This is a genomic window from Pseudomonas sp. 58 R 3 (assembly GCF_900006605.1).
GTDB classification, from domain to species: domain Bacteria; phylum Pseudomonadota; class Gammaproteobacteria; order Pseudomonadales; family Pseudomonadaceae; genus Aquipseudomonas; species Aquipseudomonas salomonii.
Map to the genome: position 1 here is coordinate 459,190 of NZ_CVTT01000061.1, position 57,671 is coordinate 516,860.

A 57,671-nucleotide genomic window follows, 5' to 3' on the forward strand; every position below is an offset into this window, starting at 1 on the left:
CATCGCTCACTTCAAACTTCTTGAAGTTCTCGATGAACAGACCCGCCAGCGCTTTCGCCGCTTCGTCGTAGGCAGCCTTGTCAGCCCAGGTGTTACGTGGGTTCAACAGGCCGGTATCAACGCCCGGTACGGCCAAAGGCACGTCGAGGTTAATGGTGTCGAGGTGTTCGGTTTCTGCACCGATCAACGCGCCGCTCTGGATCGCTGCGATCACGCCGCGAGTGGTCGGGATGTTGAAGCGCTTGCCGACGCCGTAGCCGCCGCCGGTCCAGCCGGTGTTGACCAGGTAGACCTTGGAGCCGAAGCCGCGCACGCGCTTGATCAGCAGCTCGGCGTATTCACCGGCCGGGCGTGGGAAGAACGGCGCGCCGAAGCAGGTGGAGAAGGTCGACTTGATGCCGCTGCCCGAACCCATTTCAGTCGAGCCCACCAGAGCGGTGTAGCCGGACAGGAAGTGGTAGGCCGCTTGTTCTTCGCTGAGGATCGACACGGGCGGCAGTACGCCGGTCAGGTCGCAGGTCAGGAAGATCACAGCGTTTGGCTCGCCGCCCAGGTTCTTCTCGGAACGCTTGGCAACGTGCTCCAGCGGGTAGGCGGCGCGGCTGTTCTGGGTCAGGCTGACGTTGGTGTAGTCGGCGTGCTTGGCATCGTCGATCACCACGTTTTCGAGCACGGTGCCGTGCTTGATGGCTTTCCAGATTACCGGCTCGTTCTTCTCGGAGAGGTCGATGCACTTGGCATAGCAACCGCCTTCGATGTTGAACACCACGCCTTCGCCCCAGCCGTGTTCGTCGTCACCGATCAGGTAACGGCTTTCGTCGGCCGACAGGGTGGTTTTACCGGTGCCCGACAGACCGAAGAACAGGGTCACATCGCCTGCTTCGCCGATGTTGGCGGCGCAGTGCATCGGCAGCACGTCGGCGGCCGGCAGCAGGAAGTTTTGCACCGAGAACATGGCTTTTTTCATTTCACCGGCGTAACGCATACCGGCGATCAGCACTTTCTTCTGGGCGAAGTTGAGGATCACGCAACCGTCGGAGTTGGTGCCGTCACGCTCTGGCACGCATTCGAAGTTGGCGACGTTCAGCACTTGCCACTCATCACGGCCGGCCGGGTTGTACTGGGCCGGGTTGATGAACAGGCAACGACCGAACAGGTTCTGCCAGGCAGTCTGGGTGGTCATTTTCACGGCCAGGTAGTGGTCTTCTGCAGCCCCTACGTGAACATGGGAAACGAAATGCTCTTGCGCGTTGTTGAATGCCTCGACGCGAGCCCACAGGGCATCGAACTTGTCGGCCGGGAACTTGCGGTTGATCGGGCCCCAGGCAATTGCGTCCTGGGTGGAAGGCTCTTCAACGATGAAACGGTCAACCGGCGAACGGCCGGTGCGATGACCGGTTTCTACGACCAGCGCGCCAGTATCGGCAAGCACGCCTTCACCGCGCTGCAGGGCTTCTTTGACCAGATCGTCAACACTCAGATCGGTGTATACGGCGTTATTGGCTTGCGTCATGAGGTTCCCCGTCGGCCTATGGCCGAGTGCTCCAAACGTTTTGTAGTAGAAAGTTGCGCACTACTACCGCGAAAAAAGTGGGCCGGATTATGCCAGAAAAGCCCAAAAAGAGTAGGGCCCTCCCGTCAGAACTGCGCTAATCCGGCGTTTGTCAGGTGATTTACCTGTGCTTAAACGTTTTAGTGGCGGGTATCGGAAGGGGTGTCGATGCCTGCACCGGCGAATAATTGGGTGACATCGGCCGCATCGAACAGGTAGCGCTGGTTGCAGAACTGGCAGTCGATCTCGATATTGCCGCCATGTTCCACCACCAATTGCTGCGCATCTTCCAGGCCCAGGCTGACCAAGGCGTTGGCGGAGCGCTCACGCGAGCAACTGCAACGGAAGCGCAGGCCCTGGGCGTCGAACAGGCGCACGGCCTCTTCGTGGTAGAGGCGATGCAGAATGGTTTCGTTGTCCAGGCCCAGCAGTTCTTCAGCCGTCAGGGTACCGGCCAGGGCGGTCAGTTTGCGCCAGCTGTCGGTGCGCTCATCGTCGTCCTTGATGCGGTCGGCCGGCAGTTGCTGCAGCAGCAGGCCACGGGCGCGCTTGCCGTCCGCGTTGAGCCAGAATTTGGTGCCGACCTGCTGGGACATCACGAAATAGTTGGTGAAGCAGTCCGAGAGGGTTTCGCCGTCAAGGTCGACGATGCCCTGGTAACGCTGGCCTTCGGTGGGGTCGACGGTGATCGCCAGCACGCCGTTGGCCATCAGGTCAGACAAGGTTGCATCCGGCGCGATCTGGTCGGCCTCGTAACGGGCCAGGCCACGGATTTCGCGCTCGCTGGAGCACTCGATCATCAACATCGGCACCGGGCCTTCGGAACGGGCCTGCAAAATCAGCAAACCGTCGAACTTCATGGTGCCTACCAGCAGCGAGGCCGCCGCCATCAGCTCACCGAGCAGTTGCGCGACCGGCTCCGGATAGGGGTGCTTGGCGAGGACTTCGGCATAGCTGCGCTCCAGCGAGACCAGTTCGCCGCGGGCGTCGTTCTCATCGAAGATAAAGCGTTGGGTGAAGTCGGTATCCGGTAGATCAGTCATAGGTCTGGGTATCTGAATTGATGACAAATTGGTTACAAGGTTTATAGAATTAAACGCTTTGGCACCTTTTTGGTGCGTTTTTATAGAGCGAAGAGGGACAGTTTATGAACAATCCGGGTTTGTTCCAAGCCAGGTGGAACCTCGGGAGGTTGGCCTTGTGCAATCTAGTCGCTATCGGGCTGCTGTGTTTTTGGCTGTGGCCCACGGGACAGATGCTGTGTGTGGTTTTCGACGAATGGCTGTTTCATCTGCTCAATGACCCACTGGCAAGTCATTCGACGTGGTTGCATGTGTGGGCAGTGGCCAGTTTGCGACCGTTCGATGCCGTGGTCGGGGTGATTTTGCTGATGCTGCTGATTCGCGGTGACTGGGTGTTCAAGGCCATCCAGGTGCGCCAGGCGTTCTTTGGTTTCCTCAGCATTCTGCTGCTGTTGCTGTTTATCCGCATGCTGTTTTCCAAGCTCACGGCGCAAATGGGCTGGCAGCACAGCAGCCCGTCGATGGTGATCAGCGGCGCGATTCATATGAGTGATTATTTCCCGGGGCTGGAGAAAACCTGGGAACTGAAGGACCGTTCCAGCCAGAGTTTCCCGGGCGATCATGCGTCGGTGCTGCTGATCTGGGGCATGTTCATGACGGTGTTTTCCCAGCGTTTCACCCAGGTGGTAGAGATCTGGGGCTTGGCGCTGTTGTTCATGATGCCAAGGCTGGTGGCGGGCGCGCATTGGGGCCAGGACGATTACATCGGCGGGGTGTTGCTGGCGTTGTTGGCGTTGGGTTGGGGGTATTACACGCCGTTTGCGGCGAAGGTGTCCGGGTTGCTGATGCGGGTGACGGCGCCGGTTTTCGGGTTGCTCGGGAAGCTGCCAGTCATAGGGCGCTTAAGTGTCATGCGCATAGCCGCGTAACAACGCAGGTTCAATGTGGGAGCGGGCTTGCTCGCGAATGCGTTAGGTCAGTTAATGAATTCGTCAGCTGACACTCCGCTTTCGCGAGCAAGCCCGCTCCCACATTTTGATCTTCTTTTGAGCAAAGATTTTCATCATTAATCATCATTGCCACTGCCGCGAAACTTGAACAAATCGCGACGCTGCTTCTTGCTCGGCTTGCCATCGGTGGTCATGCCGGTTGCGCCGGCCTTACGCATAGCCGCAGCGTTTTCGCGCTTGGCGATGCTGGCTTCGGTCTCGGCATACAACGCCTGCGCCTCAGGCGCGCCACGACGCACGACAGACAGCGCCTGCACCACCACAGTCTTTTCGTCAAACCCGGTGCGAATCTGCAACTCGTCTCCGACGCGCGGTTCCTTGCCCGGCTTGCAGCGCTCGCCGCGATGGTGCACCTTGCCGCTCTCGATGGCCGCCTTGGCCAGGGCACGGGTTTTGTAAAAACGCGCGGCCCACAGCCACTTGTCCAAACGGACCTTTTCTTCCTCTTCCTGCTTTTGAGCCACTTGAATTCCTCGCTCTGAAAAATGTCGCAACTTTACCGTTGAACCTCTTCAACGCATAAATCCCAAGCCTCACCTAAGATACGCCAGACACCCCCTGTTTTCGCGAGGATACGCTGTGACCGACTTTCCCACCTCACTCACCTCGCCCAATCAGCGTTGCGTAGGTTGCCAGCAAAGCGAAGCCTTGGGTTTCGATTTTTCCTTCGCCTACCAGCCTATCGTAGACCTTCGCGACCGGTCGATTTTTGCCCACGAAGCATTGGTGCGCGGCACTCACGGTGAAGGGGCGTTGTCGGTGCTGGAGCAGGTCAACGACAGCAACCGTTATCGCTTTGACCAACGCTGCCGTACTCAGGCGATTGCGGGGGCCGCCGCCTTGGGAATGCAAAGCTATCTTTCGATCAACTTCATGCCCAATGCGGTGTACCGGCCGGAGTTGTGCATTCGCAGCACGCTGGAGGCGGCCCGCGCGCATAATTTCCCGCTGGATCGGTTGATTTTCGAAACGCTGGAAAACGAGCATGTAGATAACTATCGCCATTTGACCAATATTCTGCGTGAATACCGCGAATTCGGCTTCAAGACCGCCATCGACGACTTCGGTGCCGGCTATTCGGGGCTGAACCTGCTGGCCGATTTCCAACCCGACTTGATCAAACTCGACATGGCGCTGATTCGCGATGTCGACCAGGATCGTGTCCGGCAGGTAATTGTCCAGGGGATTGTCACAATCTGTGAGCAGTTGGGGATTACTGTCATTGCTGAAGGTATCGAAAGTGCCGGCGAGCGTGACTTCCTGTCCAACTGCGGAATATTTCTGATGCAGGGCTACTGGTTCGCCAAGCCTGCGTTTAAAGCCTTGGCCGAGGTTTCACCCCAGGCCTGGGCGAACTGACCGGTTACCCATATTGAAGACATTTGACCATTTGACCGTTGTGGGTCTGCGCGAGTGGGTGGCCCTTCCCGACCTGGGAGTGGCCGGCCTGCGCGCGAAGATCGACACCGGTGCCAGCACCTCGAGCCTGCACGCCACCGATATCGAGCCCTTTGAGCGCGACGGTGAGAAGTGGGTGCGCTTTACCGCGCACCTGGGCAGCGTGGTGCAACTGCGTCATCGTCGCTGCGAAGCGCCGCTGGTGACGATGAAAACCATCAAGAGCTCCAACGGCCATGCGCAGGTGCGGTATGTAATCAGCACCACCCTGGCACTGGGTGACCGAGTATGGCGGGTGGAATTCACCCTGGCCTGCCGCAAGGCCATGCGTTACCGCCTGTTGCTGGGTTCCAAGGCGCTGATTGACGGCCAGTTGGTGGTCAACCCCGGCGTCAAGTACGTTCAAGACAAGCCGGTGTTCCCGGTCTCTACTATTTCTGCCCCAGGTGCTGCATGAAGATTGCTGTGCTGTCGCGAAACCCGCGTCTGTATTCCACCCGCCGCCTGGTCGAGGCCGGCACTGAACGTGGCCATGAAATGGTGGTGATCGACACGTTGCGTGCCTATATGAACATTGCCAGCCACAAGCCGCAGATCCACTACCGAGGCAAGCCGCTGGAAGGCTTTGACGCGGTGATCCCGCGGATCGGTGCTTCGGTGACGTTCTACGGCTGCGCGGTGTTGCGCCAGTTTGAAATGATGGGCGTGTTCCCGCTCAACGAATCGGTGGCCATTGCCCGCTCGCGGGACAAGCTGCGCTCCCTGCAACTGCTGTCACGCCGGGGAATCGGCCTGCCGGTGACCGGCTTTGCCCACTCCCCCGATGACATCCCCGACCTGATCGAGATGGTCAACGGTGCGCCGCTGGTGATCAAGGTACTCGAAGGCACCCAAGGTATCGGCGTGGTGCTGTGTGAGACGGCAACTGCCGCCGAGTCGGTGATCGAGGCGTTCATGGGCCTCAAGCAGAACATCATGGTGCAGGAATACATCAAGGAAGCCGGCGGTGCGGATATCCGCTGCTTCGTGGTTGGCGACAAGGTGATTGCCGCCATGAAACGCCAGGCCAAGCCAGGGGAGTTCCGCTCCAACCTGCACCGTGGCGGCAGTGCCAGCCTGATCAAGATCACCCCGGAAGAACGCATGACTGCACTGCGGGCCGCCAAAGTGATGGGCCTGGCAGTGGCGGGCGTGGATATCCTGCGCTCCAACCATGGCCCGCTGGTGATGGAGGTGAATTCATCACCGGGGCTTGAAGGGATCGAGACCACCACCGGCAAGGATGTGGCGGGGATCATCATTCAGCATCTGGAGAAGAATGGTGGGCCGAATATGACCCGGACCAAGGGCAAGGGTTGATACAACCCGGCCTTCCACCACCGAAAAAACCTGTGGGAGCTGGCTTGCCAGCTCCCACCTTTGAACTATGTCGGTTGTTAGACGGCGTCTCTAGGCAACATCAAGCCCAGCGGCAAGCGCACCCGCGCTTCCAGGCCGCCCTCTTCGCGGTTACGCAACTCAACATTGCCGCCATGCATCGAAGCAATTCGCCGCACAATCGCCAGGCCCAGCCCCGTACCTTTGCCGCCCCGCGCACGGTCACCACGGGTGAACGGGTTGAAAATGCCTTCCAGCTCCGCCGGGTCGATGCCCGTGCCACGGTCCATCACACTCAACACCACATAGGGCGCAGTGCTGTCGCCGGACACATAGGCGGCCACTTCCACATCTGAACCGGCGTGATGCAGGGCGTTGCCGATCAGGTTGTTCAACAGGCGCTTCATCGACACCCGACGCAATGCAAACGGCTGGATCGGCTCCAGGCGCATACGCACCTGTTCACCATTCTGGTTGTAGGGCGCCACCACCTCACGCACCAGGTCCGTGAGATCGACCTCTTCCACCACCTCATCACGGCCGTCGCGGATAAACGCCAGGAACTGGTCGAGAATCGCGTCCATGTCCTCGATGTCGCGCACCATGTCGTCAGTCAGGTCGTTATGGTTGCCCATCAACTCCAGAGACAGCCGCAAACGCGTCAGCGGCGTGCGCAAGTCATGGGATACGCCCGCCAGCATCAGCTCGCGTTCGCGCCCGGCCTGTTCGACATCCTCCGCCATCTGGTTGAAGGCACCGTACACCTCGGTCATCTCACTGGGCGTATCGCTGATCGGCAGGCGCACGCTGCGCCCCTGCCCCAGTTGGCGCGCGGCAAATACCAGGCGTTTAAGCGGCTGGTTAAGCTGACGCACGAAAATCCACGCGGACGCCGTCGAAAGCAAGCCGATGGCCAGGAACCAACCCAGCACGTTCCAGATCTTCTGCCCCCGCAACGGGTGCGGGTATAACGGCACTTTCAGCCAATCCTGCCCCAGGCTCGGCGCACGCACCCACAAGGCGGGCGACACGTGCATACGCAGCCGCACTTCGGTGTCTTCACCCAGCTCAGCCTGCATCTGCCGTTGGTAGATCTCGCTGTAGGGCCAATGCTGCTCGCCCTCCGGCACGCCCGCGCCCGCCACACGAACCAGGGTGGCGGCCTTGGCGATTTTCTCGCGGTTCTCGGGGTCGGCCGCCCAATAGGCACGCAACGTCAACGCCACGCCGTGGCTGTACTGCCGGTCTACCAGCACGTCTTCGTTCATCAACAGGTAAACCAGCGTCAGTGCCTTGGAAAACAGCACGACGATCAGCACCAGCCAAAGGGTGCGAGAGAAGAAACTTTGCGGGAACCACAACGGGGTTTTCATAGGAGACAGCTAAACACCTTGCAGGAACGAGCGGCGCTCGCAGAATTGCAGACGCCGGGCATCCCGTCGACCCTCATGGAGTCAAACGCCGGGATGCCCGCGCCTGCAAGTCATCGGTCACTTGGTAGCAGTGCCATCCGGCACAAACACATAACCCACGCCCCACACCGTCTGGATGTACCGCGGCTTGGCCGGGTCCGGCTCGATCATCCGGCGCAACCGGGAGATCTGCACGTCGATGGAGCGCTCCAGGGCGTCCCATTCGCGGCCACGGGCCAGGTTCATCAGCTTGTCGCGGGTCAGCGGCTGGCGAGCGTTCATCACCAATGCCTTGAGCACGGCGAACTCGCCGGTGGTCAGCATGTGCACTTCTTCGCCACGCTTAAGCTCGCGTGTCGCCAGTGACAGCTCGTATTCACCAAAGGTGACGCTCTCGTCTTCGCTGCCTGGTGCGCCCGGTACCGGCGGTGCCTGGCGACGCAATACGGCTTTGACCCGGGCCATCAACTCGTCAGGGTTGAACGGCTTGGCCAGGTAGTCATCAGCGCCCAGTTCCAGGCCCTTGATGCGGCTCAGCTCATCGCCCTTGGCGGTCAGCATGATGATGGGGATCTGGTTGTTCGCACCGCGCAAGCGTTTGCAGGCGGTAAGGCCGTCTTCGCCGGGCAACATCAGGTCGAGTACGACCAGGTTGAACACTTCACGCCCCAACAGGCGGTCCATCTGCTCGGTGTTCGGCACCGCGCGGGCACGGTAGCCCTTGGAGTTGAAAAAACGTTCCAGCAGGCTGCTCAGCCCCGGATCGTCGTCAACGATGAGAATTTTTTCGCCTTCAGCAGTTTGTGCAGTGCTGCTCATTAGATGCTCCTCTTATCTCGGCGCGCATTATGGCGTAGCTGCCGTTATACGCACCGTGTGCATTGTTAGCAGATTTTTCCTCCACCGCCAGCGAACCCGCGTCCTACACCACCGGCGCAGTACCCCTCAAGGGCAGAACGCTGGTTATAATGCGGCGCCTTCATGCAGGGCACTGTCAGACTTTACTGTTTGCAGCCTCAGCCGTTTTTTCAGCGCTGGGCAGCAATTTCCCGATTTCGAGGGTCAACAGGCAGCCTTTTGACCCAGGCAGCGGCGCCGCTGGCGCCGCTCAACCAGCCTCGCAACGCCTTGTTTTCCGGGCCTGCGAGCTGCTTTCAAGAATTTCAGGTGGTTTTATGGACAGCATCAACAGCCGCATTGCCGAGGAACTCGGTGTACGCCCACAACAGGTCGAAGCGGCCGTCGCGCTATTGGATGAAGGCTCCACGGTGCCTTTCATCGCCCGTTACCGTAAAGAAGTGACCGGCAGCCTCGACGACACCCAACTGCGTCACCTGGAAGAGCGCCTGCGCTACCTGCGAGAACTCGACGAACGGCGCATCAGCATCCTCGCCAGCATTGAGGAACAGGGCAAGTTGACCACGCAGCTGGAACGCGACATCAAGCTCGCCGACACCAAGACCCGCCTCGAAGACCTTTACCTGCCCTACAAACAGAAGCGCCGCACCAAGGGCCAGATCGCTCTGGAAGCCGGTTTGGGCGAGTTGGCCGATGGCCTGTTCAACGACCCGTCGCTGACCCCGGAAACCGAAGCCGCACGCTTTATCGATGCCGAAAAAGGCGTCGCCGACGTCAAGGCCGCCCTCGAAGGTGCCAAGTACATCCTCATGGAGCGTTTCGCCGAAAACGCCGGCCTGCTGGAAAAACTGCGCACCTACCTCAAGCAGGAAGCCATTCTCAGCGCTCGCGTTATCGCCGGCAAAGAGGAAGAAGGCGCCAAGTTTCGCGATTATTTCGAACACGACGAACCGCTCAAGAGCATGCCGTCGCACCGCGCACTCGCAATTTTCCGGGGTCGCAACGAAGGCATTCTCAGCTCCGCACTCAAAGTCGGCGACGAGTTGCCGGGCACCATGCACCCGTGCGAAGGCATGATCGGTCAACAATTCGGTATCCAGAATCAGAACCGTCCTGCGGACAAGTGGCTCGGTGAAGTCGTGCGCTGGACCTGGAAGGTCAAGCTTTACACGCACCTGGAAACCGACCTGCTCGGCGAGCTGCGCGACGGCGCTGAAACCGAGGCGATCAACGTGTTCGCCCACAACCTGCACGACCTGCTGCTGGCCGCACCGGCCGGCCCGCGCGCCACCCTGGGCCTCGACCCGGGCTTGCGCACCGGCTGCAAGGTGGCGGTGGTCGACTCCACCGGCAAGCTGCTGGACCACGCCACCGTGTACCCGCACGTGCCGCACAACAAGTGGGACCAGACCCTCGCCATCCTGGCCGCGCTGTGCGCCAAGCACGCCGTGGACCTGATCGCCATCGGCAACGGCACCGCCAGCCGCGAAACCGACAAGCTGGCCGCCGAGCTGATCAAAAAGTACCCCGCCATGAAGATGACCAAGGTCATGGTCTCCGAGGCCGGCGCGTCGGTGTATTCGGCGTCGGAACTGGCTTCCAAGGAATTCCCGGACCTCGACGTGTCGATCCGTGGCGCCGTCTCCATTGCTCGCCGCCTGCAAGACCCGCTGGCAGAGCTGGTGAAGATCGACCCTAAATCCATCGGTGTCGGCCAGTACCAGCACGACGTCTCGCAGCTGAAACTGGCGCGCGGCCTGGATGCAGTAGTGGAAGACTGCGTGAACAAGGTGGGCGTGGATGTAAACACCGCCTCGGTCGCGCTGCTGGCGCGTATCTCCGGCCTGAACACCACCCTGGCGCAGAACATCGTTACTCACCGTGACGAGAACGGTGCGTTCAAAACCCGTGCCGCGCTGAAAAAAGTGGCACGCCTGGGCGAAAAAACCTTTGAACAGGCCGCCGGCTTCCTGCGCGTCATGAACGGCGATAACCCGCTGGATTCGTCTGCGGTCCACCCGGAAGCCTACCCGCTGGTACAGCGCATTGCCGCCGAGACCGACCGTGATATCCGTTCGCTGATCGGTGACGCCGCGTTCCTCAAGCGCCTGGACCCGAAAAAGTACACCGACGAAACCTTCGGCGTGCCGACCATCACCGACATCCTGCAAGAGCTGGAAAAACCTGGCCGCGACCCGCGTCCCGAGTTCAAGACCGCGGAGTTCCAGGACGGCGTTGAAGACCTCAAGGACCTGCAGCCCGGCATGATCCTCGAAGGCGTGGTCACCAACGTGACCAACTTCGGCGCCTTTGTGGATATCGGCGTGCATCAGGACGGTTTGGTGCACATCTCTGCGCTTTCGGAGAAGTTCATCAAGGACCCGCGCGAAGCGGTCAAAGCCGGTGACGTGGTCAAGGTCAAGGTCATGGAAGTCGATATCCCGCGTAAACGCGTGGGCCTGTCGATGCGCATGAGCGACACCCCCGGCGAGAAAATCGACGGCGCCCGTGGTGCGCGCCCAGGCTCGGCACCGCGCCAGTCCCAGGGCAGTGCGCCGCGTAAAGAACCCACCGCGACGGCCGCGCCGAGCAACAACGCCATGGCGTCGCTGTTCGCCAACGCCAAGCAGTTGAAGAAACGCTGATGGAGATCCCGGCCGGTTTAACCCAGAGCGCCTTCAGCGAGCTGATCGGTTGCCGCCTGCAACGCCTGGACGAGGGCGTTGCCGAGGTGGCCCTGACCCTGGAACCGCAACTGCGCAACCGCGCGGGCAAGCTCCATGGCGGGGCGATTTTCAGCCTGGTCGATATCACCATGGGGCTGGCCTGTTCCAGCGCCCATGGTTTTGACCAGCAGAGCGCGACCATCGAGTGCAAGATCAACTATATCCGCGCCGTTGAAGACGGGGATGTGCTGTGCACCAGCCGGGTGATTCACGCCGGCAGACGCACATTGGTGGTGGAAGCCGATGTGTATCAAGGCGAAAGACTTGTCGCAAAAGCACAAGGCACCTTCGCTGTCCTCTAGCTCCCCGCCCTCGATTTGAGTTAATTTCGGCGCTGCGACAACAGCGTCGGAATTTTCTTGCTGCGCTATAGCCCAATTCATGGAGTGAAGTAGGCTTTTTCAATGTGAGCCAAATCGACTCTAAACCAGGCGATAACGCCAGTTTCAACTTCACCCTTGTAGACCGTCCTGCCCACCCCCATATTGGGGCGACTGACGCGTGAAGGAATCCAACTTGAGCGAACTTCTCAACCGCCGCCTGGCCCTGCTCGGCAAGCGCGAACACCTCTCCCTGCTAGAGCAATGCTTGCACGGCATCGAGCGTGAATGCCTACGCGTCACCGGTGAGGGTCGCCTGGCACAAACGCCGCACCCCGAAGCCCTGGGCGCCGCGCTGACCAACGAATTGATCACCACCGACTACTCGGAATCGCTGCTGGAGTTCATCACTCCCGCCCTGCCCAACCCGGCCGATACCCTGAGCAGCCTGGACAAGATCCACCGATTTGCCTACAGCAAGCTCGGCAGCGAGTACCTGTGGAGCCCTTCGATGCCGTGCCCGTTGCCGGCCGAGGAAGATATTCCGATCGCCTACTACGGCACCTCCAATATCGGCCAACTCAAGTACGTGTACCGCAAGGGCCTGGCCCTGCGTTACGGCAAGACCATGCAGTGCATCGCCGGCATCCACTACAACTTTTCCCTGCCGGAACAGCTGTGGCCGTTGCTCAAGGAGACTGAAGGCTTCGTCGGCACCGACCGCGACTATCAGTCCACGGCCTACATCGCGCTGATCCGTAACTTCCGCCGCTACAGCTGGCTGCTGATGTACCTGTTCGGTGCCTCACCGGCGCTGGACGCGGGTTTCCTGCGCGGTCGGTCGCACCAGTTGGACGTATTGGACGCCGACACGCTGTACCTGCCGTACGCCACCAGCCTGCGCATGAGCGACCTGGGTTACCAGAGCAACGCCCAAGCCGGCCTGACGCCGTGCTACAACGATTTGAGCAGCTACACCGACAGCCTGCGTGAAGCGGTGGCAACGCCCTACGCACCTTACGTCGAAGTCGGCACCCATAAGGATGGTGAGTGGGTACAGCTCAACACCAACATCCTGCAGATCGAAAACGAGTACTACTCCAATATCCGCCCCAAGCGCGTGACCTACACCGGCGAACGGCCGATCCAGGCGCTGATGGCCCGTGGCATCCAGTACATCGAAGTGCGCTGCCTGGACATCAACCCGTTCCTGCCGATGGGCATCGACCTGCCGGAATCACGCTTCCTCGATGCGTTCCTGCTGTACTGCGCGTTGAACGACAGCCCGCTGTTCGCCAACAACGAGTGCGGCAATGCCACCTCCAACTTCCTCAGTGTGGTCAAGGAGGGCCGTCGCCCAGGCCTGCAATTGCAGCGTGACGGCCAGGCGGTGGACATGAAGGAATGGGCCACCGAGCTGCTGGAGAAGATTGCCCCGCTCGCGGCCTTGCTGGATGAGAGCCATGGCATCACCGAGCACAGCCAGGCGCTGGACGCTCAGTTGGCGAAGGTCAAGGACTCGTCCCTGACGCCGTCGGCCCAGGTACTGGCAACGATGGCCGAGCGCAAAGAGAGTTTTGCGCAGTTCTCCCTGCACCAGAGCGAGGTGCACGCCGCGCACTTCCGTCAGGAGCCGTTACCGGCCGATGAGCAGGCACGCTTTGAAGAGCTGGCGCGTAAGTCGCTGGCTCAGCAGGTGGAGCTTGAGCAGAACGAAGTGGGCGACTTTGACGTGTTTGTCGGCTCGTACCAGGCAAGCATTCTGGCGATCAGTAACTAAAGCCTTGCTCGGTCCCCTGTGGGAGCTGGCTTGCCAGCTCCCACATTTGTCTTCATTGGGTTGAAGATTGCGCTCACTCTTCTACTCATAAGCTAATTCGAAAATGTTATTTATTTTCGAGTTCTTAGATCATTTAGTCTCCTCACACGCCGACCCTCGGCCGCCTGATTGAGGAGCTTCCCCTTGAAACTGCTTACCCCATTGCGCCTCTTGGCCGCATTGTCCCTGGCCGGTGCCAGCCTGTTTGCCCAGGCGGCAGATGTGACCATCGCCTACCAGACCACCGTGGACCCGGCGAAAGTCGCCCAGGCCGACGGCGCGTATGAAAAAGCTACCAATGCCAAGATCGACTGGCGCAAATTCGACAATGGCGCCGACATCATTGCCGCCATTGCCTCCGGCGACGTGCAGATCGGCTACCTCGGTTCCAGCCCACTGACCGCTGCGGTAACGCGCAAAGTGCCGGTGGAAACCTTCCTGGTCGCCACCCAGATCGGCGGCGCCGAAGCGCTGGTGGCGCGTAATGGTTCGGGGATCAACAGCCCACAGGACCTGATCGGCAAAAAGATTGCCGTGCCCTTCGTTTCCACCGGCCACTACAGCCTGTTGGCCGCGCTGAAGCACTGGAACATCGACCCGTCCAAAGTGACCATTCTCAACCTCGCACCGCCGGCAATCATCGCGGCGTGGAAGCGCGGTGATATCGACGCGACTTACGTGTGGGACCCGGCCCTGGGCGTCGCCAAGGAAAACGGCAAAGTGCTGATCACCTCCGGCGAACTGGCCAAGTTCGGCGCGCCCACCTTCGATGCCTGGATCGTGCGCAAAGACTTCGCCGAAAAACACCCGGAAATCGTCACCGCCTTCGCCAAAGTCACCTTGGACGCCTACGCCGCCTACCGCAAAGACCCACAAGCCTGGCTGGCCGACAAAGGCAACGTCGACAAGCTGGTGAAGCTCTCCGGCGCCAAGGCCAGTGACATCCCACTGCTGCTGCAAGGCAACGTCTACCCACTGGTGGCTGACCAAGTGACCCTGCTGGGCGCACCGACTACCAAGGCTGTGACCGACACCGCCGCGTTCCTCAAGGAACAAGGCAAAGTCGAGGCCGTGCTGCCGGACTACGCCCCTTACGTCAGCGCCAAGTTCATCACTAACTGACTCAAGGAGTTCCTCGCGATGGCCTTGCTACAACTGGAGCGCATCAGCGCACAGTACCCAGGCGCCACAGAACCGGTACTGTCCGATATTTCACTCGACCTTGGGCCTCAGCAATTGCTGGTAGCCCTCGGCCCGTCCGGCAGTGGCAAGACTTCGCTGTTGAACCTGATTGCCGGTTTCGTCGAACCCTCTGCCGGGCGCATCACCCTCGATGGCGTGCCGGTCAAAGGCCCGAGCGCCGAACGCGGCGTGGTGTTCCAGGACGATGCTCTGCTGCCCTGGCAGGACGTGCTGGCCAACGTCGGCTTCGGCCTGGAGCTGGCCGGTGTGCCCAAGGCGCAACGTGAAGTGCGCGCCCGGGAAATGCTCGCACTGGTCGACCTCGCCGGTTTCGACAGCCGCCGTGTCTGGCAGCTTTCCGGTGGCCAGAAACAGCGTGTGGGCCTGGCTCGCGCGTTGGCGGCTGACCCTCGCGTATTGCTGATGGACGAGCCTTTCGGCGCCCTTGATGCCTTCACCCGCGAACAGATGCAGGAATTGCTCCTGCAAGTCTGGCGGCGCACGGCCAAGCCGGTGTTCCTGATTACCCATGACATTGAAGAGGCGGTATTTCTCGCCACCGACCTGATCCTGTTGGCGCCCAACCCAGGCCAGATTGTCGAGCGCCTGCACCTGGACTTCGGTCAACGCTACGCCGCCGGTGAATCGGCGCGGGCGATCAAGTCCGACCCGCGCTTTATCGAAACCCGTGAACACGTGCTGGGCAAAGTGTTCTCGCAACGGCAGGTGTCCGCATGAGCAGCTACGAACTTCCCGCCACGGCTGCCAAGCCGGTAACGCACAAGGTCATTGCGGTACGTCGTAGCCTGAGCACGCGCTGGATCAGCGTACTCACCCTGGTCGCCTTGCTGGCGCTCTGGTGGGCGGTCACCGCCACTGGCGTGATCGAACCACTGTTCCTGCCGCCGCCGTCCGCCGTGCTGCAAAAAGGCTGGCTGCTGGCGACCACCGGCTATATGGATTCCACCTTGTGGCAGCACCTGGGCGCGAGCCTCACGCGCATCGGCCTGGGCCTGGGTTTTGCGGTGCTGACCGCCGTGCCGGTGGGGATTGCCATCGGTTCCAACCGCATTGCCCGTGGCATCCTCGACCCGCTGATCGAGTTCTACCGGCCGATTCCGCCCCTGGCTTATCTGCCGCTGATCGTGATCTGGTGCGGCATCGGTGAGCTGTCCAAGGTGTTGCTGATTTACCTGGCGATCTTTGCGCCTATCGCCATCGCCACCGCGACCGGCGTGCGCACGGTCGACCCGGCCAAGCTGCGTGCCGCGCAGTCGTTGGGCGCCACCCGCGCCCAGTTGATTCGCCATGTGATCCTGCCGAGCGCCCTGCCCGATATCCTAACCGGCGTGCGCATCGGCTTGGGAGTGGGTTGGTCGACGCTGGTTGCCGCCGAACTGATCGCCGCCACCAGCGGCCTGGGCTTTATGGTGCAGTCGGCGGCGCAGTTCCTGGTCACCGACGTGGTGGTGCTGGGGATTCTGGTGATCGCCCTGATCGCCTTCGCCATGGAGATGGGCCTGCGTGCCCTGCAGCGCAAATTGGTGCCCTGGCATGGCCAGGCACATTGAGTGAGAACCGCATGAGCAGCCTGACCGTTACGCCAATAAGCACCGCCCTGGGCGCCCTGATCAGTGGCGTCGATATCACCCAACCGTTGAGCCTCCAAGAACGTGACGCCATTGAGCAGGCGCTGCTCAGCCACTCGGTGCTGTTCTTCCGTGGCCAGGCCGTCACCCCGCAGCAACAGGCGCGGTTTGCAGCAAATTTTGGCGACCTGCATATTCACCCGATCTACCCCAACGTGCCGGAACAGCCCGAAGTGCTGATCCTCGACACCGCCGTGACCGACGTACGCGATAACGCCGTATGGCACACCGACGTGACCTTCCTGCCGACGCCTGCGCTCGGTGCGGTGCTCAGCGCCAAGCTGCTGCCGGCCTTTGGTGGCGACACGTTGTGGGCCAGTGGCATCGCGGCGTATGAAGCCTTGTCGGAGCCGCTTAAACGCCTGCTCGATGGCCTGACGGCAACGCACGACTTCACCAAATCCTTCCCGCTGGAGCGCTTTGGCAACACCGCCGAAGACCTGGCGCGTTGGGAGGAGACCCGCAAGAAGAATCCACCGCTGTCACACCCAGTGGTGCGCACGCATCCGGTAAGCGGGCGAAAGTCGCTGTTTGTAAGTGACGGGTTCACCACCAAAATCAATGAGCTGGAGCCGGCGGAAAGCGAGGCCATACTGAAGCTGCTGTTTGCCCACGCAACGCGGCCGGAATTCACCATACGCTGGCGCTGGCAGGAGAACGACGTGGCATTCTGGGACAACCGCGTGACCCAGCACTACGCCGTGGATGACTACCGACCGCAGCGACGCGTGATGCATCGCGCCACGATCCTGGGTGACGTCCCGTTCTAGCGCCTGGCGATGATCAAAAGTGAGAGCTGGCTTGCCTGCGATAGCGGCGTACCAGCCCATACATTCATCGACTGACACACCGCCATCGCGGGCAAGCCCGGCTCCCACATTGACCGAGTACAACTGAGTGAATTTGCCACACTGAAGATCAAATGTGGGAGCGGGCTTGCTCGCTCCCACATTTTTGACCGGGTTGTGCCGGTTTATTCAGCAGTGGACGGTTTTTCCCACAGGTTAATCCCGCCTTCCTGCGCAAACCGGTCGATCTCCGCCAGTTCTTCCGCGCTGAAGTTCAGGTTCTTCAACGCGCCGACGTTTTCAATGATCTGCTCCGGCCGGCTCGCACCAATCAAGGCACTGGTCACCCTTGGGTCACGCAGGGTCCAGGCCAGGGCCAGTTGCGCGAGGCTCTGGCCGCGGCGCTTGGCAATTTCGTTCAATCCACGCACATGGGCAATGTTGGCTTCGGACAAGTGCTTGGCCTGCAGCGAGCCGCCACCCGGGCGGTTGACCCGCGCATCGGCCGGCACGCCGTTGAGGTACTTGTCAGTGAGCAACCCCTGGGCCAGCGGCGTGAAGGCAATCACACCGGCACCCAGTTCATCGGTGGTGTCCAGCAGGTCTTTTTCAATCCAGCGGTTGAGCAGGTTGTAGGCCGGCTGGTGAATCAACAGCGGCACTTTCCACTCTTGCAGCAGAGCGGCCATTTCGCGGGTTTTCACCCCCGAATAAGACGAGATACCGATGTACAACGCCTTGCCCTGTTGCACGGCAGTGGCGAGTGCGCTGGCGGTTTCTTCCAGCGGGGTGTCGGCGTCAAAACGGTGGGAGTAGAAAATATCCACGTAGTCGACGCCCAGGCGTTGCAGGCTCTGGTCCAGGCTCGCCAGAACGTATTTGCGCGAACCGCCACCCTGGCCGTAAGGGCCGGGCCACATGTCCCAGCCGGCTTTGCTGGAGATGATCAGCTCGTCGCGGTAGTGCTTGAAGTCTTCACGCAGCAAACGGCCGAAGTTGATCTCGGCGCTGCCATACGGTGGGCCGTAGTTGTTGGCCAGGTCGAAGTGGTTGATCCCCAGGTCGAATGCGGTGCGCAGCAAGGCGCGCTGGGTGTCGATCGGGGTGCTGTCGCCAAAGTTGTGCCACAGCCCCAGGGACAGTGCCGGCAGCACCAACCCACTGCGGCCTACGCGGCGGTACGGGATAGATTCATAGCGGTTTTCGGCAGCAATGTAAGTCATCGAATCCTCTCTTGGACGTAGGCAAATAAGGCCTGGAAATAAGGTTATTCCCAGGCCTTTTAACCAGCTGAATCGCTTGAGCCTGCCGTTCCGTTCTACAGCAATTTGCTACCAGAGTGGAACGACATAGCTGACATAAAAGCGATTTTCATCTTGGACGGTGGCACCGGTAATGTCCGGGCTGGCGTGGGCATTTTTCCAGGTCACGCCCAGGCCCTTGAGGGTGCCGGTGGGTACCTGGTAAGCCACGGCAATATTGCGTTCCCACTCGCTGGTGGTGCCTTGCACGGTGCGTATGTCATCACCGTGGGCATAGGCGGCCGAGAACGTCAGGCCGGTGAGGCCCAGCTTACCGAAGTCGTACTTGTACTGCGCAAGCCAAGTGCGCTCACCGGCGTGTTGAAATTTATTCAACTGCATGTTGGTGAGCGCCGGGGTGTCGGCGCCCGAGCCAGGGCCTTGGCGGTTGTCGCCGCTGTTGAGGCCGGAATCGAGGTACGGGAAGTCGCTGTCGCCGCTGTTTTTCTGAATGCCCAGGCCGACGGTGTGGCCGTCGAGGCTGTAGCTCTCGAGCAGGCTGGCAGTGGTCTGGTTGATGCGGCCTTTGCTGGTGCCGTCGCCATACAGACCGGCGCCGGTAAAGTCTTTATCGCCGTCGGCGTTGGCGCCCACACCAAGGCTGCGGAATACGCGCACGTCGGTGTCGATGGCGCCCACGCTCAACGCGTCATGGCGCTTGGCGCCGAGGAAGAACTGCTGGTAGTAGTCCTCAAGGTTGGAATACCACAGGCTCACGGTGGTGTTCTGGATGCCGGTGTAATCCGCCCCGCCGAACAGGAAACGATCGCTGTCTTTGGTGCCGCCGGCGGTGATCATGCCCTGGTCGCCGGTTTCGTTGCGGATCTTGGTCTTGAAGATATCGCCGCCGGTGAAGGTGAAGTCGCTGAGGTCTTTGGACACCAGTTGCACGCCGGTGTTGGTCTGCTGGTAAAGGCGGCCGTCGGTGTTGGCCAGCACCGGGTTGTTGCCGAACAAGGTGCCGAGGCGCAGCTCATCCTTGGCGAAGCGCATTTTGAACGTTGGGCTGAGCACGCCGAACTGGTCGGCGGACTTGCCGTTATCCAGCGGGAACATACTGCCGGGGTATCGGCCCTGGTGGTCTTTGTCGTTAAGATCGCCGCCGGAATCGAGCTTCAAGCCGTAAAACGCCTGCAGATCCAGGCCAAAACCTACCGGGCCTTCGGTGTAGCCGGACTTGAAGTTGAACTCGAAACCCTGGCCCCAATCCCGCACGCTGTGGGCCTTGGCGTTGCTGCCCACCACGTCACGACCCTGCTGGTTGAGATAGCGGTTGAGCAGGGTCACGTCGGCGTGGCTGTCGTCGATAAAATCGGCATGGGCGGACAGCATAAAGCTCGCCATGGCGGCACCCACCATAGGGCTTATTAACGTCTTCATTGTTACCGGTCTCCGTCACTGTTCTGAAATGAAAGCGTCAAACGCTTCACACAATTACGCAGTGGCCAGATGACAGTTCGGAGTCAAAACACTTAGTTCACGAATGAAATTAAGTTTAAGAAAGCCCCGTAGAACGGGGCTTTGCGCAGGTTTTTGATCGTTCCCACGCTCTGCATGGGAATGCATCCATTGACGCTCTGCGTCACCTCTGCGGCGGGACGCAGAGCGTCCCAGGCGGCATTCCCACGCGGAGCGTGGGAACGATCGGCGGGTTAGCGCACCAGGTGCAGGAACTGCAGGTGGCGCTCGTACTGGTCGAGGATGTCGTTGATGATCTGCTCCTTGGTGTAGCCCACCAGATCGTAGTCCTGGCTACCTTCACTCAAGTGCACTTCCGCGCGGTAATAGCGGCGGTTGTTGATCTCTTTGGAACCCATGCCACCTCGGGCAAACGACGGCGTGAAGTAGCCGCGCATCTGCACCTGGTAAACGAAAGGATGCTCCTCGCCATGCCCGATTTCGAGGCTGACGCTGTCGTTGGACGGGTCAGGCTGAGTCACCACATTCAGGCCCTTCTCGACAAACACCGCCGTCACTTCTTCGATCGCCGGGCGCACCGTCGCTTCGAGGAAGCGGTACACCTCATCCCGTGACGGGAAGTGCACAGCCTGGCTCAAACGCTGACGCCAGCCGCCACGGCCTTTACGCGCCGCCGACACCGGTGCCAGCGAATGCAGCTGGGCAATCTGCTTCTGCGATTCGAGGTAGAAGGCCTTGTGCAGCCCCCACATCATCAGCAGCAAAATCAGCGAGAACGGCAACGAAGTCAGCACCACCGCCGACTTGAGCGAGTCGATACTGCCGGCAAACAGCAAGGCACTGGTGACCAGCGCCGTCATCGCGCCCCAGAACACCCGCAGCCATTTCGGCCCATCTTCATCGGCGTTGCCGCCTTTGGACGACAAGGTCGATAGCACCACGGTGCCGGAGTCGGCCGAGGTGACGAAAAACACGAAGCTGATAAACACCGTGACGGCGATCACCGTCTTGCTCCACGGGTAGGTTTCCAGCAGCAGGTAGAGGCTCATCGACGGGTCATCGATAGCCGACTGGCCCAGCGCGGTCATGCCGTGATTGAGCACCTGGTCGATGGCGCTGTTGCCGAAAATCGACATCCACGCCAGGGTGAAACCCAGCGGGATCAGCAGCACACCGAACACGAACTCACGGATGGTACGGCCACGGGAAATACGCGCGATAAACAGGCCCACGAACGGCGACCATGCGATCCACCAGGCCCAGTAGAACACCGTCCAACCGCCCAGCCAGTCGCTGGGTTTGTCGTAGGCGTACACATCGAAGCTCTTGGTCGGCAAGGCGCCGAGGTAGTCACCGATGTTCTGGATCAGGGTGTTGAGCAGGTGCTGGGTAGGGCCTGCGAACAACACGAACAGCAGCAGCGCACAGGCCAGCAGCATGTTGATGTCGGACATCACTCGCACGCCCTTGTCGACACCGGCCACGGCCACGAGGATCGCGGCGCCCATCATCAGGGTGATCAGGCCGACCTGAATCCACTGCGTGTGCGCGATGCCAAACAGGTAGTCGAGACCGGAGTTGAGGTGCAACACGCCAAACCCCATGTCGGCGCCCAGGCCGAACACCGTGGCAATGATGCCGAAACCGTCCACCGCATAACCGATGGGGCCGTTGATGCGTTTGCCGATCAGCGGGTACAGCGCCGAGCGCAGCGCCAGCGGCAGGTTATGCCGGTAGGCGAAGTACGCCAGGGCCATGCCGACGAAGGCAAACACGCCCCAGCCATGCAGCCCCCAGTGCAGAAACAGGATCTGCATGGCCTGGCGAGCGGCGTCGGCATTCATCGGCGCGCCCTGAGGCGGCTGCACCAGGTGCGTCAGCGGCTCGGAGACGCAGAAGAAAAACAGCGTGATGCTGATCCCGGCGGCGAACAGCATGCCGGCCCAGGACAGGTAACTGAATTCGGGCTCGTCGTGGTCGGCACCGAGTTTTATCTTGCCGTAGCCCGATAGCGCGGTGACCACCACGAAGACCAGATACAGCGTCATCGCCAGCATGTAGTACCAGCCGACCGTGTTGGCCGCCCAGTTTTGCGCCGCCAGCAGCCAGGCACCGGCCTGTTGCGGGATAGCGATGACAGTGATGCCGAACAGCAGGATGAAGGTTGCGGCAAAGTAGAAAACCGGCGCATTCATGCGCACCAGGCCGCTGGATGGGGTGGACGATGCACTCATGAACGATGCACCCCGAAGGTGTGTGATGTGGCTGTAAATAACGGACTCAGCAAAGGTAAGCCTCCTGTTGTGAGCGGGCAGCGAACCACCGGGTTTAACTTGAACGAGCATTCAAGTTAAACATAGGTAGGCGGTTTGGGACTAATCGCAGGGCTGAGTGGTAGACAATTCCTACACTAGCTCAAGGATTGGTATGACGGGCGCGAGAGGTAAATCGTTCAGCGATTACGGGTCTAATTTGAAATGCGGTTAAACCTGTGGGAGCTGGCTTGTCGGGTCGCCACATCGCTGCGATAGCGGTGGGTCAGTCAGCAAATCTGTAACTGACAGATCGCTATCGCAGGCAAGCCAGCTCCCACAGTTGATCGGTGTTTGGCTCAAATACTATTTCTGCGCACCGTCGTCATGCTGCAAATTCGCCTGCGTAATGTTCGCCGCCGCCGGCACGCTGCGGGTCAGCCACACATTGCCGCCGATGGTCGAGCCCTTGCCGATGGTGATGCGCCCCAGGATCGTCGCCCCGGCGTAAATCACCACATCGTCCTCAACAATCGGATGGCGCGGATGGCCTTTCTGCAACTGCCCGTCCTCATCCGCCGGGAAGCGCTTGGCGCCCAACGTCACGGCCTGGTAGATGCGCACGCGCTCGCCGATGATCGCGGTCTCGCCGATCACCACACCGGTCCCGTGGTCGATGAAGAAACTCGGGCCGATCTGCGCGCCGGGGTGGATGTCGATGCCGGTGGCCGAGTGGGCAATCTCCGCGCTGATCCGCGCTAGCAACGGCAGCCCGGCGCGGTACAGGTGGTGCGCCAGGCGGTGGTGAATCACCGCCAGAATCCCCGGATAGCACAGCAGCACTTCATCCACACTGCGCGCGGCCGGGTCGCCGTGGTAGGCGGCGAGCACGTCGGTGTCCAACAGGCTGCGCAGTGAGGGCAAGGCCAGGGCGAAGTCCTGGATCAGGCGGATGGCCAGTGCATCGACCTCGCTGTCATCCTTGGCGCCCTGGCGCGCGGCGTAACGCAGCTCCAGGCGGGCCTGGGCGAGCAAGGCGTTCAGGGCGACGTCGAGGGTATGCCCGACGTAAAAATCTTCACTTTCTTCACGCAGGTCCACCGGCCCCAGGCGCATCGGGAACAGCGCGCCGCACAAGGACTCAAGAATCTGCGCCACCGCCTCGCGGGACGGCAACTCACGGCCACCGTGTTCGCCACTCAGGCGACCATTGCGCGTGCGCCACTGGTCCCGGGCGCTGCGCAGCTGGCTGACGATGGTCTGTAATTGCCAATGACTGGAACGCTCACTCACGGTATTCACTCCTGACGATATGGCCGTCACTTTACGGTATGCACCCTGGCCGCCCTTAAGAACCAATGGTGTGATGCTAAGAACTATCCGGCATAAGCGATTGGCGGTTGCCCGATGAAAAGTGCCTGCCTATAGTCCCCCCATCACTTAGCCACTGTACGTCGCCATGATCAAACAACAGCTCGACCGTTTTAACCGCCTGGAACTGCTGGGCGGCGCCACCGCCCTGGAAAAACTCGAGCGGCTGTCGGCCTGGCTGGGCAGGGACGTTTACGTCAAACGCGACGACACCACACCGCTGGCCATGGGCGGCAACAAGCTGCGCAAACTTGAATACCTGGGCGCCGATGCCCTTGCGCAAGGTGCCGACACCCTGGTGACCGCCGGCGCCATCCAGTCCAACCACGTGCGCCAGACCGCCGCGCTGGCCGCCAAGCTCGGCCTGGGCTGCGTGGCGCTGCTGGAAAACCCCACCGGCACCGAAGACCCCAACTACCTGGGCAATGGCAACCGCTTGCTGCTGGAGTTGTTCGACGCCAAAGTCGAATTGGTCGAAAACCTCGATAACGTCGACGACCAGCTCAACGCCCTCGCCGACCGCCTGCGCAGCAACGGCAAGAAGCCCTACCTCGTCCCTATCGGCGGCTCCAATGCCTTGGGCGCCTTGGGTTACGTGCGCGCCGGGCTGGAGCTGGCCGGGCAGATCGAAGACAGCGGCATTGAGTTTGCCGCCGTGGTACTGGCCTCGGGCAGCGCCGGCACCCACAGCGGCCTGGCGCTGGCGTTGAGTGAAGTGCTGCCGAATCTGCCGGTGGTGGGCATCACCGTGTCGCGCACCGAAGAAGCCCAGTTCCCGAAGGTACAAGGCTTGGCCGAACGCACCGCCGAGTTGCTGGGCGTGGACATTCCCGAAGCCTTCAAAGTGATTCTGTGGGACGAATATTTCGGCCCGCGCTACGGCGAACCGAACGCCGGCACCCTGGCAGCGGTCAAGCTATTAGCCAGCCAGGAAGGCTTGCTGCTGGACCCGGTCTACACCGGCAAGGCCATGGCCGGTTTGCTCGATGGCATCGGGCGTCAGCGGTTTGAGGACGGCCCGATCATTTTCCTGCACACCGGCGGGGCACCGGCGTTGTTTGCGTATGACTCGGTGCTTAACTGAATAACACGGATCAAACTGTGGGAGCTGGCTTGCCTGCGATAGCGGTGTATCAGCCAACACATTTGGAACTGACGGACCGCTATCGCAGGCAAGCCAGCCCCCGCATTGGATCAACTTAATATTCCATAAAGAAATATCAAATTAATTTTATATTATTTTCAAGTCTTAAAAACTGGCTTTATAGTCGCGCCGCAGGCGAAGACGCGCACCGCGCTTTAAGGCAGGATACGACTACTGCGTCACCTGCTTCGCTCAACATAAAAACACAGGGGCTGTTCATGACTATTTCTGTATTGCGTCGCACGTTGCTGGTTGGCACTTTGGGCTTGGCACTCGGGGCTGGTCTGATGGGCCAAGCCATCGCGGGCGAGCAGCTGGACAACATCAAGAAAGCCGGCGAAATCAAGATCGGCCTGGAAGGCACCTACCCGCCGTTCAGCTTTGTCGATGAAAGCGGCAAGCTCAGCGGCTTTGAAGTCGAGCTGTCCGAAGCGCTGGCCAAAGAGCTGGGCGTCAAGGTCAAGCTGCAGGCCACGCCGTGGGACGGCATCCTCGCCGCCCTGGAATCCAAGCGCCTGGACGCGGTGGTCAACCAGGTGACCATCTCCGAGGAGCGCAAGAAGAAGTATGACTTCTCCAAGCCTTACACCGTGTCCGGTATCCAGGCGCTGGTGCTGAAGAAAAACGTCGACAGTATCAAGACCGCCGACGACCTGGCCGGCAAGAAAGTCGGTGTGGGCCTGGGCACCAACTACGAACAATGGCTCAAGGACAACCAACCCAAAGCCATCATCAAGACCTATAACGATGACCCGACCAAGTTCCAGGACCTGCGCATCGGCCGTATCGACGCCATCCTGATCGACCGCCTGGCCGCGCTGGAATACGCCAAGAAGGCGCCGGACACTGCTGCGGCCGGTGATGCCTTCTCTCGTCAGGAAGCCGGTATTGCCCTGCGCAAAGGCGAGCCGGAACTGCTCGACGCGGTGAACAAGGCCCTCGACAAGCTGCGCGCCGATGGCACCTTGAAAAAGCTGTCCGAGAAGTACTTCAACGCTGACGTCACTGAATAATGGAAGCAGGTTTCCAACTCGCGCTGGACTCCGCGCCCTTTCTGCTCAAGGGCGCGTACTACACGGTGATTCTTAGCCTCGGCGGGATGTTTTTCGGCTTGCTGCTGGGCTTCGGCCTGGCCTTGATGCGTTTGTCGCGCTTCAAGCTTCTCAGCTGGACCGCCCGAGTCTACGTGTCGTTCTTTCGCGGCACGCCCTTGCTGGTACAGCTGTTTTTGATCTACTACGGCTTGCCGCAAGTGGGCATCGAGCTGGATCCGATTCCGGCGGCCATGATCGGCTTTTCGCTGAACATGGCCGCTTACGCCTGTGAAATCCTGCGCGCCGCGATCAGCTCCATCGAGCGCGGCCAATGGGAAGCTGCCGCCAGCATCGGCATGACACGCGCGCAGACCCTGCGCCGGGCCATCCTGCCGCAGGCCATGCGCACGGCCTTGCCGCCGCTGGGCAACAGCTTTATTTCGCTGGTCAAGGACACGGCGCTGGCCGCCACCATTCAGGTGCCGGAGTTGTTCCGTCAGGCACAGCTGGTGTCGGCGCGCACCTTCGAAATCTTCACCATGTACCTGTCCGCCGCCCTGATCTACTGGATCCTGGCAAGCATCCTGGCGCACTTTCAAAATCGCCTGGAAGACCGGGTCAACCGGCATGACCTGGAGTCCTGAGCATGATCGTGGTTGAAAAACTGACCAAACAATTCAACGCTCAGGTGGTACTCAACGGCATCGACCTGGAGGTCAAGGAAGGCGAAGTGGTCGCCATCATTGGCCCCAGCGGCTCCGGCAAGACCACCTTCCTGCGCTGCCTGAACTTCCTCGAAGAACCCACCAGCGGCCGTATCAAGGTTGGTGATATCGAGATCGACAGCAGCAAACCGCTCAACCAGCAACAAGGCCTGGTGCGGCGCTTGCGCCAGCATGTGGGTTTTGTGTTCCAGAACTTCAACCTGTTCCCGCACCGCACCGCGCTTGAAAACGTCATCGAAGGCCCGATCGTGGTCAAGAAGATGCCGCGCGAGGCGGCGACCGCACTCGGTCGCAAGCTCTTGGCCAGGGTCGGCCTGGCAGGCAAGGAAGACGCGTACCCACGGCGGCTGTCCGGCGGCCAGCAACAGCGCGTGGCGATTGCGCGTGCCTTGGCCATGGAGCCGGAGGTGATTCTGTTTGACGAACCCACCTCGGCGCTCGACCCGGAGCTGGTCGGCGAAGTGCTGGCGACCATCCGCAGCCTGGCCGAAGAAAACCGCACCATGGTTATCGTCACCCACGAAATGAGCTTTGCCCGCGATGTGGCCAACCGGGTGATCTTCTTCGACAAAGGCGTGATCGTCGAGCAAGGCGAAGCCAAGGCGCTGTTTGCCAACCCCAAGGAAGAGCGGACCAAGCAGTTTTTGAGCAAGTTTCTAGCCCACTGACAGTTTTTGTGGGAGCTGGCTTGCCAGCTCCCACCTAACAGCGTTCCTACACAAAATCCTCGTTCCCATCAGTAAAACACCCCGCCAAACCCGCCTTAAAATCCCCCGCCGCGTCAGCCTTTTCTGAATCTGCTCCAACTCGCCGTTTAGCCTTTTGCCGCCATTGACGCCCGCTGGCCAACCCTCTTATCTAGCGCACAGAGGATTGGATCCTATCCCGGCTACTCACTGAATCGTTCCTTTCGGCACCTTACGCGCAAACGCGCCACGGGCGCCGGAACGATTGCTGCTGGCTGCATCAAGGAGATTACTTATGACGCGCACCGCACCTCAGGCCACGTTCACCGCCCCAACCCTGCCCCAGGCAAACCGACACGGCATCAATGCCCTCGCCGCGACCCAATTGCAGGTGGATATCGCGCCTTACCCTGGCATGGACGAGGGCGACCTGATCGAACTGTTCTGGAACAACTGCTTTGCCGACTCGCGTCGGATTACCGCGTGCAAGGTCGGCACGCTGACCCGCCTGCGTGTACCCGAAAGTTTTATTCAGGATGGCACCGCACGGGTTCACTATCAGGTCATGCAAGTCGGCCACGGCCCGGCACGTTCAGACCTCACTCAGGTGCCCGTGAAGACCTGCTATCCGGGTGGCCACCCCTGCGCACTGCTGGACGATGAAAACCAGAACCTCGCCCCCGTGGGCCTGCCCGAGACCATCCGCCGCTACGGTGTCAACGGCAGCCAGGTGCGGCGCGGCATCCCGCTGACCATCCAGCCCTACCTGAACATGGCCACGGGCGACGCCATCACCCTGCGCTGGGGCGATGTGCGCCTGGACCTGCCAAGAATCCAGGCCAAAGGCGTCGGCCTGCCGGTGCAGGTGTGGGTGCCTTCCACAGTGATTATCGAAGCGGGCGACGACAGCCGCCTGGACGTGACCTACTGCATTCTCGATCGGGTCGGCAATAATTCGCGCTGGGCACCGGTACGCACCTTGAACATCGCTACTTGCGCGCCACAGCCGCCAGCCCGCCCCGTCAGGGCCGCGACGACCTATCAACCGCGCCAGCCCGGCTCGCCCTGCGAGCCCGGGTGACAGCCCTTCTATGCATATTCCAATAAGTTAGTTTATTTAAAAATTTAACACGCTTAGGGTATATGCACCGGACCACCGGACATCTCTGATTTTTCTGTTTTTATTTCATTGAATGCGAGGTCGGTATGGTCAGAATTACCCCGGTGCATAACGCCAGGGCATTACGTGCAGCCAAGGAGCGGCGCTGATGTCTAACTTGGCTCTAACACCCCCCCAGAGTGATCTGGACGTAGCCCCACTGCTCTTGCCTGCCACGGTGCTGCGCAACGACGCCCAGGCGTTAAGCGCGGCCCACGAGCTGGCTCAGGCCGCGCGCCTGCAAGCGGCCAAACGCGACCAGCAGCGCAAGCTGCCCTGGGCGCAGCTTGAACAGTTCACCCGCAGCGGGCTGGGCAGTATTTCCATTCCCAGTGAATACGGCGGCCCCCAGGTGTCATTCGTGACCCTGGCCGAAGTGTTCGCGATCATCAGCGCTGCGGACCCGGCCCTCGGGCAAATCCCGCAGAACCATTTCGGCATTCTGCACTTGCTGCAAAGCACCGCCACCGAGCGCCAGAAAAAGCAGCTGTTCCAGAGCGTGCTCGACGGTTGGCGCATCGGCAATGGCGGCCCCGAACGCGGCACCAAAAACACCCTGGAACTCAAGGCGCGCCTCACTGCCAAGGGTGACGGCCATGTGATCAGCGGCCAGAAGTTCTACTCCACCGGCGCCTTGTTCGCCCATTGGGTCGCGGTAAAAGCACTGAACGATGACGGCAAGCAAGTCATGGCGTTTGTGCGCCGTGGCACGCCAGGGCTGCGCATCGTTGACGATTGGTCGGGCTTTGGCCAACGCACCACCGCCAGCGGCACGGTATTGCTCGATCAGGTGCCGGTGGACGCAGAGTTGATCGTCGACAACTGGCGCCTCGGCGAAAGCCCGAATATTCAGGGCGCCGTCTCGCAACTGATCCAGGCCGCCATCGATGCCGGCATCGCCCGTGGGGCGCTGGATGACACCATCGCCTTCGTGCGCGAACGTTCGCGCCCGTGGATCGACGCCAAGGTCGAACGCGCCAGCGATGACCTGTACGTGATCGCCGATATCGGCAAACTTAAAATCGAACTGCACGCCGCCGAAGCCCTGCTGCGCAAGGCCGGCAAGCTGCTGGACGAAGTCAGCGCCGCACCGATCACCGCGCACTCGGCCGCCCGCGCCTCGATCGCCGTGGCCGAGGCCAAGGTGCTGACCACCGAAGTGTCGTTGCTGGTCAGCGAAAAACTCTTCGAACTGGCCGGCAGCCGCGCCACCCTCGCCGAATTCAACCTCGACCGCCACTGGCGCAACGCCCGCGTGCACACCCTGCACGACCCGGTGCGCTGGAAGTATCACGCCATCGGCGCGTATCGGCTGAACGGCACTTTGCCTGCTCGACATTCCTGGATCTGACCGACCAGACATCTGGAGAAACCCATGACTTTTTCCCCTAACGTCGCGGTCATCACCAGCGACGAACAAGCCCTTGTTGTCGCCAGCGACCTGGCCGAAGACTTTGCCCGTGACAGCGCCCAGCGTGACCGCGAACGCCGTTTGCCGCTGCCCGAACTGGACGTGTTTTCGCGCTCCGGCCTGTGGGGCATCAGCGTGCCCAAGGAGTATGGCGGCGCTGGCGTTTCCAACGTCACCCTGGCCAAGGTCATCGCCCTGATTGCCCAGGCCGATGCCTCGCTGGGCCAGATCCCGCAAAACCATTTTTATGCGCTGGAAGTGCTGCGTGTGAATGGCAGCCCGGCCCAGCAAAAACGCCTGTACGCCGAAGTACTCGCCGGGCAACGTTTCGGCAACGCCTTGGCGGAACTGGGCACCAAAACCGCCCACGACCGCGTCACCTCCATCAGCCGCGACGGCGATGGTTTTCGCATCAGCGGCCGCAAGTTCTACTCCACCGGCGCGATCTACGCCCAGCGCATCCCTACTTCGGTGGTGGATGAACACGGCGTGCAGCAACTGGCGTTTGTGCCCCGCGACAGCGAGGGCTTGAGCGTGATCGACGACTGGAGTGGTTTCGGCCAGCGCACCACTGGCAGCGGCTCGGTGGTGTTCGACAACGTGTGGGTGGCCGCCGAGGACGTGATCCCGTTCCAGAGCGCCTTCGAGCGCCCGACCACCGTCGGCCCGCTGGCGCAGATTCTTCACGCCGCCATCGACACCGGCATCGCCCGCGCCGCCTTTGAAGACGCGCTGCACTTTGTACGCACCAAGACCCGCCCATGGATCGACGCCGGCAACGACAAGGCCAGCGAAGACCCACTGACGCTCAAGAGCTTCGGCCACTTGAGCATCCGCCTGCACGCCGCCGAAGCCTTGCTGGAGCGCTCGGGTGAATACCTCGACCGCGCCCAGGCCGACAGCAATGCCCAGACCGTCGCAGCAGCCTCCATTGCTGTCGCTGAAGTGCGCGCATTGAGCACGGAAATCTCCCTGGCCGCCGGCAGCACCTTGTTCGAGTTGGCCGGCAGCCAGGCCACTCTGGCCGAGCATGGCCTCGACCGTCACTGGCGCAACGCCCGGGTGCACACCCTGCACGACCCGGTGCGCTGGAAGTACCACGCGGTGGGCAATTACTACCTCAATGATGAAAACCCGCCACTGCGGGGGACCCTCTGAATGGCCAAGAAAAAAATCCTGCTCAATGCCTTCAACATGAACTGCATCGGGCATATCAACCACGGCCTGTGGACCCACCCACGGGACACCTCGACGCAATACAAAACCGTCGAATACTGGACCGACCTGGCGCAAACCCTGGAGCGCGGGCTGTTCGACGGCTTGTTCATCGCGGATATCGTCGGCGTCTACGACGTGTACCAGAACGCTATCGACGTGCCGCTCAAAGAGTCGATCCAACTGCCGGTCAATGACCCGTTGCTGCTGGTATCGGCCATGGCCGCCGTGACCAAAAACCTCGGTTTCGGCCTCACCGCCAACCTCACCTACGAGCCGCCGTACCTGTTCGCCCGACGCATGTCCACGCTCGACCACCTGAGCCGTGGCCGGGTCGGCTGGAATATCGTCACCGGCTACCTCGACAGCGCGGCCAAGGCCATGGGCCTGACCGAGCAGGTCGAGCATGACCGGCGCTATGACCAGGCCGATGAGTACCTGCAGGTGCTGTACAAACTCTGGGAAGGCAGCTGGGAAGACGACGCGGTGCTCAATGACCCGAAGCAACGGGTCTACGCGCAGCCGGGCAAGGTGCACAAGGTCGAGCATCACGGCGAGTTCTATCAGGTCGAGGGTTATCACCTGTGCGAACCCTCGCCACAGCGCACGCCGGTGCTGTTCCAGGCCGGCAGTTCGGACCGTGGCCTGCTGTTTGCAGGGCGCCATGCCGAGTGCGTGTTTATCAGCGGCCAGAACAAGGCCGCGACCAAAGCCCAGGTGGACAAGGTGCGCGCCAGTGCCGTCGAGGCCGGGCGCAACCCGGAGGACATCAAGGTATTCATGGGGCTTAACGTGATCGTTGGCGCCACTGAAGCGCTGGCCTGGGCCAAGCACGCCGAGTACTTGAGCTACGCCAGCCCGGAGGCCGGCGTGGCGCATTTTTCAGCGTCCACGGCGATTGATTTTTCTCAATACGGGATCGACGAACCGATCCAGTACGTGAAAAGCAACGCGATTCAGTCGGCCACCAAGAACCTGCAGAACAACGACTGGACCCGGCGCAAATTGCTCGAACAGCACGCCTTGGGTGGGCGCTATATCACCTTGGTCGGCTCGCCCGAGCAGGTGGCTGATGAGCTGGAATCCTGGATCAGCGAGACGGGCCTGGATGGCTTCAATTTGACGCGGATTGTGACGCCGGAAAGCTATGTCGACTTTATCGATTTGGTGGTGCCGCAGTTGCAGAAACGTGGGTCGTACAAGACGGCTTATGAGGCCGGCACCTTGCGCGAAAAAGTCTTCCACGCCGGCGCTCGCCTGCCCGAACAACACACCGGATCAACCTACCGACACTGAACCAAAACTGTGGGAGCGGGCTTGCTCGCGAAAGCGGTGTGTCAGCAAATGTATCTGGTGACTGATTCACCGCATTCGCGAGCAAGCCCGCTCCCACATTAGATCCTCATCGTTTGCTCGAATCTCTTATGACTGGAAATCGATTATGAAAAAAACACGGCTCTCCCACCCAGTCAAAGCACTGGCCCTGGCCTTCGGCTTGTTCGGCTCGGCCGTATTTGCCGCCGACGCACCGCTGAAAATCGGCACCACCGCCGCCTTCGCGATTCCCCTCGAAGCCGCCGTCGCTGAAGCCGGCAAGCAGGGCCTGAAAGTCGAGCTGGTGGAGTTCACCGACTGGATCGCGCCCAATGTCAGCCTGGCCGCCGGCGATATCGACGTGAACTACTTCCAGCACATTCCGTTCCTGGAAAACGCCAAGGCCGCCGCCGGTTTTGACCTGGTACCGTATGCGCCGGGCATCATCAACAACGTCGGGCTGTATTCCAAGAAGTACAAAACCATCAACGACCTGCCCCAAGGCGCCAGCGTGGCGATTGCCAACGACCCGATCAACAGCGGTCGCGGCCTGCAATTGCTGGCCAAGGCCGGGCTGATCACCCTCAAGCCGGGCGTGGGCTACAAGGCCACCGAAGAAGACATCATCGCCAACCCGAAAAAGCTCAAGATCCTGCAAGTCGAGGCCGTGCAGCTGGTGCGCGCCTATGACGACGCCGATCTGGTGCAGGGTTACCCGGCCTATATCCGCCTGTCCAAGACCTTCGATGCCGAGTCGGCGCTGCTGTTCGACGGCCTCGATCACCCGGAATACGTGATTCAGTTTGTGATCCAGCCCAAGAGCAAAACCGACCCGCGCGTGATCAAGTTCGTCGACATTTACCAGCACTCGCCAGTGGTACGTGCGGCGCTGGATAAATCCCTCGGCAAGCTCTACCAGGTCGGCTGGGAAGATAAAAAATGACCGCCGCCAACGCCCTACTGCGCGACCTGGGCACACCGCCCAGGAACGCCGAGCAGACAGAGCTGCACCCGGACCTGAACCGCGCCCATGTGCGTTTTATCAACCTGGGCAAAACCTATGACGGCGCCGTGCATGCCCTGCAAGGCATTGATCTTGCGATCCAGCACGGTGAAGTGTTCGGCATTATCGGCCGCAGCGGCGCGGGCAAGTCGTCGCTGATCCGCACCATCAACCGCCTGGAGCAACCGAGCAGCGGGCGTGTATTGATTGATCAGGTGGACATCGGTGAGTTCGACGAAGACCGCCTGGTGGCGCTGCGGCGGCGCATCGGCATGATCTTCCAGCACTTCAACCTGATGTCGGCCAAGACCGTGTGGCAGAACGTCGAACTGCCGCTGAAAGTCGCCGGTGTGCCCAAGCCGCAGCGTGAGCAAAAGGTGCGGGAACTGTTGGAACTGGTAGGCCTCAAGGACAAGCACACAGCCTACCCGGCGCAACTTTCCGGCGGGCAGAAACAGCGCGTGGGCATCGCGCGCTCGCTGGTGCATGACCCGCAGATTCTGTTGTGCGACGAGGCCACTTCAGCCCTCGACCCGGAAACCACCCAGTCGATCCTCGGCCTGTTGCGCGAGATCAACCAGCGCCTGGGCCTGACCATCGTGTTGATCACCCACGAGATGGCGGTGATTCGCGACATCTGCGACCGCGTGGTGGTATTGGAACACGGGCGCATCGTCGAGCAAGGCCCGGTGTGGCAGGTGTTCGGCAATCCGCAGCACGAGGTCAGCAAAACCCTGCTGGCGCCGTTGCAACACGGGCTGCCGGACGAACTGCAAAGTCGCTTGCAGGCTGAACCTTCGTCGACGGCGGCGGTGGTGTTGCGGTTGCAATTTACCGGCAGCACCGCAGACGAACCGGACCTGGCCGCATTGTTCAGCGCCCTCGGCGGGCGCGTGCGCTTGCTGCAAGGCGGCGTGGAACGCATTCAGGGGCATGCCCTGGGGCAATTGTTGCTGGCCGTGAATGACTCGCCCCACAACGCCGAAGCGTTGCGCAACCGTGCCGGACACTGGGCACAACAGGTGGAGGTGCTGGGCTATGTGGTTTGACCGTTTATTACAGGGCGCCATCGACACCTTGTTGATGGTCGGCGTGTCATCGCTGATCGCGTTGCTGGTGGGGATTCCGCTGGCGGTGTTTCTGGTCACCAGCGACAAGGGCGGCATCTATCAGGCTCCGGCGCTGAACCGCGTGCTGGGGGCGTTCGTCAATTTGTTCCGCTCCATTCCGTTTTTGATTCTGATGGTGGCGCTGATCCCGTTCACCCGGCTGATCGTCGGCACCACCTATGGCGTGTGGGCCGCCGTTGTACCGCTGACCATCGCCGCCACGCCGTTCTTTGCGCGGATTGCCGAAGTGAGTTTGCGTGAGGTCGATCACGGTTTGATCGAGGCCGCACAGGCCATGGGCTGCCGCCGCTGGCACATTATCTGGCATGTGTTGTTGCCCGAAGCGCTGCCGGGAATTGTGGGTGGTTTTACGATTACCCTGGTGACCATGATCAATTCATCGGCCATGGCCGGGGCGATTGGGGCTGGAGGCTTGGGGGACATTGCGTATCGGTATGGCTACCAGCGGTTTGATACGCAGATCATGCTGACCGTGATTGTGCTGCTGGTGGTGTTGGTGGCCGTGATTCAGTTGGGTGGGGATCGGTTGGCGCGGGGTTTGAACAAGCGCTGAGGCGCCTTCGTAGCTGCATGGATGAGGGGGGGTACCGCTCATCGGGACTGTCAGTTCTCACAGTAGAATCGAATGCTGCCCGACGTGCCTTATTTACCTTCCCCAAAGCGCCATTTGAGCGCGCCCTTAATCCAGCAAGGTGATGGCTATGTCTACTATGCCCGTTCCCTATGATGATCTGCCGACTGACCCCTATTCGGCTTATCCCCCGGTCGACCTGACTAAAGTCAAGTACCCTGAAACTCTCGACAACTCTCCCAACAGTCCTCGTGCCACGTGGGGCCTGGGTATCGAGAGATTATTCCCCGTGGGCATAGCGATAGAGGCTTGGAATGACCTAAATATCGGCGACTATTACGGCTGTCGCTGGCGTGATCTGAACAATCCTATAGCCTCGGACTTCGTCAAAGAGTTACTACCCCGCTACCACCTGTTTATTGACGGAAAGAAACTGCCGGAGGGCATCTCTCCGATGTTTTGTCGGGTCGTGCGGGCGGGCAGCAGGAATGAGAGTCGCTCTGCCACACAATGGGTGTTGATCAAGACCACACGGCCGGGCGGTGAAGACCGAAAAGAATGGGAACCGTGGCACAGCGAGTTGAGGCTGTCGGTAGAAGGCCTGGAACCGGGCTCGATCATTGACGCCGATACATTTAGTGGCGGTATATATTGCTTAATCGAAAATTATGAAAACCGCAGCCGGAACGATGTCATCACCATCGATTGGGGCGGCATAACCTTCGAATATACGGTAAGTCCCTTAGAAGCGAGCGGGACTAAAGCGCTCAGAATCAGGGTCCCAGATGGCAAAAACGAAGACGGCACAGCCAACCCCGCACTAAAGAATGTACTCAACGAAGGTCCGCAGCGTGGGCCGTTCGAAGTCAGATTCAAGGTCGTGGATGTAGTGGGGAACACGTCCGGGGGCAAGTACCATTTTTCCAAAGGCTTTCCATTACTCTCGAATCTGGACCCCAAACTGCTCCCCGCTCCAAGTTTTAAAGTGAACGGCCTGGATGAGTTTGAAGCTGATCTTGATCAACAGGAAAGGCCGCTGTTTCAGCTGACTACCTTCCCACCTCGGGCCGCCAAAAAACCCGTGCCACTCAACAAGGTCAGGGCCAGCTTAAGAATCTTCAGCGAAGACAACGTATTAATTGAGTCCGTTGACTTGGGAGAGATTCCTGATACGAACGGGGGGGTTGAAACGTTCAGTGTTGCCTATGAGCACGTTGCGAAAGCAGCGGGGGGCCGGTTTACGGCGTTCTATACCGTTTCCAACGCCGCCGGGACGAAGACATCGGGGAGCACCTTTGTCAGGGTTCTGGGCACAGCAACACACATGCCAGCGCCTGACATCAGTCCGATCGAAGGCACGCTCATGCCCCTCGACAAGGATGCTATCGTCAAAATTCCTGAATATTTCCCCTTCTATAAAACGGGAAGGGAAATGGTGGTGTTCGCACAGGGAGAGCCCGGTGAAGGTGGCTTGCTCTATACTGACACCCGTCTGGCGGGAGAGCAGGGCGGCGTACGTGACGTGCTCAAGGAAAACCTGAAGATATTTCAAGACAAAGGTCTTTTCCAAGTACATTACATCGTCAACAACGGGATGAATCTTCCCTCCTCCATCCGCCATTCAGAAAAGCGCTCGGCCGAACTGGGGGTTCGCGCAGTCGAAATACCTGCGCCGGTCGTTACATATGCCGAAGACGGCAACATCGATCCTAAAAATGTGAAACGCTCCATTTTGCTGATGTCGTTTCCCTACATTGGCGCGACCCCTGGCTGCACACTGGTTTGGAATGCCATCGGGGCCGACTACGATAGCTCAGACAGCGGCAGTATTCTCATCGACTCATCGACCGAAGGTCACCTTTTACCAGAGCTTTTGGTTGAGCTGAAAAAGGAAGTAGTACTCGGGAATGTCGATGGCGAAGTCTCGTTCAGCTACAGCGTGCAGCGGGCCGGCGCGGCCAACAAGCCGAAAGTCTATACGCGCTCCGAAGTACTCAACCTCACCGTTGGCCCCAAAGTAGTGATGGACACACCCATCGTCGTGGAGGCCGATAAACTCTTGCAGGATGAAGTTCATCCCAAAGACGTCTTGAACGGCGCCACAGTGCGAGTTAACTACTCCTCCATGCGCAAGACTGATGACATTATTGTCAGTTGGGCAGGTGAATTTGGTATCAGCATCATTGAGGTTCACGCAAAGGGCAACCCGCTGACCAATAGCGTTGACGTGCGTATCCCGCCTCATATCATCGCCTTGGGTATCCGGGAGGGCGGCAACAACATCACCGTGCAGTATCGTTTCAGTCGGGGGAACAGGACTTATACATCCAAACCTCTAGCCATCCGACTGAAGCTGGTGACGGCACTGCCCGCACCGACGATAAACGGTATCAAGGACGCACTCTTCCCCTTACTGGCATTGGGCAACGAGGTGAAGATCGAAGTTGATCGGTGGATCCTGATTCAGAGAAACCAACGCAAGTTTTTGACCATCGAGGGTACCAACGCTGATGGCACTGCACTCCGGGAAACCGTCTATCTGGCCGACAACGTCACCGACGACGAAGTAGCAAACGGGGTTGCGTTCACCCTGGCGGGAGATACGCTGAGAGCACTCAAGGAGGACTCGGTTCTGAGAGTTATGTTTGGCGTAAGTTATGCGCAACGCGACGAACCGGAGACCGCGGTGCCCTTTGGCAAGCGTGAGTACCGAGTGCTGGCCGTGCCGGCAAGCCTTCCTGCTCCGGCTTTCGACAATAAACCTGGGGCCACACTCTCTGTTTCGCCGTTGAACTACCTGCAAGGGTCCTTCATAAGCGTGAAATATTCCGGCATGACCACGGCGCAAACTATCACTTGTGAGTTGCTGTATCCGGACGGGACTGTCGCCGATATTGCTCCGCAGAAAGGGGTAGCCGCCGGACGAGTCGACGTGACGATCAGCGCGCAAGTCATTGCCATGCTGGTGAATAAAACCGCCACATTACGATACAAGGTCACAACCGGCACCAAGGAAGTCTGGTCAGAACCGCAAATACTGACTGTCGGCACTATCCCCGCAGAAAACTTTCCGATGGCACTGATTAATGTCGCTCCGGACAAAGGCGAACAGAACCTTGCGACGTTTGCCGGCAATGCCACGTTGACGCTGGCCAAATGGCTCTTGATCTTCGCAGGCCAAAAAGTATGGATTACGTGCAGAAGTGTTGGGACAGCACAACTTGCTGTACTGACAGCCTATGAAGTAACCTCCGCCGATGTAACCAAGGGGCTGGTAAATATTCCGGTATCAAGGCCATGGCTTGAAGGCTTGACCAACAACTTTAAAGTAGAGGTGTTGGTCACGCTGGACAAGAGCACCAATATAGAAAATGCTGTTGCGTTTCGGCTTACGGACTATACAGTCAAGGGGCAACTGAGAATTGCGCAACAGGCGATGTATTTGAACGGGGTCTCTATTAAAGAGTTTCCGGCAGCCAGAACGACCGCCGAATCCTTTGGCAATGTACAGTACCGCGTTGCCTCCGGTGGGGCAGGTGGCTATGCCTATAGCTCCAATAACCCAAGAGTCGCATCAGTAGATGCGAGCGGTAAGGTGACCGGAAATGCAAATGGTTCTGCTACGATAACCGCCTTGGACAGAAACGGAACAAAAACCTCCTACGCTGTGTATGTAAGTAACGTGTACCGCCTCCTGTACACTAATACTCCGTTGAACTTTGGACAAGCGTGGGCCTGGGCTGCCTCAGTCGGGGGGGCGTATATGTTTGACGCGGCCATTTATGATATCGCTCGCAACTATATCAATGGAACAAATTTTCTAGTGGGGCGATGGGCTTACTCGGGCGGGGGATGCCCGGCCTACTGGGTAACTTACTACGATAATGCTAACGGAATTTATTGCAGGTATTTAACTGAAACGCACCCTGTAATGTGTTTGCAGCCAATTTACTAACCGCGGTAAGTCCTAAGAAAGGGGCAGCTCTACTTAACCGTAAGCTGTCACTTTCTAACCTCTATTAAATCCGTCGTTCACTCTGCGTCTTGGTCAACCGCCGGCATACGCATCCGCATTCCCCGTCATTTCTGCGCGCACTGGTGCGGCAACTCATAGGGTATAGTCACCTCTCTTCAAACCGCTCGAAGCCTGCGCCATGAAACTCGCCCCCGACGACCTCAACCAGATCACCACCGCCACCCTCGGCCACTACAACAAAGTCGCCGAAGACTTCCGCGAAGGCACCCGCGACCACGACGTGAGCCAGAACATCGACGCCTTGCTGCGGCATATCCACGGCCCGGCGCCGTTTACCGTGCTGGATTTCGGCTGCGGCCCAGGGCGGGATTTGCGCACATTTACGCGCATGGGCCATATTGCCGTGGGGCTCGATGGCTCAGAGCGCTTTGCACAGATGGCGCGTGAAGACAGTGGTTGTGAGGTGTTGCAGCAGGACTTCCTGAAGCTGGATTTACCCGCCGCGCGTTTTGATGGGGTATTTGCCAATGCGGTGCTGTTTCATATTCCCAAACAGGAACTGCCACGGGTGCTCAAGCAGCTGCATGGGGCGCTGAAGCCGGGTGGTGTGTTGTTCAGTTCCAACCCTCGGGGTGAGAATCAGGAAGGCTGGAATGGGCCTCGGTACGGGTCTTACCATGACCTGGAGACGTGGCAAGGTTTGCTGACGGCGGCAGGGTTTGTGGAGTTGGAGCATTACTACCGGCCGGCCGGGTTGCCGCGCGAGCAGCAGCCTTGGTTGGCGAGTGTGTGGCGCAAGCTTTAGAACTCGGTTGCCTGGTCAGACGCTTTCTCGCGAAGGTCTCTGCGGCGCGGTCATTGCACCTGATACACCACCGGTTTTTCACCCACCACCAACGCCGTCACGCTACGCCCCACATACCCCGCTTGCTCCTGCGCAGAAAAATTCACCACCAACCGCGTGCCATCGGCAAACGTGGTCTGCTGCACCTGTTTGTCCGCCGTCAGCCAACGAAAATCGGTCAACGCCTGAGCCGCCAAACGCTGATGCAACGGCCTGAAAAAACGGTCCTGACGCTGAATCACTGGCAGCCGCTGCTTAAGCGTCGCATCTGTGAGGTGATACAGCGGCGGCACGTTGTAGAGCAACTGGGTCAGCTCGTTCTCAGCCCGCACATTGCTCAACTTCAGGTTGTCGAACAGCCAATGGTGGGTGGTGATCACCGAACCGTGGAACACCGCCTGGTACAGCGGCAGGCGCATGGTCGGGTCGAAGTAGAGTGTGCGAAACGGCTCTTTTAACGGCACAGGCTTGAAGAACACTGCCGGCTGCTCCGGCGGGTACCAATTGCCGACGTAATAGGGCGATTGCTTGTCCTGGGTCATCTGCCTATCGCCCCAGCCGATCACCGGTGTCTGCATGCCGTGGGCGAACAGAGTGCCTTGGGCGGTGCTGGCATTGCCGTCTTCGGAACCCGCCGGCAGTTTGAGTACCGTGTTGATCCAGCGGGAGGCGTCGATATTGCCTTGGGCGTTCTGCGCCTGAGTCATCGGCGCACTGTCACGGTAGCTGTCGAACACCATGCCGGTGGCGTAGGCATCCAGGAACCAGGCGTTAAAACCGGCCCTGGCCTGCACCGCCTTCACCCGTGCTTCCAGCAAAGGCCGTATACAGCGCGGGTCGATGTAGTGGCCCGATTGCTGGAAGCCGGTTTTCAGCTTGCCGTCCTTGAGCACAATTGCGCAGTCGCGGTAGGCCCTGGCGCCCAGGTGCGCGGTGGTCCAGTCCGGGTTTTCGCTGGCGGACAAGGCCGTTTCATAGGAATCGTAGGGCGCCATCAGGTAACCGGCTTCGACACCGGCGCGAATCGCTTCGGGATGCCACAGGCCGCCTTCCCAGCCTTCGCCCAGGGTCAGCAACAGGCGCGGCAGCCCGGCGTCGCGCAGGGATTGAATCGTCTGGTTGCCCCAGGTCTCGGGGGTATCGGTCAAGGCCCCGGCAAAGTCCTTGGCCAGCTCGCTGCGCAGCTCACCATAGCGGGCGGCGAGTCGGGTCATGTCCGGGTCTTCGACTTGCCAAGCCTGCCGGGCTTGCTGATTGATCGCCGCATTCAGGCCCCGCAGCAAAACGCCTTGCTCATAACGGTTCAAAGCCTTGGCCCGCGTCAGAACCTGAGTCGCCTGTTTGTCCATCAACCCCTTGAGTGCATGACCGCGCAAGCGTTTGACCAGCAGCGGCCAATCACGCACATCAGCGGGGGCCAGCAGGCTGTTGCCCCACAGGTAGACATGGCTGGCGCCCAGCAGTTTTTTGGCTTCGGGGGTTTGTTGCAGCTTGCCCGCCAGCGGCTCGTAGCGGCCCTGCTCTACCAGCCATTGCCGATAGCGCTTGGCACCGGCCAATGGGTCGGCGTCGCCCAGGTGCAAGCGCAAGGTCATCGGCGCCGTAGGATCAAGACGGGTAAATTCGTGAACCACCGAGAGTGCCAGGCCCTTGGCGTCGGCCTGCCATTTCAACTGATTGTTGTAGGGGTTGGTCAGCAACCAGTTCAATGTGAAGCGGCCGTGATCCATGCCCCATAACGGCAGGCTGAGGTCCTGAGTGGTATTGAGTTCGCCCTGCTCCAGCAAAAACGCTTTCCACACGGCGTTACCGGCCGGTATGTAATGCCCTTCGGCCAAGGGCCAGATCAACCCCTTGCCCATGGCCGCAGCGGGTTGGCGCAGCAGCGGCAATTCACCCGGCTCGCGGGCGCTGAGGGTCAGGGACAGGTCGCGCTGCTCAAGGCGAGCCATCAGGCGATACGCGCCGTTGTCCCACTGCCAGGCAGCCTGCTCGGCACCCGCTTGCATACCACTGACAGCATGGGCAGCCACACCGCTGGACGCCTGCACCGGGGCCTCGCCTGCGGGCGTAACGCGCAGCGCGAGCGTGGCGGGGTCGAGTTCGACACGCCACAGGGCGTTTTCCAACACGGTGCCGGCGAATGCCAGTGGAGACAACAACAGGCTGACAACCAGCAAAAAATGACGCATGGCACGGGCCTTCCAGACAAGATCAGGCCCGGAGGGTAATGCACATAACCCTCAGAAAGTGTTCGAAAACTGTTTCAAAGAACCTTCCCACATCCTTGCAGGAAGGCTCCGATGGTCAGGCTTGTTCTTTTTTCGGCTCGCGAATCTTGTACCAAGCCACGTACAGCGCCGGCAAAAACAGCAGCGTCAGCAAGGTCGCAATGATGATCCCGCCAATCATCGCGTAGGCCATCGGCCCCCAGAACACTTCACGCGCAATCGGGATCATGCCCAGGCTGGCCGCCGCTGCAGTGAGCAGGATCGGTCGGCGCCGGTGCTCGGTGGCTTCCACCACCGCGTCCCACGGTGTGTAACCGGCCACTTCATATTCGTGGATCTGCGTCACCAGAATCACCGAGTTGCGGATGATGATGCCGATCAGCGCCAGAATCCCGAGGATCGCCACAAAGCCCATGGGCGTGCCGGTGGGAATCAGCGCCAGCACCACGCCGATAAGGCCCAGCGGCGCGACACTGGCCACCAGGAACATCTTCTGCACGCTGTGCAGCTGGATCATCAGGAAGGTCGCCATCAGGAACAGCATCAGCGGCACCACCTTGGCGATCGGGCCCTGGGCCTTGCCGCTTTCTTCGACGGTGCCGCCGGTGGCCACCTTGTAACCCACCGGCAAGCCGGCGCTGAATTTATCGATGGTCGGCGCCAGCTGCTTCACCAGGTCCGTGGGCTGCATCTCGTCACGCACCGAGGCCTTGATGGTGATCGTCGGCTTGCGGTCGCGACGCCACACCAGCGGCTGCTCCAGCTCATAACGCACGGTGGCGAAGGCCAGCAGCGGAATCGAGGTGCCATTGGGTGTCACGATCTGCAGGTTCTGCAAGGTTTCCGGGGTGCCACGTTCGGCATCTTCGGCGCGGCCGACCACGTTGATCAGGTAGATATCGTCGTGTACCTGGGTCACCGAGGCGCCGCTGACCACGCTGTTCATCAACTGCGCCACGTCTTCCGACGACAGCCCGAGTTGGCGCGCCTTGTCCTGGGCAATGTCCACGCGCAGCACTTTACCCGGCTCGTTCCAGTCGTAGATGATCTCGCCCAGGTGGGTGTTTTGATCCAGCAACGTTGCCAGTTCGATAGCGTGTTTGCGCACCTGGTCGATGTCTTTACCCGACACGCGATATTGAATCGGCCGCCCCACCGGCGGGCCCATTTCCAGCGGCTGCACATAACTGCCGATGCCGACAAAATCATCGCGCAGGCGCTTTTGCAGGCGCGCAATCAAGGCGCCGCGCTCTTCCAGGCCCTTGCTCACGATGACCAACTGCGCGTAGTAGGGGTTTTCCAGTTGCTGGTCGAGGGGCAGGTAGAAACGAATCGCGCCCTGGCCAATGTAGGTGCTCCAGCGCGCAATGTCCGGGTCGTCCTTGATGATCGCTTCGAGGCGGTCGACGGCCTTGCGCGTTTCGTTGATCGAGGCGTTTTGCGGCAGGTTGAGGTCGACGAGGATTTCCGGGCGGTCCGAGGACGGGAAAAACTGGTTCTGCACAAACTGCATGGAGAACACCGAGGCCACAAACAGGCCCACGGTAATGCCGATGGCCCACCAGCGGTTGCGCATGGCCCAAAGCATGCCGCCATTGAAGGCGCGGCCGATGCGCCCAGGTTCGGCATCATGCGGTTTCACGTTGGCGCTGAGGATATGCACGCCGATCACCGGCGCAAACAGCACCGCCACCACCCACGACACCAACATCGCCACGGCAATTACTGCGAACAGGGTAAAGGTGTACTCACCCGCCGAACTGGCGTTGAGGCCAATCGGTACAAAACCGGCCACGGTCACCAGCGTACCGGTGAGCATCGGAAAGGCTGTGGAGGTGTAGGCGTAAGTCGCCGCCTGCTCCTTGGTTTCGCCTTTTTCCAGGCGCGTGATCATCATCTCCACGGTGATCATCGCGTCGTCCACCAACAGGCCGAGGGCGATGATCAGGGCGCCCAATGACACCCGCTGCATGGTGATGCCGCTGTATTCCATGAACACGAACACCAGCGCCAGCACCAGTGGAATCGAGCACGCCACCACCAGGCCAGCACGCATGCCGAGGCTGATAAAGCTCACCACCAACACGATAATCACCGCTTCAAACAAAGCGCTGGTAAAGCCGCCGACGGCTTCTTCCACCACTTCGGCCTGGTCGGAAACCTTATGCACGCCGACGCCTACCGGCAAGTCGGCGGTCAGTTCGTCCATGCGCGTGTGCAGCGCCTTGCCGAACGACTGGATATTGCCGCCCTTCTGCATGGCAATGGCCAAGCCGATCGCCGGCTTGCCATTGAAGCGGAACATCGGCCGCGCCGGGTCGACGTAGCCACGGCTGATATCGGCAATGTCCGCCAGCCGATAGAAGCGGTCATTGAGCCGCAGGTTGACGTTGGCCAGGTCTTTTTCCGAAGCGAATTGCCCGGACGTACGCACGGAAATCCGCTCCGGCCCGGCCTCGATCACCCCGGCAGGGGTCACGGCGTTCTGTGATTGCAGGCTTTGCACCACTTGGCGCTGATCAATGCCCAGCGCCGCGAGTTTGCGCGTGGAGAAGTTCAGGTAAATCACTTCGTCCTGCTGGCCGATCATCTCGACCTTGCCCAGCCCCGGCACCGAACGGATCTCGGCGCGCACCTGTTCTACATAATCGCGCAGTTGGCGCATCGACAGGCCGTCGCCGGTAAAGGCGTAGACCGAGCCGAACACGTCACCGAACTCATCGTTGAATGACGGCCCCTGCAAACCCTGGGGGAAGGTGCCGCGAATATCGTCGATCTTCTTGCGCACCTGGTACCAGATCTCCGGGATAGCCTTGGCGCTGGTGGTGTCCTTGAGGAACACGAATACTGTGGATTCACCCGGCCGCGTGTAGCTTTTCACGTAGTCGAGGGAGTCGAGTTCTTCGAGTTTTTTCTCGATACGGTCAGTGACTTGCTTGAGGGTTTCTTCCTGGGTCGCGCCCGGCCAGCGGGTCTGGATCACCATGGTCTTGATGGTGAACGACGGGTCTTCCTCGCGGCCCAGGTTCATGTAGGAGAACACGCCCATCAGCAGCGCGACGAACATCAGGTACCAGACGAAGGACTGATGCTTGAGGGCCCAGTCGGATAAGTTGAAGCTCCCTTTCATCGCGGGCTGTCCTCGTCGATTTTGACTTTTTGCCCGGGTTTCAGGCTGTTCACGCCAGCGGTGACGATGCGTTCGCCGGGTTTGACGCCGCCGTTGAGCAAGGCGCTGTTGGCATCGCGGCTGATCACCGTGATGTCACGTGGCTGCACGGTCTGGCTTTGAGTGTCGAGTAGCCAGATGCGGGACTTGCCGTCGACTTCCTGCAAGGCGGTCAACGGCAGTTCGATACGCGGTGCGATGGCGCTGCTCAAGGTCACGCTGATGGCCGTGCCAAGACGAAACGCAGGTGGCGTTTCGGCCAGGGTCAGGCGCGCGCGGCGGGTGCGTGTGGCGCTTTGGGCCTGGGGTTCGATCTCGCGCACGATGGCGGTGGTGTTGACGCTCGGGTCGAGCTGCCCGGCGACCAGGAATACCACGTCCGGCGGCAGGCGCTCGGCGAGCCCGGCGGGCAGGTCGATCACCGCTTCCTTGATGTCCGGGCGCGCCAGCGTGACCACTTGCTGGCCGGCGCTGACCACTTGGCCGGCCTCGGCATTCCAGGCGGTGACGATCCCGGCGTGGTCGGTACGCAGTTCGGCGTAGTTGAGTTGGTCCTTGGCCTGGTTGACCGAGGCTTTGGCTTGGTCAAGGGTCGCCCGGGTGGTTTTCAGGTCGGTCTGGGCCACATCCAGCTGGGCCTGGGCACCGACGCCGCGATTGAACAGTTCCTGCTGGCGCCGGGCGTTGGCCTGGGCATTGATGAACTGCGCCTGCACGCGGGCCAGGTCGCCTTGGGCGGCGCGCAACTGGTTCTGCTGGTCGGTGGGGTCAAGCACGGCGAGCAAGGCGCCCTTCTCCACTTCGGCGCCGACATCCACGGCACGGCGGGCGATACGGCCGGGCACGCGGAAACCCAGGTTGCTTTCGTAGCGGGCCTGGATGGTGCCGGCGAAACGGCCAAGGGTTTCCTGGTCTTCGGACCTCACTTGCATCGACAGCACCGGCCGCACAGGCTCGGGCGGCGTTTCCTCTTTGGAGCAGGCGACCAGCAACAGGCTGGCGGCAAGCAATGCCGTCAGGCGCTTCATGGCTGGACTCCTTGCTGGGCGATCTCGACCAACATGCCGGGGTGCAGCAACTGCCCGCCGGCCACCACGACTTTTTCGCCGCCTTTAAGGCCGTCGCCAATAATCACTTTGCCGGTCAGGTAGCGCGCTACCGTGACTTTGTGCAGTTGCGCCTTGCCGTCGCCGTCAATCAGCCACACGGCGGGTTCGTTGAGGTCTTTGGTCAGCGCCGACCACGGCAGTTCCACACTGGCCTTGGCCGGGCCATTGGCCGTGGCGCTGACCACTGAGCCCAACTGCATGCCTTTAGGCAGCGATTGCAGGGCAATTTTCACTTGCACGGTGCCGGTATTGGCCGCCACGGCGGGCGTGACTTCGCGAACTTTACCCACGGCCTTGATGCTCGGGTTATCCAGCAGGCTCACGGTGATCGGCGCATCGGGCGGCGGCTCCACCAGCAAGGATTCATAAACGTTGAACACGGCATCGCGCTCGCCATCGGTGGCCAGGCTGAAAATCGGCACGGTGGCCTGCACCACCTGGCCGACTTCAGCCTGGCGCGCCGTGATCACGCCCGGGGCATCAGCGACCAGCGCGGTGTAGCCGAGTTGTTCGCGGGCATTGGCCAACTGCGCCTGGGCAGCGGCCAGGGCACTTTGGCTGCTACGTAGCGCGGCTTGAGCGGCATCGTATTCGCTGCGGCTGGTGTAACCCTTGGGCAAGAGCTTTTCCTGGCGCACAAAGGCCGCAGCGGTCTGCTTGACCCGCGCCTGTTCGGCCACGACCTGGGCCTGGGCGGAGTCGACGTTGGTCTGCAAATCCTTGGGATCGAGCTTGGCCAGCACTTGCCTGGCGGTTACGCGGTCGCCCACGTCGACCATGCGCTGGATGATTTTGCCACCCACGCGAAAGGACAAGTCGGTTTGCACGCGAGCCTGGATATCGCCGGTCAGGGTCACGGCCGCGGCAAAATCCGCGGGCTGCACGGTCTGCACAAACACCCGCGAATGCTCCTTGGGTTCGGCCTTTTCCTGGCCACAGCCGCTCAGCAGCGTCAGCAGGCCAAGTCCGAAAATACAGGTGTAAATACGACCGCCCATGCAGGCTCCTTTTGCGTGACGCGATGTGACAGTGAGTATGCGACTGTGAGCTTAGATCAGGGTTCCTTATCTGCATGGAGCATCCCATACTCCAAGGGTTCCCACGCCGACTAAATACACATGCTCAAAACCCTCGCGGTGGCCAACTACCGCTCGATCAATAAACTGGTGGTGCCGCTGGGCCGGTTGAACCTGGTCACCGGCCCCAATGGCAGCGGCAAGTCCAACCTGTACCGCGCTTTGCGCTTGCTGGCCGAAACCGCCCAGGGCGGAGTGATCAACGCGCTGGCCCGTGAAGGCGGGCTGGATTCGACCTTCTGGGCCGGGCCGGAAACCATCAGCCGAAGCATGCGCAGCGGTGAGGTGGCGGTGGAGCCTGTCGTGCGCCAAGGCGTCAGGCGCTTGCGCCTGGGGTTTGCCGGAGAGGATTTCAGCTACGCGATTTCCTTGGGGCTGCCGGAAAAAACCTCGTCGTATTTCTCCCTGGACCCGGAAGTGAAAAAGGAATGCATCTGGGCCGGGCACGTCTACCGCCCGGCCAGCCTGCTGGTGCAGCGCTCCGGGCCGATGGTGCGCGCCCGTGACGGCCGCGCCTGGGACGTACTGGCCCAGCACACGCCCAACTATCACAGCCTGTTCGATCAGGTCGGCAGCCTGCGCAGCTCGCCGGAGGTGTTGCTGCTGCGCGAAAGCATCCGTGGCTGGCGTTTTTATGATCATTTTCGCAGCGATGTGGACGCCCCCGTGCGCCAGCCGCAACTGGGCACGCGCACGCCAGTGTTGCATCACGACGGCCGCGATTTGGCGGCGGCATTGCAGACCATCCGCGAAATCGGCGACCCCGAAGCGTTGCAGCGCGCCGTCAGTGACGCGTTCCCCGGTGCACGGCTGAATATCGAGCCGTTGCAAGGTGGGCGTTTTGCGATTGAGTTTTATCAGGAAGGTTTGCTGCGGCCATTGTCGGCAGCGGAATTGTCAGACGGCACCTTGCGCTACCTGCTGCTGATCGCGGCGCTGCTGACGCCACGGCCGCCGACCATGATGGTGCTGAACGAGCCGGAAACCAGCCTGCACCCGGATTTATTGCCGGCGTTGGCGCGTTTGATTATCCAGGCCTCGAAGCAGTGCCAGGTGTGGGTGGTGTCCCATGCCAGCCGCTTGATTGCGGCGTTGCAGCAGGATGAAGAATGCAATTGCATCGTGCTGGAGAAGGTACTGGGGCAGACTCAGATTGTGGGCCAGGGGGTTCTGGATGCGCCGGCCTGGCATTGGCCTGAGTAGAGATAAAGATCGTTCCCACGCTCTGCGTGGGAACGCCTCCTGTGACGCTCTGCGTCACGACTCCAAGAGCGGACGCAGAGCGTCCTGAGCGGCATTCCCACGCAGAGCGTGGGAACGATCATCATCATCAGCCCTGCCACTTACCGCCTTCAACAATCACACTCTCAGGCTTGGTGTCATCGCTCAGCTCTTTACGCACATACTGGTCATACAGCTTGAGCAAAAACTTCTCCTCACCCAACTTCGCCAGCTCCGCGTTCACCCAGTCGCGCAGTTCGGTATTGCCCTTCTTCACCGCCGGCGCAATCGGCGCTTCATCACCGAGTTTCTCTTCCAGCACGCGGTAGCCAGGGTTCTGCTTGGCCCAGCTGAACAGCACCAGGTTGTCTTGCGCGTAGGCATCGCCACGGCCGGCCGACAGGGCTTGCAGTGACTCGGAGTTTTTCTCGAACTTGAGCAGTTTCCAGTCCGGGTGGTTCTTGGTCAGCCAGATATCGGCGGTGGTGCCGGTAGTGACGATGGTAGTGCGGGTCGCCAGGTCATCCAGGCTTTTCACCGCGCTGTCATTCGGCACCAGCGCCTGTACCGCAACTTTGAGGTTGGGGTTGGTGAAGTCCACCGCTTCCTTGCGCTCCGGCGTCACGGTCATGTTGGCGAGGATCAGGTCGACCTTGTCGCTTTGCAGGAACGGAATACGGCTGGCCGGTTCCACCGCAACGAACTCAACCTTGTTTTCATCGCCCAGCAGGTCCTTGGCGAATTGGCGGCCGATGTCGGTATCAAACCCCACATAGCGGCCCGCTTCGTTGACGAAACCAAAGGGTGGCTTGTCGGTAAATACGCCGACGATCAGCTTGTCCCGCGCTTTGATCTTGTCGATGTAGCTGGCAGCCGCGACGGGTTTGGCAGGCTCTTCGGCTTTTTTATCGCAGCCGGCCAGTAAGGCAACGGCAAACAGTGGCAGCAGTAGTTTTTTCATATCAGCTCCAATTCCTTGGTTTTCTTGGGCAGTGTTGAAACAAAGGAGAACTTCTCCAGAAACTGCTGCGCGCGTGCGGTTTGCGGGTTCGTAAAGAATGCCTCGGGGGTGTTGTGTTCGAGGATGCGACCGGCCTCCATGAACACCACGCGGTCAGCGACGGCGCGGGCGAAGGCCATTTCGTGGGTGACGATCAACAGGGTCATGCCATCGCGGGCCAGGCCCTGGATCACTTCCAGCACTTCCTTGACCATCTCCGGGTCGAGGGCGGCGGTGACTTCATCAAACAGCATGACCTGCGGGTTCATGCACAGCGAACGGACGATGGCGATGCGTTGCTGCTGGCCGCCGGAAAGCTGGCGCGGGAAGGCGTCGCGTTTGTCGGCGAGCCCCACGCGCGCCAGCAGTTTCTCTGCTTGCTCACGGGCTTCACGCGGGTCGCGCTTTTGCACTTTCAGCGGGCCGAGCAGGATGTTGTCGAGCACGCTCATGTGCGGGAACAGGTGGTAGCTCTGGAACACCATGCCCACGTCCTGGCGCACCTGACGCCAGTCGGTGTTTTTGTCCAGCAACTCCTTGCCGGCAAACCGCAGGCTGCCGCTGTGGGCGACTTCCAGCCCATTGAGGCAGCGCAGCAAGGTGCTTTTGCCGCAGCCACTGGGGCCGAGGATCACCACCACTTCGCCGCTCTGCACGCTCAGGTCGATGCCCTTGAGCACCTGCGTCTCGCCGAAAAATTTGTTGAAACCCTGGAACTCGATCAATGCGCTCATGCCTGGCCCCAGCGCCGTTCCAGCACCTTGGAGGCGGCCGACAACGGGTAGCAGATAAAGAAGAAAAACAGGAACAGCACGCCGTAGATCAGTACCGACTCGTAGGTGCGTTCGATGATTTGCTGGCCGACCTTGATCACATCCACCACGCCGATCAGCACCGCCAGCGAGCTGGTCTTGATGATCCGCGTGTAGACGTTGATGGTCGGCGGCGTCATGCGTTTCAGGGCCTGGGGCAGCAATACGTAGCCATACAGTTGCGGGTCGGATAAACCAATCGACAACCCCGCCTCGCGCTGGCCACGTGGCAGCGAATGCAGCGCGCCACGCACCACCTCGCCTACCTCGCTGGCGCCCCACAGCGACAGCACCAGCACCGCGCACCAGAAACTGGGAATGCTCAGGCCAAAGAAAATCGGCAGCCCGAAAAACAGCAGGTACAACCACACCAGCACCGGGATCGCGCGAAACAGCTCCAGGTACACCCGCAGCACCGCGTTGATCACCTTGTTATTCAAGGTGCGCAGCACGCCATACAACACGCCGCCGACCGTGCTGAAGGCGATGCTCAAAAAAGAAATCGACAGGGTTTGCGCAGCGCCCTTGCCCAGTTGCGGCAGTGACACCCACAACAACTCAAGACCCGAACTGGCCATGCTGGAGCCTCCTTTCCAGGCGGCTGAGCAACAGCGACAGCGGCAAGAACAGCAGCACGCAAATCAGCGTCAACACGGCGAGCATTTCGTAGGTCTTGTAGTAGAGCGCGATGTAGCTCTTGGTGGTGTAGAGAATCTCCGGCACCGCCACCGCGGACACCACGGTGGTCTCTTTGAGCAAAAAGATGAAATTGGCGAACAGCGCCGGCAGGCTGAGGATGCCGGCCTGGGGCAGGATCACATGGCGCAGCAGTTGCCAGTCCGACAGGCCGATGGATTTACCCGACTCGATCTGCGCCAGCGGCACCGCTTCCACGCCGGCGCGCAGCACTTCGGTGAGGTAGGCGCCGCCGAGGAAGGTCATGGTGATGATCGCCGCCCAGAACCCGGAGATATTGAAACCCAGGGCCGGCAGTGCGAAGTACACGAAGAACAGCTGGATCAGCAGCGGCGTGTTACGCGCCAGCTCCACATACAGCGCCACCAGGCGTGACAGGTAGGGCGTGCGAAATACCAGCAGCGCCGCGTTGATCACCGCCACCAGCAACGAGGTGGCAATGGCGATCAAACCCACTTGCAGTGTGACCCCCACGGCTTTTAGAAACGCCGGCAAGGTGCTGAGGATAAAAGCAAAATCGAAGGTCATTTTGAGTCCATGACGCCGCAGGGGTAATGCGGCGGGCGCTGTCCGTTCCGGCGAGGGTAACGTCGGGTAGCGCGAACTTTAAAGGCATAAAAAGTAAAATTTAAATACCAAAATAGCATATTGATATCACCCAAAAAGATAACCGGCGGATTCGCGGGTTGGGCGGGTGACGGCTATGGTTGCTGGGTCTGTGTTTCGAGGGAATGACTGATGAACGAAGCGAAACCGATTGATCCGCAGGAGTTGGTGAAGTGGCTGGTGGCGTTGCGTCGGGCGATCAATAGCCGCGAGCTCTGAGCCGCTGCCCTGATCGTTCCCACGCTCTGCGTGGTAATGCAGCGCGGGACGCTCTGCGTCCGCTCGTGACGCGGAGCGTCACAGGAGGCATTCCCACGCGGAGCGTGGGAACGATCAAAAAAACGCCGACGCTGCAGTAGCCGTCGGCGTTCAAACCTTGAAGGGGGTTTTATTTACATCAGAACGCAGGCACTACCGCGCCGTTGTACTTCTTCTCGATGAAAGCTTTGACTTCCGGGCTGGTCAGGGCTTTGGCCAGTTTCTGGATCGCATCGCTGTCCTTGTTGTCCGGGCGGGCCACTAGGAAGTTCACGTACGGCGACTTGGCGTCTTCGATGATCAGTGCGTCCTTGGCTGGGTTCAGGCCGGCTTCCAGGGCGTAGTTGGTGTTGATCACGTCCAGGTCAACCTGGTCCAGCACGCGTGGCAGCAGCGCCGATTCCAGCTCTTTGAATTTCAGGTTTTTCGGGTTGCTGGCGATGTCTTTCGGCGTAGCCAGTGCATTGGTCGGGTCTTTGAGCGTAATCAGACCGTTCTTTTGCAGCAGCAACAGGGCACGGCCGGCGTTGGAGCCTTCATTCGGGATGGCCACGGTGGCGCCATCTTTGAGTTCAGAAATATTCTTGATCTTTTTCGAGTAACCGCCGATGGGCTCAACGTGCACACCAATAACGGTGACCAGGTTGGTGCCCTTGCCCTTGTTGAAGTTTTCCAGGTACGGCAGGGTCTGGAAGTAGTTGGCGTCCAGACGTTTCTCGGCAACCTGGGTGTTGGGCTGTACGTAGTCAGTGAAGACTTTGATTTCCAGGTCCACGCCTTCTTTAGCCAGGGTCGGCTTGACCAACTCAAGGATCTCCGCGTGCGGGATCGGGGTAGCCGCTACCACCAGTTTCTCGTTGGCCTGGGCGAAGCTTGCAGTCAGGGCAGCCGCCAGTGCGGTAAACAACAGAACCTTTTTCATGCAGTGTCCTTATCGAAATTCCGGGGCGTCTCTGACGACCGTTTTTATGGTGTGCCAGCGAAGTGCTATCGCGGCGTGGGGTGGACAATACCTATATTTTTTATTCCCGAACAATATCTTTTATTCACGTTGATATTCCATTTTGCTCATGTTGCGGCTGTTCATTTAGAAAGCTGAGCAAGGTTTGCTGTTCGGCGGCGCTGGCACTCGCGAAGATCCGCCGCAGTTGTTCCAACGGCGAACCGGCGGCGGGCAGGTTCAAATGCTCGGGCAAAATCTCATCGCCACTGCTTACCAACAGCGCAAAGTGAATAACGTTTTCCAGCTCGCGGGTATTGCCCGGCCAGCTGTGATGCTCGAGCACGCGCTGGGCGGCATCACTGATCAGCGGCGCCGGCAGGTCCAGGCGCTGGCTGTAGATGCCGAGGAAATATTCCGCCAGGGACAAAATGTCGCCTACCCGCTCACGCAGGGCCGGCAGGTCGAGTTGGCCTTCGCTCAGGTAATGGAACAGGCGTTCATGAAACTTGCCGGCGGCCACGGCCTGGGCCAGTTCGATGCTGGTGGCGGCGACCAGGCGCACATCCACCGGGCTTGGCTGATGAGCGCCGACACGGGTGACTTCATGGTTTTCCAGGGCGGCGAGCAATTTCACCTGGATCGGCAGCGGCAAGTCGCCGATCTCGTCCAGGTACAGGGTGCCGCCATTGGCCGAGCCAAACCAGCCGGCGCGGCTGCTGGCCGCGCCGCTGTGGCTGCCGGCGGCATAACCGAACAATTCGGCGTCGGCGTAGGTGGGGCTGATGGCACCGCAATTGACCGACACAAACAAACCCGTGCGATCGCTGCCCCGGTGAATATGCCGCGCCAGCAGCTCTTTACCACTGCCGGTCTCACCGCGAATCAACACCGGCAATGCACGCGGCGCGAGGCTTTCCAGCTCTTCACGCAGCTGGCGTGAACGCGGGTCGACAAACACCAGCGCCTTGGCGCGGATACTCAGCGGGCTTTTTTCAGCATCGGGAAAGGTCAGCAACGGCTGGCCAAAGGTGTCATGACTCATGGCAGGCTCCCGCCCCAAATCCGCTCAGGGACGGGGCGTTGAAAAAATTTATGCACGGCGCCGGGCGTGATGCTCAAGGCGGTTTTGCAAGCGATAGAGGTAGGCGAAACCCTGTTCCCAGCGTTGGTGACCGGACTTCACGTTGATATGCCCGGCACCGGACAAAATGCCGGCCTCGGCGCCCCAGTTGCGGGCCAGCTCCAAAGCGCGAGTGGCGCTGACGGCGCTATCGTTGTCGGAGCTGACCACTTGGCTGGGAAACGGCAGCAGGTGCGTGGGAATCGGTGCAAAGTTGCGCAGGGCGGGGGCACAGGCTGGGCGTTCGACATCGGCCGGCGCCACCAGCAAGGCGCCGCGCACCTGCCGCAGAAAATTCACCGGCGCCGTCGCGGCCCAGTGGGCCACGGTGATGCAACCCAGGCTATGGGCAATGAGAATCACCGGCGTGCTGTCGGCGGCGATGGCCTCGGCCAGTGCGGCTACCCAATCTTCGCGACGCGGAGTAAGCCAATCGGCCTGCTCCACGCGCGCACTGTTGGGCAGGCTGTTCTGCCAATGACTTTGCCAATGATCTTCTGGCGATCCTTGCCAGCCCGGCACGATCAGATAACGAATCGACTCGCTGTGCATGGGTGTGCCCTCCTGCAGCGTTTAACGTTGCTGGTCAGTATAGGGACGAGGGTTATATTCGTTAAGGAATAAGAAGCTATTTATTAATAACCAAAATATCAATCGCACGATACTTAAAAATGTGGGAGCTGGCTTGCCTGCTCCCACACTGGACCCTGTTGCACATCGAGACTCGTGTCAGAGCCTAAATTGCAGGCAAAAAAAAGGCCGCACCCTGCCAAGGAGACGGCCAAAAAATTGTCGAGGCTTTTGAAACTTAACGTGCAGTAATCACCGACAGCTTGGTAATGCCTGCGCGCTCGATAGACGCCATGGCTCGCGCCACTTCGCCGTAATTCACACCATCATCGGCCTGCAGCTGCACCCGCACTTCCGGGTCTTTGGCCTTGGCCGCCTGCAGGTTGAACTCCAGCAGGTCGGGCTGGATTTCGTCCTTGTTGATAAACAATTTGCCGGCACCGTCGATGCTCACCACCAGCGGGTCTTTCTGTTCCACCGGGGCTACGGCCTGGGTCTTGGGCAGGTTGATCGGGATCGAATTGGTCAATAATGGCGCGGTGACGATAAACACCACCAGCAGCACCAGCATCACGTCCACCAGCGGCGTCACGTTGATCTCGCTCAGCACCTCATCACTGTCTTGCGTGGAGAAGGCCATATCAGGATGCCTCCTTCACTTTTTGCGGGTTGCCGGCCGTGGCTTTGCTCAAGGTCGGGTGCAGCAGCACACGGAAGGCATTCTTCTGCGCCAGGCTGTAGAAATCGTGGGCGAAGTCATCCAGGTCCGCTGCCGTGAGCTTCAGGCGACGCAGGAAGTAGTTGTAGACCAGCACCGCCGGCACGGCGACGGCGATACCCACACCGGTGGCGACCAGGGCCGCACCAATCGGGCCGGCCACGGTTTCCAGGCTGGCCGAGCCGGCAGCGCTGATGCCCTTGAGGGCTTCCATGATGCCCCACACGGTGCCGAACAGGCCGATAAACGGCGAGGTGCTGCCGATACTGGCAACCACGGCCAGGCCGGTTTCCAGAGAGCGGCGCTCACGCACGATCTGCTGGCGCAAGGCGCGTTCAAGGCGGTCCTGGTGATTGATGGCCTGGCTCAAGTCTGCCGCGTGCGGTGCATCACCGACCTGGATCGCGGCATAACCGGCCTGGGCCACACGGGCAGCGGCGCCGGGCTGGGTTTCGGCCAATTCGGCGGCGGCATCGAGGCTCGACGCCGCCCAGAACCGTTTGTGAAACTTGCGATCCTGCGCCTTGAGGCGCCCGAACTGCACGCCCTTCAACAACGCCAGGCCCCAGGTGGCGACCGAAAAGACCACCAGCAGCCAGATCACCGCGCTTTCGATGGATTCAAGTGGAGATGCTAATGCCATGATGTTTCCCCTCTGTGCAGGTGGCGGCGTGTCCAACACACCGCTGCCGAATAGTTAGTGAATCTTGAAATCGATCGGGACGCTGACCCAGCCGTCCTGAGCCACATCGCCCTGCTTGGCCGGCACGAAGCTCCAGCGCTTCACGGCGGCCAGTGCGGCGTCGTCGAGTTGCTGGCGACCGCTGCTTTTCTGGACCTGAATCTCACCCGGCTTGCCGCTGGCCAACACATGCACGCGCAACAACACCGTGCCTTCCCAGCCACGGCGCTGGGCCAGTGACGGGTACTCCGGCGCCGGGTTCTTCAGGTACGCAGCGTTGGCTGAAGCCGGTGTCACCGGTGCAGGTGACGGCGACGGTGGCGCTGCGGGCGCCGGAGGCGCGGGTATCGGTGGCGCGGGCGGCTGCTCGACCGCCTTCGGCACAGGCTTGGGTGCTGGTTTCGGTACCGGCTTTGGTTTGGGTTTTGGAACAGGTTTTGGCGGTGCAGGCTTGGCGGCCAACTCATCGACAACCGGCGGCGGTGGCTCGACCACAGGTGGCGGCGGTGGTGGCGGCACAGGCGGAGGCGGCGCCACCACCGGCGGCGCGGGCCGGGAAAATTCGATGGTCATCGGCGGGATTTCCGGCGGCACAATCGGCAGCACCGGCGTGGGCTTCTGGCTCACCCAATAGATCACCGCGCCGTGCAGGGCCAGCACCAGCAACCCAAGCAGAATCCCTTCGCGACGGCTCGAAAAACGCTTAGGGGTTTTCTGCAAACGCAATTGCCCCAACGGCGCGCGGTGCGGCCGGCCAAGGTCGACCAACTCACCACCCGGTGCCTGGCGCCACTGCGCCTCGGGTGCACTGGCGGCGGTCTGGACATTGCCCATTGATTCACTCCCTACGGTTTTCACACAAAAAAACCGACAGGCCTGCCAACGCGGCCGTCGAGGGCTGAATCATCGGGGCTAGACGCTTATCTCTTAAAGTAATCTTTGAAGTTATACATAGACCCAAATTGAATAAACGAACATCCTGAAACGCCAAGGCCACGTCTTTCGAGGTCTGGCGGCAAGGTGCTGTTTTGCAATGCATTTAAGGCATGCAAAATATTCAATAAAGGCATGATTCAGTGCGGGTTATTTGCACATAAATCGAGCAATTGTCGCTGTAATGTCTGCCCGGCCGCGCCCAACCCACTGCGGCCATACAGCGCCAGGCGCACGCCCTGCACCATCGGCAGACCACTGTCATCGCCGAGCACCACATGCCCAGGCTGCACCACCCGCCGTGGCAACAAGCTGATGCCCAGCCCCGCCGCCACCGCCGAACACACGCTGGCCAAACTGGCGCTGGAATAGCCGATACGCCAACGCCAGCCGCCGACTTCCAGGTGGTGGAGCATTTCATTGCGGTACAAACCGCCTACCGGAAACGCCACCAGGGGCAGCGGGTCGCGCCCCAGGGACGGCATGTCGCGGCTGTCGACCCAGCACAAGGGTTCCGGCCACGAGGCCACGCAGTCCTCGCTGTCGCCCATCTGCTTGACCAGCAACACGTCGAACTCGCCGGCACGGTATTGGCGCTGCAACTCGGGACCCAGGCCGCTGGTCACCTCAAGACGCACCCGCGGATAGGCCACCACGAAGGCCGACAGCAGCGGCATCAGGCGCTCGGCGGCAAAGTCCTCCGGCACACCCAGGCGCAGTACCCCGTCGCTTTGCTGGTTGATCAACACATCGGCGGCTTCTTCATGCAACGCGAGGATGCGCCGCGCGTAGGCCAGCAAACGCTCGCCCTCCGCCGTGGCCACCACGCGGCGCTGGTCACGGTCGAGCAACTGGCACG

49 protein-coding genes (2 of these 49 only partly in view) are annotated in these 57,671 nt (G+C 60.5%); 25 read left to right on the forward strand and 24 right to left on the reverse strand.

Going from position 1 to position 57,671, the window contains the following annotated elements; translation table 11 throughout:
* Positions 1-1,513: the 5' portion of a phosphoenolpyruvate carboxykinase gene (locus tag BFP92_RS20470; protein ID WP_065930841.1), read on the reverse strand. The gene continues 29 nt to the left of window position 1, outside the view; only the first 1,513 of its 1,542 coding nucleotides appear in the window; it begins with the start codon at positions 1,511-1,513; its stop codon lies off the left edge, out of view.
* A 179-nt stretch (positions 1,514-1,692) separates the two neighbouring features.
* On the reverse strand, positions 1,693-2,595 hold the full coding sequence (gene hslO / locus BFP92_RS20475; RefSeq protein WP_065930842.1) for an Hsp33 family molecular chaperone HslO: 903 nt from the start codon (positions 2,593-2,595) through the stop codon (positions 1,693-1,695).
* Positions 2,596-2,699: 104 nt separating this feature from the next.
* On the opposite strand from hslO, the gene BFP92_RS20480 reads away from it, so the two are divergent.
* Positions 2,700-3,503 carry a phosphatase PAP2 family protein gene (locus BFP92_RS20480; RefSeq protein ID WP_065930843.1) on the forward strand — a complete coding sequence of 268 codons (804 nt, stop codon included), beginning with the start codon at positions 2,700-2,702 and terminating at the stop codon, positions 3,501-3,503.
* 137 nt (positions 3,504-3,640) lie between these two features.
* Here BFP92_RS20480 and BFP92_RS20485 read toward each other — a convergent pair whose 3' ends face one another.
* On the reverse strand, positions 3,641-4,048 hold the full coding sequence (locus tag BFP92_RS20485) for an RNA-binding S4 domain-containing protein (RefSeq protein ID WP_017135369.1): 408 nt from the start codon (positions 4,046-4,048) through the stop codon (positions 3,641-3,643).
* A 115-nt stretch (positions 4,049-4,163) separates the two neighbouring features.
* On the opposite strand from BFP92_RS20485, the gene BFP92_RS20490 reads away from it, so the two are divergent.
* The 3 genes from BFP92_RS20490 to rimK are packed head-to-tail and all read left to right on the forward strand — an operon-like array spanning position 4,164 to position 6,341.
* The gene (locus tag BFP92_RS20490) at positions 4,164-4,943 is read left to right on the forward strand and encodes a S6 modification regulatory phosphodiesterase RimA (RefSeq protein WP_065930844.1); all 780 of its coding nucleotides are present in this window, start codon (positions 4,164-4,166) and stop codon (positions 4,941-4,943) included.
* A 31-nt stretch (positions 4,944-4,974) separates the two neighbouring features.
* Positions 4,975-5,439, forward strand: coding sequence for a retropepsin-like aspartic endopeptidase RimB (locus tag BFP92_RS20495; protein ID WP_169986753.1), 465 nt, complete (start codon positions 4,975-4,977; stop codon positions 5,437-5,439).
* Complete coding sequence (rimK, locus tag BFP92_RS20500) at positions 5,436-6,341, forward strand: 30S ribosomal protein S6--L-glutamate ligase (RefSeq protein ID WP_003171022.1); 906 nt, start codon at positions 5,436-5,438, stop codon at positions 6,339-6,341. Before BFP92_RS20495 ends, rimK begins: the two co-directional genes overlap by 4 nt.
* A 77-nt stretch (positions 6,342-6,418) precedes the next feature.
* Here rimK and BFP92_RS20505 read toward each other — a convergent pair whose 3' ends face one another.
* Together BFP92_RS20505 and ompR are read right to left on the reverse strand one after the other, a co-directional pair.
* Complete coding sequence (locus BFP92_RS20505) at positions 6,419-7,732, reverse strand: ATP-binding protein (protein WP_056858189.1); 1,314 nt, start codon at positions 7,730-7,732, stop codon at positions 6,419-6,421.
* A 117-nt stretch (positions 7,733-7,849) separates the two neighbouring features.
* A complete protein-coding gene (gene ompR, locus BFP92_RS20510; RefSeq protein ID WP_017135366.1) occupies positions 7,850-8,590 on the reverse strand; it encodes an osmolarity response regulator transcription factor OmpR in 741 nt (246 codons plus the stop codon).
* Between the two features lie 356 nt (positions 8,591-8,946).
* On the opposite strand from ompR, the gene BFP92_RS20515 reads away from it, so the two are divergent.
* The 7 genes from BFP92_RS20515 to tauD all read left to right on the forward strand — a co-directional run bounded on the left by BFP92_RS20515 (position 8,947) and on the right by tauD (position 17,095).
* Complete coding sequence (locus BFP92_RS20515; RefSeq protein ID WP_065930845.1) at positions 8,947-11,274, forward strand: Tex family protein; 2,328 nt, start codon at positions 8,947-8,949, stop codon at positions 11,272-11,274.
* Positions 11,274-11,657: a PaaI family thioesterase gene (locus BFP92_RS20520; protein ID WP_017135364.1), complete on the forward strand. Its 384-nt coding sequence runs from the start codon at positions 11,274-11,276 to the stop codon at positions 11,655-11,657. Before BFP92_RS20515 ends, BFP92_RS20520 begins: the two co-directional genes overlap by 1 nt.
* Positions 11,658-11,871: 214 nt before the next feature.
* Positions 11,872-13,455, forward strand: coding sequence for a glutamate--cysteine ligase (gene gshA, locus BFP92_RS20525; protein ID WP_065930846.1), 1,584 nt, complete (start codon positions 11,872-11,874; stop codon positions 13,453-13,455).
* Positions 13,456-13,638: 183 nt separating this feature from the next.
* Complete coding sequence (gene tauA / locus BFP92_RS20530) at positions 13,639-14,616, forward strand: taurine ABC transporter substrate-binding protein (protein WP_065930847.1); 978 nt, start codon at positions 13,639-13,641, stop codon at positions 14,614-14,616.
* An 18-nt stretch (positions 14,617-14,634) separates the two neighbouring features.
* Positions 14,635-15,414, forward strand: coding sequence for a taurine ABC transporter ATP-binding subunit (gene tauB, locus BFP92_RS20535; protein WP_056858185.1), 780 nt, complete (start codon positions 14,635-14,637; stop codon positions 15,412-15,414).
* Positions 15,411-16,247 carry a taurine ABC transporter permease TauC gene (tauC, locus tag BFP92_RS20540; protein ID WP_056858184.1) on the forward strand — a complete coding sequence of 279 codons (837 nt, stop codon included), beginning with the start codon at positions 15,411-15,413 and terminating at the stop codon, positions 16,245-16,247. The genes tauB and tauC overlap by 4 nt, the downstream gene beginning before the upstream one ends.
* A gap of 11 nt (positions 16,248-16,258) precedes the next feature.
* Positions 16,259-17,095, forward strand: a complete 837-nt coding sequence (gene tauD, locus BFP92_RS20545; RefSeq protein ID WP_065930848.1) for a taurine dioxygenase — start codon at positions 16,259-16,261, stop codon at positions 17,093-17,095.
* A 203-nt stretch (positions 17,096-17,298) separates the two neighbouring features.
* Here the strand turns inward: tauD and mgrA are convergent, their stop codons facing one another.
* The 4 genes from mgrA to epsC all read right to left on the reverse strand — a co-directional run bounded on the left by mgrA (position 17,299) and on the right by epsC (position 23,378).
* Positions 17,299-18,336, reverse strand: coding sequence for an L-glyceraldehyde 3-phosphate reductase (gene mgrA / locus BFP92_RS20550; RefSeq protein WP_065930849.1), 1,038 nt, complete (start codon positions 18,334-18,336; stop codon positions 17,299-17,301).
* A gap of 108 nt (positions 18,337-18,444) precedes the next feature.
* Entirely contained in the window at positions 18,445-19,773 is a 1,329-nt protein-coding gene (locus BFP92_RS20555; protein WP_083221766.1) for an OprD family outer membrane porin, read from the reverse strand.
* A 293-nt stretch (positions 19,774-20,066) separates the two neighbouring features.
* A complete protein-coding gene (gene betT / locus BFP92_RS20560) occupies positions 20,067-22,028 on the reverse strand; it encodes a choline transporter BetT (RefSeq protein ID WP_163005536.1) in 1,962 nt (653 codons plus the stop codon).
* A gap of 423 nt (positions 22,029-22,451) precedes the next feature.
* A complete protein-coding gene (gene epsC, locus BFP92_RS20565) occupies positions 22,452-23,378 on the reverse strand; it encodes a serine O-acetyltransferase EpsC (protein ID WP_065930852.1) in 927 nt (308 codons plus the stop codon).
* A gap of 166 nt (positions 23,379-23,544) precedes the next feature.
* Here epsC and BFP92_RS20570 point away from each other — a divergent pair, with 166 nt between their 5' ends.
* The 13 genes from BFP92_RS20570 to BFP92_RS20630 all read left to right on the forward strand — a co-directional run bounded on the left by BFP92_RS20570 (position 23,545) and on the right by BFP92_RS20630 (position 39,629).
* On the forward strand, positions 23,545-24,540 hold the full coding sequence (locus BFP92_RS20570) for a D-cysteine desulfhydrase (RefSeq protein ID WP_065930853.1): 996 nt from the start codon (positions 23,545-23,547) through the stop codon (positions 24,538-24,540).
* A 278-nt stretch (positions 24,541-24,818) separates the two neighbouring features.
* Positions 24,819-25,613, forward strand: coding sequence for a cystine ABC transporter substrate-binding protein (gene tcyJ / locus BFP92_RS20575; RefSeq protein WP_065930854.1), 795 nt, complete (start codon positions 24,819-24,821; stop codon positions 25,611-25,613).
* Positions 25,613-26,278 carry a cystine ABC transporter permease gene (gene tcyL / locus BFP92_RS20580; protein WP_017135731.1) on the forward strand — a complete coding sequence of 222 codons (666 nt, stop codon included), beginning with the start codon at positions 25,613-25,615 and terminating at the stop codon, positions 26,276-26,278. Before tcyJ ends, tcyL begins: the two co-directional genes overlap by 1 nt.
* A gap of 2 nt (positions 26,279-26,280) precedes the next feature.
* The gene (gene tcyN, locus BFP92_RS20585; protein WP_065930855.1) at positions 26,281-27,027 is read left to right on the forward strand and encodes an L-cystine ABC transporter ATP-binding protein TcyN; all 747 of its coding nucleotides are present in this window, start codon (positions 26,281-26,283) and stop codon (positions 27,025-27,027) included.
* Between the two features lie 313 nt (positions 27,028-27,340).
* A complete protein-coding gene (locus tag BFP92_RS20590) occupies positions 27,341-28,126 on the forward strand; it encodes a hypothetical protein (RefSeq protein WP_065930856.1) in 786 nt (261 codons plus the stop codon).
* 187 nt (positions 28,127-28,313) lie between these two features.
* Positions 28,314-29,555, forward strand: coding sequence for an SfnB family sulfur acquisition oxidoreductase (locus BFP92_RS20595; protein WP_065930857.1), 1,242 nt, complete (start codon positions 28,314-28,316; stop codon positions 29,553-29,555).
* A gap of 24 nt (positions 29,556-29,579) precedes the next feature.
* Positions 29,580-30,773 carry an SfnB family sulfur acquisition oxidoreductase gene (locus BFP92_RS20600; RefSeq protein WP_065930858.1) on the forward strand — a complete coding sequence of 398 codons (1,194 nt, stop codon included), beginning with the start codon at positions 29,580-29,582 and terminating at the stop codon, positions 30,771-30,773.
* Entirely contained in the window at positions 30,774-32,126 is a 1,353-nt protein-coding gene (locus BFP92_RS20605; protein WP_065930859.1) for an LLM class flavin-dependent oxidoreductase, read from the forward strand.
* A 145-nt stretch (positions 32,127-32,271) separates the two neighbouring features.
* Positions 32,272-33,087 (forward strand): MetQ/NlpA family ABC transporter substrate-binding protein, encoded by an 816-nt coding sequence (locus BFP92_RS20610; RefSeq protein WP_065930860.1) that lies wholly within the window; start codon positions 32,272-32,274, stop codon positions 33,085-33,087.
* Positions 33,084-34,196 (forward strand): methionine ABC transporter ATP-binding protein, encoded by a 1,113-nt coding sequence (locus BFP92_RS20615; protein WP_065930861.1) that lies wholly within the window; start codon positions 33,084-33,086, stop codon positions 34,194-34,196. The genes BFP92_RS20610 and BFP92_RS20615 overlap by 4 nt, the downstream gene beginning before the upstream one ends.
* Complete coding sequence (locus BFP92_RS20620; RefSeq protein WP_065930862.1) at positions 34,186-34,830, forward strand: methionine ABC transporter permease; 645 nt, start codon at positions 34,186-34,188, stop codon at positions 34,828-34,830. Before BFP92_RS20615 ends, BFP92_RS20620 begins: the two co-directional genes overlap by 11 nt.
* Before the next feature lie 148 nt (positions 34,831-34,978).
* On the forward strand, positions 34,979-38,803 hold the full coding sequence (locus BFP92_RS20625; protein WP_065930863.1) for an Ig-like domain-containing protein: 3,825 nt from the start codon (positions 34,979-34,981) through the stop codon (positions 38,801-38,803).
* Positions 38,804-39,002: 199 nt separating this feature from the next.
* Positions 39,003-39,629 (forward strand): class I SAM-dependent methyltransferase, encoded by a 627-nt coding sequence (locus tag BFP92_RS20630; protein WP_065930864.1) that lies wholly within the window; start codon positions 39,003-39,005, stop codon positions 39,627-39,629.
* Between the two features lie 50 nt (positions 39,630-39,679).
* Here BFP92_RS20630 and BFP92_RS20635 read toward each other — a convergent pair whose 3' ends face one another.
* The 4 genes from BFP92_RS20635 to BFP92_RS20650 all read right to left on the reverse strand — a co-directional run bounded on the left by BFP92_RS20635 (position 39,680) and on the right by BFP92_RS20650 (position 47,175).
* Complete coding sequence (locus BFP92_RS20635; protein ID WP_065930865.1) at positions 39,680-41,860, reverse strand: glycoside hydrolase; 2,181 nt, start codon at positions 41,858-41,860, stop codon at positions 39,680-39,682.
* 115 nt (positions 41,861-41,975) lie between these two features.
* A complete protein-coding gene (locus tag BFP92_RS20640) occupies positions 41,976-45,029 on the reverse strand; it encodes an efflux RND transporter permease subunit (RefSeq protein WP_065930866.1) in 3,054 nt (1,017 codons plus the stop codon).
* On the reverse strand, positions 45,026-46,096 hold the full coding sequence (locus tag BFP92_RS20645) for an efflux RND transporter periplasmic adaptor subunit (RefSeq protein ID WP_065930867.1): 1,071 nt from the start codon (positions 46,094-46,096) through the stop codon (positions 45,026-45,028). Before BFP92_RS20645 ends, BFP92_RS20640 begins: the two co-directional genes overlap by 4 nt.
* The gene (locus BFP92_RS20650; RefSeq protein ID WP_056858164.1) at positions 46,093-47,175 is read right to left on the reverse strand and encodes an efflux RND transporter periplasmic adaptor subunit; all 1,083 of its coding nucleotides are present in this window, start codon (positions 47,173-47,175) and stop codon (positions 46,093-46,095) included. Before BFP92_RS20650 ends, BFP92_RS20645 begins: the two co-directional genes overlap by 4 nt.
* Positions 47,176-47,295: 120 nt before the next feature.
* Here BFP92_RS20650 and BFP92_RS20655 point away from each other — a divergent pair, with 120 nt between their 5' ends.
* Positions 47,296-48,456 carry an AAA family ATPase gene (locus BFP92_RS20655; protein ID WP_065930868.1) on the forward strand — a complete coding sequence of 387 codons (1,161 nt, stop codon included), beginning with the start codon at positions 47,296-47,298 and terminating at the stop codon, positions 48,454-48,456.
* Between the two features lie 127 nt (positions 48,457-48,583).
* On the opposite strand, the gene BFP92_RS20660 is transcribed toward BFP92_RS20655, so the two are convergent.
* From BFP92_RS20660 to BFP92_RS20710, 11 genes are all read right to left on the reverse strand, one after another.
* On the reverse strand, positions 48,584-49,435 hold the full coding sequence (locus BFP92_RS20660; RefSeq protein ID WP_065930869.1) for a transporter substrate-binding domain-containing protein: 852 nt from the start codon (positions 49,433-49,435) through the stop codon (positions 48,584-48,586).
* Positions 49,432-50,208, reverse strand: a complete 777-nt coding sequence (locus BFP92_RS20665; RefSeq protein ID WP_065930870.1) for an amino acid ABC transporter ATP-binding protein — start codon at positions 50,206-50,208, stop codon at positions 49,432-49,434. The genes BFP92_RS20660 and BFP92_RS20665 overlap by 4 nt, the downstream gene beginning before the upstream one ends.
* On the reverse strand, positions 50,205-50,864 hold the full coding sequence (locus BFP92_RS20670) for an amino acid ABC transporter permease (protein ID WP_065930871.1): 660 nt from the start codon (positions 50,862-50,864) through the stop codon (positions 50,205-50,207). The genes BFP92_RS20665 and BFP92_RS20670 overlap by 4 nt, the downstream gene beginning before the upstream one ends.
* Positions 50,845-51,510 carry an amino acid ABC transporter permease gene (locus BFP92_RS20675; protein ID WP_058422589.1) on the reverse strand — a complete coding sequence of 222 codons (666 nt, stop codon included), beginning with the start codon at positions 51,508-51,510 and terminating at the stop codon, positions 50,845-50,847. The genes BFP92_RS20670 and BFP92_RS20675 overlap by 20 nt, the downstream gene beginning before the upstream one ends.
* A gap of 475 nt (positions 51,511-51,985) precedes the next feature.
* A complete protein-coding gene (locus BFP92_RS20680) occupies positions 51,986-52,768 on the reverse strand; it encodes a MetQ/NlpA family ABC transporter substrate-binding protein (protein ID WP_056858158.1) in 783 nt (260 codons plus the stop codon).
* 124 nt (positions 52,769-52,892) lie between these two features.
* Positions 52,893-53,831, reverse strand: coding sequence for a sigma 54-interacting transcriptional regulator (locus BFP92_RS20685; RefSeq protein WP_065930872.1), 939 nt, complete (start codon positions 53,829-53,831; stop codon positions 52,893-52,895).
* Positions 53,832-53,879: 48 nt separating this feature from the next.
* A complete protein-coding gene (locus tag BFP92_RS20690; RefSeq protein ID WP_065930873.1) occupies positions 53,880-54,461 on the reverse strand; it encodes an alpha/beta hydrolase in 582 nt (193 codons plus the stop codon).
* 256 nt (positions 54,462-54,717) lie between these two features.
* Positions 54,718-55,119 carry an ExbD/TolR family protein gene (locus BFP92_RS20695; protein ID WP_017136714.1) on the reverse strand — a complete coding sequence of 134 codons (402 nt, stop codon included), beginning with the start codon at positions 55,117-55,119 and terminating at the stop codon, positions 54,718-54,720.
* A 1-nt stretch (position 55,120) separates the two neighbouring features.
* Positions 55,121-55,843 carry a MotA/TolQ/ExbB proton channel family protein gene (locus tag BFP92_RS20700; protein ID WP_139114092.1) on the reverse strand — a complete coding sequence of 241 codons (723 nt, stop codon included), beginning with the start codon at positions 55,841-55,843 and terminating at the stop codon, positions 55,121-55,123.
* 51 nt (positions 55,844-55,894) lie between these two features.
* Positions 55,895-56,713, reverse strand: a complete 819-nt coding sequence (locus BFP92_RS20705) for an energy transducer TonB (protein ID WP_065930875.1) — start codon at positions 56,711-56,713, stop codon at positions 55,895-55,897.
* Positions 56,714-56,952: 239 nt separating this feature from the next.
* Positions 56,953-57,671, reverse strand: the 3' portion of a protein-coding gene (locus BFP92_RS20710; RefSeq protein WP_065930876.1) for a LysR family transcriptional regulator. 133 nt of this gene lie beyond the right edge of the window; the window shows 719 of its 852 coding nt (coding positions 134-852); its start codon lies off the right edge, out of view; the stop codon is at positions 56,953-56,955.

Bases quoted from the DNA above. Each gene is read 5' to 3' on its own strand.
- BFP92_RS20605 (WP_065930859.1), top strand. From the start codon at position 30,774: ATGGCCAAGAAAAAAATCCTGCTCAATGCCTTCAACATGAACTGCATC.
- ompR (WP_017135366.1), bottom strand. From the start codon at position 8,590: ATGAGCAGCACTGCACAAACTGCTGAAGGCGAAAAAATTCTCATCGTT.
- hslO (WP_065930842.1), bottom strand. From the start codon at position 2,595: ATGACTGATCTACCGGATACCGACTTCACCCAACGCTTTATCTTCGAT.
- BFP92_RS20660 (WP_065930869.1), bottom strand. From the start codon at position 49,435: ATGAAAAAACTACTGCTGCCACTGTTTGCCGTTGCCTTACTGGCCGGC.
- BFP92_RS20505 (WP_056858189.1), bottom strand. From the start codon at position 7,732: ATGAAAACCCCGTTGTGGTTCCCGCAAAGTTTCTTCTCTCGCACCCTT.
- BFP92_RS20645 (WP_065930867.1), bottom strand. From the start codon at position 46,096: ATGAAGCGCCTGACGGCATTGCTTGCCGCCAGCCTGTTGCTGGTCGCC.
- betT (WP_163005536.1), bottom strand. From the start codon at position 22,028: ATGAATGCGCCGGTTTTCTACTTTGCCGCAACCTTCATCCTGCTGTTC.
- BFP92_RS20685 (WP_065930872.1), bottom strand. From the start codon at position 53,831: ATGAGTCATGACACCTTTGGCCAGCCGTTGCTGACCTTTCCCGATGCT.
- BFP92_RS20520 (WP_017135364.1), top strand. From the start codon at position 11,274: ATGGAGATCCCGGCCGGTTTAACCCAGAGCGCCTTCAGCGAGCTGATC.
- BFP92_RS20690 (WP_065930873.1), bottom strand. From the start codon at position 54,461: ATGCACAGCGAGTCGATTCGTTATCTGATCGTGCCGGGCTGGCAAGGA.
- BFP92_RS20590 (WP_065930856.1), top strand. From the start codon at position 27,341: ATGACGCGCACCGCACCTCAGGCCACGTTCACCGCCCCAACCCTGCCC.
- BFP92_RS20650 (WP_056858164.1), bottom strand. From the start codon at position 47,175: ATGGGCGGTCGTATTTACACCTGTATTTTCGGACTTGGCCTGCTGACG.
- BFP92_RS20595 (WP_065930857.1), top strand. From the start codon at position 28,314: ATGTCTAACTTGGCTCTAACACCCCCCCAGAGTGATCTGGACGTAGCC.
- BFP92_RS20695 (WP_017136714.1), bottom strand. From the start codon at position 55,119: ATGGCCTTCTCCACGCAAGACAGTGATGAGGTGCTGAGCGAGATCAAC.
- tauC (WP_056858184.1), top strand. From the start codon at position 15,411: ATGAGCAGCTACGAACTTCCCGCCACGGCTGCCAAGCCGGTAACGCAC.
- BFP92_RS20630 (WP_065930864.1), top strand. From the start codon at position 39,003: ATGAAACTCGCCCCCGACGACCTCAACCAGATCACCACCGCCACCCTC.
- BFP92_RS20600 (WP_065930858.1), top strand. From the start codon at position 29,580: ATGACTTTTTCCCCTAACGTCGCGGTCATCACCAGCGACGAACAAGCC.
- BFP92_RS20670 (WP_065930871.1), bottom strand. From the start codon at position 50,864: ATGGCCAGTTCGGGTCTTGAGTTGTTGTGGGTGTCACTGCCGCAACTG.
- BFP92_RS20680 (WP_056858158.1), bottom strand. From the start codon at position 52,768: ATGAAAAAGGTTCTGTTGTTTACCGCACTGGCGGCTGCCCTGACTGCA.
- BFP92_RS20480 (WP_065930843.1), top strand. From the start codon at position 2,700: ATGAACAATCCGGGTTTGTTCCAAGCCAGGTGGAACCTCGGGAGGTTG.
- BFP92_RS20665 (WP_065930870.1), bottom strand. From the start codon at position 50,208: ATGAGCGCATTGATCGAGTTCCAGGGTTTCAACAAATTTTTCGGCGAG.
- BFP92_RS20625 (WP_065930863.1), top strand. From the start codon at position 34,979: ATGTCTACTATGCCCGTTCCCTATGATGATCTGCCGACTGACCCCTAT.
- BFP92_RS20640 (WP_065930866.1), bottom strand. From the start codon at position 45,029: ATGAAAGGGAGCTTCAACTTATCCGACTGGGCCCTCAAGCATCAGTCC.
- rimK (WP_003171022.1), top strand. From the start codon at position 5,436: ATGAAGATTGCTGTGCTGTCGCGAAACCCGCGTCTGTATTCCACCCGC.
- tcyL (WP_017135731.1), top strand. From the start codon at position 25,613: ATGGAAGCAGGTTTCCAACTCGCGCTGGACTCCGCGCCCTTTCTGCTC.
- tauD (WP_065930848.1), top strand. From the start codon at position 16,259: ATGAGCAGCCTGACCGTTACGCCAATAAGCACCGCCCTGGGCGCCCTG.
- tcyN (WP_065930855.1), top strand. From the start codon at position 26,281: ATGATCGTGGTTGAAAAACTGACCAAACAATTCAACGCTCAGGTGGTA.
- BFP92_RS20705 (WP_065930875.1), bottom strand. From the start codon at position 56,713: ATGGGCAATGTCCAGACCGCCGCCAGTGCACCCGAGGCGCAGTGGCGC.
- tcyJ (WP_065930854.1), top strand. From the start codon at position 24,819: ATGACTATTTCTGTATTGCGTCGCACGTTGCTGGTTGGCACTTTGGGC.
- mgrA (WP_065930849.1), bottom strand. From the start codon at position 18,336: ATGACTTACATTGCTGCCGAAAACCGCTATGAATCTATCCCGTACCGC.
- tauB (WP_056858185.1), top strand. From the start codon at position 14,635: ATGGCCTTGCTACAACTGGAGCGCATCAGCGCACAGTACCCAGGCGCC.
- BFP92_RS20515 (WP_065930845.1), top strand. From the start codon at position 8,947: ATGGACAGCATCAACAGCCGCATTGCCGAGGAACTCGGTGTACGCCCA.
- BFP92_RS20655 (WP_065930868.1), top strand. From the start codon at position 47,296: ATGCTCAAAACCCTCGCGGTGGCCAACTACCGCTCGATCAATAAACTG.
- BFP92_RS20610 (WP_065930860.1), top strand. From the start codon at position 32,272: ATGAAAAAAACACGGCTCTCCCACCCAGTCAAAGCACTGGCCCTGGCC.
- BFP92_RS20620 (WP_065930862.1), top strand. From the start codon at position 34,186: ATGTGGTTTGACCGTTTATTACAGGGCGCCATCGACACCTTGTTGATG.
- BFP92_RS20555 (WP_083221766.1), bottom strand. From the start codon at position 19,773: ATGGTGGGTGCCGCCATGGCGAGCTTTATGCTGTCCGCCCATGCCGAT.
- BFP92_RS20615 (WP_065930861.1), top strand. From the start codon at position 33,084: ATGACCGCCGCCAACGCCCTACTGCGCGACCTGGGCACACCGCCCAGG.
- BFP92_RS20635 (WP_065930865.1), bottom strand. From the start codon at position 41,860: ATGCGTCATTTTTTGCTGGTTGTCAGCCTGTTGTTGTCTCCACTGGCA.
- BFP92_RS20675 (WP_058422589.1), bottom strand. From the start codon at position 51,510: ATGACCTTCGATTTTGCTTTTATCCTCAGCACCTTGCCGGCGTTTCTA.
- BFP92_RS20570 (WP_065930853.1), top strand. From the start codon at position 23,545: ATGATCAAACAACAGCTCGACCGTTTTAACCGCCTGGAACTGCTGGGC.